45 protein-coding genes are annotated in these 47,122 nt (G+C 41.0%); 36 read left to right on the top strand and 9 right to left on the bottom strand.

Going from position 1 to position 47,122, the window contains the following annotated elements:
• Positions 1-51: 51 nt before the first annotated feature.
• Complete coding sequence (locus GSQ74_RS03105; RefSeq protein ID WP_158989966.1) at positions 52-963, bottom strand: hypothetical protein; 912 nt, start codon at positions 961-963, stop codon at positions 52-54.
• 338 nt (positions 964-1,301) lie between these two features.
• Here GSQ74_RS03105 and GSQ74_RS03110 point away from each other — a divergent pair, with 338 nt between their 5' ends.
• Complete coding sequence (locus GSQ74_RS03110; protein WP_158989968.1) at positions 1,302-2,867, top strand: glycoside hydrolase family 10 protein; 1,566 nt, start codon at positions 1,302-1,304, stop codon at positions 2,865-2,867.
• A gap of 176 nt (positions 2,868-3,043) precedes the next feature.
• Here the strand turns inward: GSQ74_RS03110 and GSQ74_RS03115 are convergent, their stop codons facing one another.
• From GSQ74_RS03115 to GSQ74_RS03135, 5 genes are all read right to left on the bottom strand, one after another.
• Positions 3,044-3,838: a DUF1835 domain-containing protein gene (locus tag GSQ74_RS03115; RefSeq protein ID WP_158989970.1), complete on the bottom strand. Its 795-nt coding sequence runs from the start codon at positions 3,836-3,838 to the stop codon at positions 3,044-3,046.
• 392 nt (positions 3,839-4,230) lie between these two features.
• Positions 4,231-6,372 (bottom strand): carboxy terminal-processing peptidase, encoded by a 2,142-nt coding sequence (locus GSQ74_RS03120; protein WP_158989972.1) that lies wholly within the window; start codon positions 6,370-6,372, stop codon positions 4,231-4,233.
• 193 nt (positions 6,373-6,565) lie between these two features.
• A complete protein-coding gene (locus GSQ74_RS03125) occupies positions 6,566-7,198 on the bottom strand; it encodes a hypothetical protein (RefSeq protein ID WP_158989974.1) in 633 nt (210 codons plus the stop codon).
• Between the two features lie 114 nt (positions 7,199-7,312).
• Entirely contained in the window at positions 7,313-8,158 is an 846-nt protein-coding gene (locus GSQ74_RS03130; RefSeq protein WP_158989976.1) for an isoaspartyl peptidase/L-asparaginase, read from the bottom strand.
• A 102-nt stretch (positions 8,159-8,260) separates the two neighbouring features.
• The gene (locus tag GSQ74_RS03135) at positions 8,261-9,166 is read right to left on the bottom strand and encodes a cyanophycinase (protein ID WP_158989978.1); all 906 of its coding nucleotides are present in this window, start codon (positions 9,164-9,166) and stop codon (positions 8,261-8,263) included.
• A 437-nt stretch (positions 9,167-9,603) separates the two neighbouring features.
• Here GSQ74_RS03135 and cphA point away from each other — a divergent pair, with 437 nt between their 5' ends.
• The 4 genes from cphA to GSQ74_RS03155 all read left to right on the top strand — a co-directional run bounded on the left by cphA (position 9,604) and on the right by GSQ74_RS03155 (position 15,384).
• Complete coding sequence (gene cphA, locus GSQ74_RS03140) at positions 9,604-12,231, top strand: cyanophycin synthetase (RefSeq protein WP_158989980.1); 2,628 nt, start codon at positions 9,604-9,606, stop codon at positions 12,229-12,231.
• Between the two features lie 391 nt (positions 12,232-12,622).
• Positions 12,623-13,069, top strand: a complete 447-nt coding sequence (locus GSQ74_RS03145) for a DUF4304 domain-containing protein (RefSeq protein WP_158989982.1) — start codon at positions 12,623-12,625, stop codon at positions 13,067-13,069.
• Positions 13,070-13,085: 16 nt separating this feature from the next.
• A complete protein-coding gene (locus GSQ74_RS03150) occupies positions 13,086-13,826 on the top strand; it encodes an SDR family oxidoreductase (protein ID WP_158989984.1) in 741 nt (246 codons plus the stop codon).
• Positions 13,827-14,181: 355 nt separating this feature from the next.
• Entirely contained in the window at positions 14,182-15,384 is a 1,203-nt protein-coding gene (locus tag GSQ74_RS03155) for an ATP-binding protein (protein ID WP_158989986.1), read from the top strand.
• 210 nt (positions 15,385-15,594) lie between these two features.
• Here GSQ74_RS03155 and GSQ74_RS03160 read toward each other — a convergent pair whose 3' ends face one another.
• Entirely contained in the window at positions 15,595-16,128 is a 534-nt protein-coding gene (locus GSQ74_RS03160; protein WP_158989988.1) for a hypothetical protein, read from the bottom strand.
• 358 nt (positions 16,129-16,486) lie between these two features.
• On the bottom strand, positions 16,487-17,122 hold the full coding sequence (locus GSQ74_RS03165) for a DNA-3-methyladenine glycosylase (RefSeq protein ID WP_158989990.1): 636 nt from the start codon (positions 17,120-17,122) through the stop codon (positions 16,487-16,489).
• 65 nt (positions 17,123-17,187) lie between these two features.
• Between GSQ74_RS03165 and GSQ74_RS03170 the strand changes: the two genes are divergently transcribed.
• Both GSQ74_RS03170 and GSQ74_RS03175 read left to right on the top strand, forming a co-directional pair.
• Positions 17,188-18,468 (top strand): replication-associated recombination protein A, encoded by a 1,281-nt coding sequence (locus GSQ74_RS03170; protein WP_158989992.1) that lies wholly within the window; start codon positions 17,188-17,190, stop codon positions 18,466-18,468.
• 106 nt (positions 18,469-18,574) lie between these two features.
• Entirely contained in the window at positions 18,575-19,072 is a 498-nt protein-coding gene (locus tag GSQ74_RS03175; RefSeq protein WP_216846668.1) for a GNAT family N-acetyltransferase, read from the top strand.
• A 96-nt stretch (positions 19,073-19,168) separates the two neighbouring features.
• Here GSQ74_RS03175 and metK read toward each other — a convergent pair whose 3' ends face one another.
• Complete coding sequence (gene metK / locus GSQ74_RS03180; RefSeq protein ID WP_158989994.1) at positions 19,169-20,419, bottom strand: methionine adenosyltransferase; 1,251 nt, start codon at positions 20,417-20,419, stop codon at positions 19,169-19,171.
• 227 nt (positions 20,420-20,646) lie between these two features.
• On the opposite strand from metK, the gene GSQ74_RS03185 reads away from it, so the two are divergent.
• The 29 genes from GSQ74_RS03185 to GSQ74_RS03325 all read left to right on the top strand — a co-directional run bounded on the left by GSQ74_RS03185 (position 20,647) and on the right by GSQ74_RS03325 (position 46,683).
• On the top strand, positions 20,647-21,540 hold the full coding sequence (locus GSQ74_RS03185; protein ID WP_158989996.1) for a diacylglycerol kinase family protein: 894 nt from the start codon (positions 20,647-20,649) through the stop codon (positions 21,538-21,540).
• Positions 21,541-21,765: 225 nt separating this feature from the next.
• Positions 21,766-22,104: a translation initiation factor gene (locus GSQ74_RS03190; protein ID WP_158989998.1), complete on the top strand. Its 339-nt coding sequence runs from the start codon at positions 21,766-21,768 to the stop codon at positions 22,102-22,104.
• A 497-nt stretch (positions 22,105-22,601) separates the two neighbouring features.
• Positions 22,602-23,432 (top strand): MotA/TolQ/ExbB proton channel family protein, encoded by an 831-nt coding sequence (locus GSQ74_RS03195; protein WP_158990000.1) that lies wholly within the window; start codon positions 22,602-22,604, stop codon positions 23,430-23,432.
• 90 nt (positions 23,433-23,522) lie between these two features.
• Positions 23,523-24,131: a biopolymer transporter ExbD gene (locus GSQ74_RS03200; protein ID WP_158990002.1), complete on the top strand. Its 609-nt coding sequence runs from the start codon at positions 23,523-23,525 to the stop codon at positions 24,129-24,131.
• A 3-nt stretch (positions 24,132-24,134) separates the two neighbouring features.
• Complete coding sequence (locus GSQ74_RS03205; RefSeq protein WP_158990004.1) at positions 24,135-24,671, top strand: biopolymer transporter ExbD; 537 nt, start codon at positions 24,135-24,137, stop codon at positions 24,669-24,671.
• Positions 24,672-24,705: 34 nt separating this feature from the next.
• Positions 24,706-25,536, top strand: coding sequence for an energy transducer TonB (locus GSQ74_RS03210; protein WP_158990006.1), 831 nt, complete (start codon positions 24,706-24,708; stop codon positions 25,534-25,536).
• Between the two features lie 4 nt (positions 25,537-25,540).
• A complete protein-coding gene (locus tag GSQ74_RS03215) occupies positions 25,541-25,771 on the top strand; it encodes a hypothetical protein (protein WP_158990008.1) in 231 nt (76 codons plus the stop codon).
• Positions 25,761-26,672 (top strand): PstS family phosphate ABC transporter substrate-binding protein, encoded by a 912-nt coding sequence (locus GSQ74_RS03220; protein ID WP_158990010.1) that lies wholly within the window; start codon positions 25,761-25,763, stop codon positions 26,670-26,672. Before GSQ74_RS03215 ends, GSQ74_RS03220 begins: the two co-directional genes overlap by 11 nt.
• A gap of 31 nt (positions 26,673-26,703) precedes the next feature.
• Complete coding sequence (locus GSQ74_RS03225) at positions 26,704-28,413, top strand: lipopolysaccharide assembly protein LapB (RefSeq protein ID WP_158990012.1); 1,710 nt, start codon at positions 26,704-26,706, stop codon at positions 28,411-28,413.
• 73 nt (positions 28,414-28,486) lie between these two features.
• Positions 28,487-28,858 (top strand): NADH-quinone oxidoreductase subunit A, encoded by a 372-nt coding sequence (locus tag GSQ74_RS03230; RefSeq protein ID WP_158990014.1) that lies wholly within the window; start codon positions 28,487-28,489, stop codon positions 28,856-28,858.
• 228 nt (positions 28,859-29,086) lie between these two features.
• The gene (locus GSQ74_RS03235; RefSeq protein WP_158990016.1) at positions 29,087-29,629 is read left to right on the top strand and encodes an NADH-quinone oxidoreductase subunit B; all 543 of its coding nucleotides are present in this window, start codon (positions 29,087-29,089) and stop codon (positions 29,627-29,629) included.
• Positions 29,629-30,132 carry an NADH-quinone oxidoreductase subunit C gene (locus GSQ74_RS03240; RefSeq protein ID WP_158990018.1) on the top strand — a complete coding sequence of 168 codons (504 nt, stop codon included), beginning with the start codon at positions 29,629-29,631 and terminating at the stop codon, positions 30,130-30,132. Before GSQ74_RS03235 ends, GSQ74_RS03240 begins: the two co-directional genes overlap by 1 nt.
• Positions 30,133-30,135: 3 nt before the next feature.
• Positions 30,136-31,347: an NADH-quinone oxidoreductase subunit D gene (locus tag GSQ74_RS03245; RefSeq protein ID WP_158990020.1), complete on the top strand. Its 1,212-nt coding sequence runs from the start codon at positions 30,136-30,138 to the stop codon at positions 31,345-31,347.
• Positions 31,340-31,867, top strand: a complete 528-nt coding sequence (gene nuoE, locus GSQ74_RS03250; protein ID WP_158990022.1) for an NAD(P)H-dependent oxidoreductase subunit E — start codon at positions 31,340-31,342, stop codon at positions 31,865-31,867. Before GSQ74_RS03245 ends, nuoE begins: the two co-directional genes overlap by 8 nt.
• Before the next feature lie 187 nt (positions 31,868-32,054).
• On the top strand, positions 32,055-33,413 hold the full coding sequence (nuoF, locus tag GSQ74_RS03255; protein WP_158990024.1) for an NADH-quinone oxidoreductase subunit NuoF: 1,359 nt from the start codon (positions 32,055-32,057) through the stop codon (positions 33,411-33,413).
• A 105-nt stretch (positions 33,414-33,518) separates the two neighbouring features.
• Positions 33,519-34,517 (top strand): 2Fe-2S iron-sulfur cluster-binding protein, encoded by a 999-nt coding sequence (locus tag GSQ74_RS03260; protein WP_158990026.1) that lies wholly within the window; start codon positions 33,519-33,521, stop codon positions 34,515-34,517.
• The gene (nuoH, locus tag GSQ74_RS03265) at positions 34,517-35,545 is read left to right on the top strand and encodes an NADH-quinone oxidoreductase subunit NuoH (protein ID WP_158990028.1); all 1,029 of its coding nucleotides are present in this window, start codon (positions 34,517-34,519) and stop codon (positions 35,543-35,545) included. Before GSQ74_RS03260 ends, nuoH begins: the two co-directional genes overlap by 1 nt.
• A gap of 11 nt (positions 35,546-35,556) precedes the next feature.
• Complete coding sequence (locus GSQ74_RS03270; protein WP_158990030.1) at positions 35,557-36,054, top strand: NADH-quinone oxidoreductase subunit I; 498 nt, start codon at positions 35,557-35,559, stop codon at positions 36,052-36,054.
• 59 nt (positions 36,055-36,113) lie between these two features.
• Positions 36,114-36,617 (top strand): NADH-quinone oxidoreductase subunit J, encoded by a 504-nt coding sequence (locus GSQ74_RS03275; RefSeq protein ID WP_158990032.1) that lies wholly within the window; start codon positions 36,114-36,116, stop codon positions 36,615-36,617.
• Positions 36,617-36,946 carry an NADH-quinone oxidoreductase subunit NuoK gene (gene nuoK, locus GSQ74_RS03280; RefSeq protein ID WP_158990034.1) on the top strand — a complete coding sequence of 110 codons (330 nt, stop codon included), beginning with the start codon at positions 36,617-36,619 and terminating at the stop codon, positions 36,944-36,946. The genes GSQ74_RS03275 and nuoK overlap by 1 nt, the downstream gene beginning before the upstream one ends.
• A gap of 122 nt (positions 36,947-37,068) precedes the next feature.
• Positions 37,069-38,973, top strand: coding sequence for an NADH-quinone oxidoreductase subunit L (gene nuoL, locus GSQ74_RS03285; RefSeq protein ID WP_158990036.1), 1,905 nt, complete (start codon positions 37,069-37,071; stop codon positions 38,971-38,973).
• A 23-nt stretch (positions 38,974-38,996) separates the two neighbouring features.
• Entirely contained in the window at positions 38,997-40,472 is a 1,476-nt protein-coding gene (locus GSQ74_RS03290) for a NuoM family protein (RefSeq protein ID WP_158990038.1), read from the top strand.
• A gap of 57 nt (positions 40,473-40,529) precedes the next feature.
• A complete protein-coding gene (locus GSQ74_RS03295) occupies positions 40,530-41,909 on the top strand; it encodes an NADH-quinone oxidoreductase subunit N (RefSeq protein WP_158990040.1) in 1,380 nt (459 codons plus the stop codon).
• Between the two features lie 54 nt (positions 41,910-41,963).
• Complete coding sequence (locus GSQ74_RS03300; RefSeq protein ID WP_158990042.1) at positions 41,964-42,599, top strand: DedA family protein; 636 nt, start codon at positions 41,964-41,966, stop codon at positions 42,597-42,599.
• Between the two features lie 22 nt (positions 42,600-42,621).
• Complete coding sequence (locus GSQ74_RS03305) at positions 42,622-43,170, top strand: inorganic diphosphatase (RefSeq protein WP_158990044.1); 549 nt, start codon at positions 42,622-42,624, stop codon at positions 43,168-43,170.
• Between the two features lie 3 nt (positions 43,171-43,173).
• Positions 43,174-44,514 carry a hemolysin family protein gene (locus GSQ74_RS03310; RefSeq protein WP_158990046.1) on the top strand — a complete coding sequence of 447 codons (1,341 nt, stop codon included), beginning with the start codon at positions 43,174-43,176 and terminating at the stop codon, positions 44,512-44,514.
• Between the two features lies 1 nt (position 44,515).
• Positions 44,516-45,223 carry a 16S rRNA (uracil(1498)-N(3))-methyltransferase gene (locus tag GSQ74_RS03315; RefSeq protein ID WP_158990048.1) on the top strand — a complete coding sequence of 236 codons (708 nt, stop codon included), beginning with the start codon at positions 44,516-44,518 and terminating at the stop codon, positions 45,221-45,223.
• Between the two features lie 2 nt (positions 45,224-45,225).
• Complete coding sequence (locus tag GSQ74_RS03320; protein WP_158990058.1) at positions 45,226-45,891, top strand: DUF4159 domain-containing protein; 666 nt, start codon at positions 45,226-45,228, stop codon at positions 45,889-45,891.
• 291 nt (positions 45,892-46,182) lie between these two features.
• Positions 46,183-46,683, top strand: coding sequence for a biotin/lipoyl-containing protein (locus GSQ74_RS03325; protein ID WP_158990050.1), 501 nt, complete (start codon positions 46,183-46,185; stop codon positions 46,681-46,683).
• Positions 46,684-47,122: the final 439 nt, after the last annotated feature.

Below are 47,122 nucleotides of genomic sequence, written 5' to 3' on the forward strand. Positions count from 1 at the left end.
GCATATTGCAAAGAGGCTTTTCTAATCTCTATTTCCTTTAATTTCTAACCTTTATTTCAACGTTAAGCTTGTTTTGCCCATGGTGTAACCATCAGCATAAAGCAATACGGTGTAAGTCCCTTTTTGGAAAGCTGAAGGGTTTGTCCAGTCTACAATATAATTGCTGCCATCGTCTTTAAAATCGATAGAAGTTTTGTATGTGTATTGCAGGTTGGTGCCATCAGCAGTAAAAGTCCCTGAATCGCCGCCTGTGATCAGGTTGCCGGTCGGGTCAATTACACGGATCAATATATCGTGCATGCCTTTTGGCGCAACCGCGTTGCTGGCTACTGTAAAGCTAATCTTGATTTTCTTAGCGGGAGATGAACGGCTTACTTCAACTTCTTTACCACTGTTTTTTACCTTGAAGGCGGCAACATCAATAACAGCCACTTTAAGGGCCGATGCTATTTGCACCTTGTTACTGAGGTCGTGGTTTTGTTTGGAAAGGGTATCTGCTTTGGTTTTTACAACAGCAAGGTTAGTTCTTAAAGTATCCCTTTCAACCTTTAAAGATGCATTGGTTTTTTGCAATGAATCAATTTGCGCAGTATAGTTGGTAACAAAATAACGCAGTTGTTTTACGTTTTCCTGTGCTTTTGCAAGTTCCTCTTTTGTTAAGGTTCCTTTTGCCAGTTCGCTTCTTAATACTTTAATTTTGCTTTGCAATGAATCATTTTTGGCCTGCATAGCGGCAGACATTTTAGTTTTGCCCGCATTTACCTGCTCTACTTGTGATTCAAGGCTATCCAGTTCATTTTGTAATTTTTGTTTCTCATCACCCTGGCTCACAACAATAACGTCTGATTTGTTTTTTTGCAGATACAGGTAAACATCAGTACCCAACAAAGCCACTACCACAACAATAAGAAAGTAAATTACATTTGAATTTTTTTTAGGTGTTTGCCCAGATTGGTTTTCCATAGTAATCGGTTTTTAATTAAAAATAATATCCTAACGCGTAATTGCTTTATACGTTAAAAATATTTAGATGGCGCTATTTAATTTTTTACATCCATCCGGTTGGTTAATATAATAACAATAGCTATAACAATAATTAGCTCTGTTAGTTGATTAAAACTGCTTAAAAGTGTAAATTTTTGGTAATATAACGCCTTTTTAAGTAAAAATTATATTTGGATGCCCTGCTAAAGTAAGTACAAAAAGGTAAAACACCAAAAAACAGCTATTTATTATGTAGCATAATAAAACAGCTACAGGTGGAGTTTTATATCTTTGCGGCCTTAAAATACTCCCGTTTAATGCATCTACATAAATATATCCTTCCATTTATACTGTCCATTTTTATCATACAAAAAGTACATTCGCAGGCAGATACTACCAAACGTTACACCATTAGTCCGAAGCGGGAATTTAGGGGAGTTTGGATAGCCACTGTTGAAAATATAGATTGGCCGAAAAAAAATGAGACTGCCGACGAACAGAAGGAGCAGTTAACTGATATTTTAGATGATCACCAGGAGACGGGTATAAATGCGGTGTTTTTCCAGGTGAGGCCGGCGGCGGATGCGTTTTACGCTAAAGGCACGGAGCCATGGTCGAAATGGTTAAACGGGAAACAAGGTGTGGCCCCCGATCCGTTTTATGACCCATTAGAGTTCGCGATTACTGAGGCACATAAACGCGGAATGGAGCTGCATGCCTGGTTTAACCCCTATCGTGCTACTAACGATAATAAGTATTACGCGTTAAGCCCTAATCATATCACCAATTTAAAGCCGGAGTGGTTTTTTACTTACGGTGGCCAAAAGCTGTTTAATCCGGGCATTCCTGAAGTGCGTGAGTACATCATACACATTATATTAAATGTGGTTGATAATTATGATGTTGACGGGATACATATGGACGACTATTTTTATCCGTACCAAGTACCGGGGCAAACTATACATGATGCAGATACTTTTGCCAAATATGGAGCTGGTTATGACGATATTAAAGACTGGCGCCGCCACAATGTAGATACCCTGATACAGGCTTTGGGCGATAGCATCCACAAGCATAAACCGCACATGAAATTTGGCGTTAGTCCGTTTGGGATATGGGCTAATCAGAGCCAAAACCCTGAAGGGTCAGCTACATACGGCGGCTCATCATACTATGAGAATTACGCCGATGCCCGCAAATGGATGCAAAAAGGTTGGGTTGATTATGTGGTACCTCAAATATACTGGCCACGTAACAGCCGTGCGGCTAACTTTGATACGTTGCTAAACTGGTGGAGTAATAATACATTTAACAGGCATTTATATATAGGGCAAGCGGTTTATCGTGTTGCTGAGCGTTCAAAAGCGTCGATAGCCTTTAAAAATCCTTCGGAGTTGCCAAACCAGATGCGCGATTTGCGGAACAACCCGCGGGTGCAGGGCAGTGTGTTTTTTAGCTCGAATTCGCTGACAGATAATTTTGGGGGCTTCGCTGATTCGCTTAAATATAATTTTTATAAGTATCCGGCTCTGCCGCCAACTATGCTTTGGTTGGACTCGATACCACCGAATGTACCGCAAAATGTGGTAGCCCGGATGGTGGCTAACAACGGTAACTATATGGTGAATTTAAGCTGGCAAACACCATTGCCTGCCGCTGATAAGGAGCCTGTTTATGGTTATGTGATTTACAGGTTTGAGGGATCGGAAAAGATTGATATTAATAAACCAGACCATATTTTGCACATCGCTTACGATAATGGGTTGAGTTACCAGGATAAAACCGTGCAGAAGGGTAAGACTTATTTATACATTATTACCGCACTGGATAGGCTGAAGAATGAGAGTGACCGCTCGCCGACGATTGCGGTGATGATGCCGTAGTGTATTAATTAGAACGTCATTGCGAGGGACGAAGCAATCTTTATGCTTTACAGGGCGGATTTGCCTGTGTAGAGATTGCTTCGTTCCTCGCAATGATGTGGTGGAGACGCGTCTGTACAGCGTAAACTACTTTACAGATTCTTCGCGATGCACAGAATGACAAAAGGTAATAGAAGTTATTTTATATCTATTAGTTGTTTATCCCATAATCTCCCTAAATAAATATCAATTTCCATATCGCCCATGCCGTATATGTTTTCGGTTTGCCAGAAGGCATTGTAGATGCCGGTTTTATGATGGATGCCGCTGTTGTAAATATCAAGCAGGGTTTGTTCAATATAGTTTAAACCATTGTGGTTTATGGTTGATCGTTTAACGTGGGCCTGCAATGCATTTTTTAGGAAATGGAGATTTGCCCAGTAATTGTTTTCGTGCAGCCATTTATTTAATGCATCAATGTTGTTGGCGGTGTAGTATTTCCAGGCTTCGGCGGCTACATAAAAATCGGGCTCGCCGAGTTGTACGCGGATGTTGTCGTATAAATGCTCTAATTGGTCGGCATCAAGCTCGCCCATGCCTTTAAAATTTGCTATACCAGGGTAACTGCCGGGGCAAATTAAATAAATACCGGGAGTAGAGAGATCGGTGTGTTTACTGAGCATCACGATCACCCCAAGCATATTGATTTGGCAATGGAGATCATATTCAAACCATAGGTTTATTTCCTTATAAGGTTCGCTTAGCGTGCTTAGCTGGTTAATTACCTTTTCCTCGTAAGAGTCGGGCGAATCATCAAAGGCTTTGGAAATCCACTCCGAGCGATTTTTCCAAAAACTGCCTGACGCGATGTTTTCTTCCACAGGTCCTTCTGAAAGCACCTCGCGCCAAACAATAACGTCGCCATCGAGGCCGGTTTGTTCAAAACTATTCAATGTGGCATCGCCGTTGAGGATGTGCAGGATCTCTTCCATTTTCGTAAAGTGTATGAAGATATAACAAAGTACGGAATGTTTTGATGTGGTGTAGCGGGAATATTACGTGTGGGGGAAGGAGAGGCAAGAATCAAGATGTTTGGCGGCGATTGACTCACCCGACTACGCTTCGCTGGCCGACCTCTCTTCACCTGCGACGGAAAGAGGTGAAACAAATCTTTTGCCCTCTTTCCTGCGCAGCAGAAGAGAGGGCAGGTTAAGCGGCTGAGCGAAAACCGGGTGAGTCGATACATATGCATGGCGAAGTTCACTCACCCGACTACGCTTCGCTGGCCGACCTCTCTTCGCCTGCGGCGGAAAGAGGTGAAAAACGTTTTTAAATAAAAAATCCCGGCTTAGCCGGGATTTGATAATAAACATATGTGTATTTTTTATTGTTGGACCGGGGTAACCTGCGTTACTTTATTGTTGATGTTAATGTAGTCGGTCATGATTTGGCCGGCTTCTATCTTAACAAAATCAAGGTCTTCGTTTTTAGGTTTTGTGTCGCCTTTTTTCAATGGTTTTAGGCCTAGGGCAATACGTTGCAGGTTGTCGCGGTCGAATGTTTTTTGATCATCCTCATCGCGTTGTTTTTTAAGCAGCGCTTCGTTTAACGTGATTGACCTTTCGGCATCATGTATTTTAAAGTCGGCTACATCCTGTAATAAATACTTGTAGCTGTCGCTGGTAGCCATACGCTGATCGTGCAATGTTTTCAATTGCGGGATTACGCCGCTCAAGTCGCCAAATTTGGTATAATCACTTTTAGGGATCACATCAAAAGGCATCGCTGAAGGTTCGGTATCTTCTCCATATTTATCCAAAGGAATAACCGATGGGAAACTAATATCAGGAGTTACACCATGGCGCTGGGTTGAGTTACCGGTAATGCGGTAGAATTTAGCTATGGTTAAATTCAGCTGACCGAATGTGCTTTCGCTGCCGTTTGCACGTGGTTTGCCTGAACCGCCGGTTACCTTTGAGATCATATCAGCCAATGAAGGGTCGATAACCTTATCCAGATCGATCTCAGTTTGTACTGAACCTTTACCATAAGTTTGGGTACCCAATATAACCGCACGACCGTAATCCTGCAAAGCACCTGAGAAAATTTCTGATGCTGAGGCGCTAAAGCGGTCAACTAAAATAGCAAGCGGGCCGCTGTAAGCAATTGATGGATCATCATCGCTGTCAACCTCAATTTTAGCTCTTGTATCTTTTACCTGTACAACAGGGCCTTCTTTAATAAATAAGCCTGTAAGTGAAATAGCTTCGGCTAATGAACCACCGCCATCTTCGCGAAGGTCTAATACGATACCATCAACGTGCTCATTTCTAAGTGTATCTAAAATGCGGCTAACGTCGCGGGTTGTGCTATGGTAATTTGGATCGCCTGCTTGCATGCCATTGTTATCTACATAAAATGCAGGGATATTAATAATGCCTATTTTAACCGTTTTGCCGTTGCTGTTATAGGTGCGGATCTCTTTTCTAGCCAGTGCATCCGCGATAACAATTTTATCGCGAACAATTTCTACAATCTTCAGTTTACCGCCAGCACTTGAGCCTGCAGGTAATATCTGTAATTTTACAGTAGTTCCTTTAGGGCCACGTATTAAAGCGATAGCATTATCTAATCTCCAGCCTACAACGTTTTGGAATTCGCCATCCTTGCCTTGCGCTACGCCTACTATACGGTCTTTTGGGCTTAACTGGTGGCTTTTATCTGCTGGGCCGCCCGGTACCAGGGTGCTGATGGTTACATATTCGTTCTCGAAAGTCAGCGTAGCGCCGATACCTTCTAATGAACGAGACATTTCCATATTGAACTGTGCCGCGTTAAACGGGTTAAAATAATTGGTGTGCGGATCAACAGCTTCGGTAAAAGCATCCATAAATGTTTGGAACACTTCCTGGTTTGATAATTTGTTGGATTGTGATAACAAATTCTCGTAACGTTTTTTAAGTGTTTCCTTATTTTTAGCCATATCAGGGCTGGCTATTTTAAGGTTAAGCAAATCGTATTTAACACGCTTTATCCATAGCTCGTCCATGTCCTTTTGAGTGGCGATATACGGCAGATCCTCACGGTCGTAGGTGAAAGTTTCGTCTTTGTTGTAATCGAAATTATCATTGATGTGCGCCAAAGAAAATTTGATCAGATCAAGATACCTCTTCTGAAAAACGTTAAAGATGTAAAACGCATCATTCAGGTTACCGGCTTTCAAATCATCATCTAACTGATATTTGAAATTAGCGAATGCCTTAACATCCGAAGCTAACAGGTAGTTATGATCAGGGTCGATCTTTTTAAGATAGCGATCATAAATAATTGCCGATAAGGAATCATTCAAATCAACTTTTTTATAGTTGTATTTTGAAATCAGCGAAGCAACTTCTTTACAAACCAAATTTTGCCTTGCATCGGGCTGCAAATCATTTGAGCCATCAACCTTTATTGGTTTTGATGGGGCCGCGTGGCAGGCTACGGCAGCACTAAGTACTAATACGAAATATAATTTCTTGAACATATCTTTTACAGTCTTTAAACGGGGATTAAAATAAAACATCAATACTTGTGCCTAATGTGAGTTGCTAAAGTAAATAAAAAGAGACAGTTGAGAAGCTGCCTCGCAAATTAGAAATGCCAATATTACAATATTGTTTGAATTTTATAACTAGTAGACCTTCATTTTACGCTATTGTTACAAAAAAATCGAGGAACTAATTATTTTTTTTATCGGCAGTAACCATAGCATCAGATGCATAGCGCCATTCAGCCTTAGTAAGAATTGGCTTATATTGTTGTACAAACTTTAGTTCTTTTTGAATAGTAGCAACGTTTGAAAGTAAGCCGTTAGCATTAGCTAATTGCAATGCCTCGGTCAAATCCTGCTGCGCCTGTAAGGCATCGCCCATGTTGGCTTTAACTATGGCCAGGTCCATTAAGTTTGCAATAGTGAGTTGATTGTTATTTTGCTGGCGCGATATGGTGCTGCTTTGTAGTAAGAACCATTTAGCTTCAGAAAAACGGCTTTGTTTGATGTATAGCTTTGCCAGATCGCTAAAATTATAGCTTGCAATATCATAAATTCTGAAACGCATGTTATGTTGCGCCACCTTCATGATAGCTGATTCGGCCAGTTCAATATTATAATCGCTTTGTTGGAAATTGAATTTAGGGATCTTTACTTTTACCCGGCTAATATAGGTAGTGGGTATTTTTTTTATGGAATGATCCTGCGGTAAAGCAATAGCCGGATAGCGAACATGCTTTTTAAAGCTGATGTTGTACCATTGGGCTGAGGCCGATAAACTAACACTTAATGATAGTACTACAGCTAAAAGAAACTTCATGCGTTTTTCCCTTGAGTTTAATAAATTAATTAATTAGTAATTGTACGTAATTAATAACGGGAAAGTTAAGCATTTATTCGGAATAAGATCAATATTATTTTGGCTTGACAAAAATCAGGCAAAAACCTCGATTTGATTCTCATCATGCGAGGCCCAAACCATATACGGGTGTGTATCCGCGTGATAAATATCGCCGTGAGCGGAAATGCCTATAACCCCTGCAAAACCATCAAATGGTTTTAATTCGTTCAATGTTTTTTCTGTCGCGGGGGATAGGAGCATGCCGTCGGTTACACGGGTAACAATTTTGGTAGCCACTGCTCCGCTAACAATATCCTCGCCAACACCGGTGCATGATATGCCAGCAAATTTGTTGCAATAATTACCTGCCGCAGTAGCCGAATCACTTACACGGCCGGGTATTTCGAATCCTTTACCACCTGTTGAGGTAGCAGCCGCTAAGTCGCCATTCATATCAAGGGCCACACAGCCTACGGTACCCAGGCGAATGGAATCGCTTAATTTTTTTTCGTATTCCCAACGGCGTTGGGGTATTTCGGGGTTGTAGTATTTAAAACCGTTTTCGCGTGCATAGTTCTGGGCCCCCCCGCCACTTAAAACTTTATCTTCCTGATCGAGAAGCTTACGGGCAATGCATATTGGATTTTTAACATCTTCAATATTGATCACCCCTGAAAAACGCAGGCTTTTACCATCCATCAGGGATGCGCTCATTCTTATTTTACCGTCGCTTTGTATTTGTGAGCCGGTACCGGCGTTAAACAGATCACAATCTTCCAGCAGCCTGACAACATAAACCACTGTTTCCAGCGCATTATGGCTGGCCAGGTGCTTGTAGCCCTGTTCCACTATTTCCTTTAATGCTTCCTGTTTCGCTTTTTTAACCTCGTGGTTGGTACGCGATTCGCTAAAAAATCCCCCGTGAATGATTAGTTTCATTTCTCTTAGATTAAGCCCCCTCTAAATCTCCCCCGGTAGGGGAGACTTTTAAATAATAAGATACTAAAGCCCTGCCTTCCGGGGAGGGTTGGGAGGGGTTGATTATTTATCAGCCTTAATAAATACTCCGTTCTCTACCTTAACAACTTTTTTAATCAACAGTTTGTGTTGTAAAAGATCATATTTATCATAAATAGACATTACATGCACTTTCAAGTTTTCGATAGATACGGGTGCGCCTATCTCTACATCGTAAATATTGGTCTCAACCATATTACGGCCATCTACCAAAATAATCAATCCGGAGCCTATGGCTTCCATCATGCTGCCTTCGGTGATAAGCAGACCCGCATCCTCGCCCAATCCAATACCTAAAATACCGGGATTGCTGGCAACGGCATATAATAAACGACCAATACGGCCGCGTTGTACAAAGTGAGTATCTATAAAAACAGAATCAATAAAACCTAAACCGGCGGTTATTTGCACATGGCCCTTGATCAAAGCTTCGTTGCTTGACCCGCGGTATATCATGTGTGCTGAAGCTGCCGCGGCACCTGCCGATGTGCCTGCGATAACAAAATTATCGTCCTGATAACGTTGTTTGAGGATCTGCAAAAACTCTGTGCCGCCAAAAATGGCGCTCAGGCGCAGCTGGTCGCCACCGCTGAACATGACTACATCCGCCTCGCGGATACGTTTTAAATATTCCGGGTTGGTGGCGTCTTCGCGGGTACGGATATCGAGAATATTGACATTAGGGACACCCAGGTGATTGAAAGCGCTGATGTATTCGGTACTTACCAACTCCGGGATTTGCGACGCGGTAGTGATTACCTCAACTTTTGATGCTTCGTGATGAGCCGATTCGGTAATGATGCGTTTTAAAATACCCTGCTCAAAAAACTTGATGTAGTTGGGTTGCAAAATATTCTCCTGGGCGCTAATGTTACTGCCCATATCAACGGCTCCTCCAATTATTATCAGTTTTCCTTTCGGGTCGGTCATGCTGTATTTATTTAGTGAATTAGGGCTTGTGTGAATGAGTGATTAATATTAGCGTTGAATTTTTATTACGGAATCGCTCATTCACAAAATCATTTATTGTTAACAAATACAAATTAAAATAAAAAGCAGCGTAAAGGCTATTGTTATTTGTTAATAGTGGGGGTATTTATGCACAATTGGGGTTTTACTCACCCGGCTACGCTACGCTGGCCGACCTCTCTACGCCGGTGGCGCAAAGAGGTGAAAAATATATTCTAGTTTCCCTCTTTGTCGCGTAGCGATAGAGAGGGTGGTCGAGCGAAGCAAGGCCGGGTGAGTCGACGGGATGGTCATTCAAGATGGTGTAAAATATTTAATTTTTCACCACAAAAAATCTTGTTAGCTTGTTACAGGTTTAGATTTAGTAAATTTAAGCCCTTAACATTGAAAAGCACTTTATGAAAATAGAAAATATACAGGTATTGCGCGGGCCGAACATTTGGAGTGGGAGCCGTAAAAAGTTAATCCAGATGCGGTTGGACTTGCAGGAACTTGAGCATAAGCCTACTAATAAAATAGATGGCTTTTATGAGCGCCTTAAAGCATTGATACCAAGTTTGCAGGAGCACCGTTGCTCTCCGGGTGTGCCGGGGGGATTTTATCAGCGTATTGTTGCCGGTACCTGGATGGGGCATGTGATTGAGCATATTGCTTTGGAGATACAAACCCTTGCGGGGATGGATACCGGCTATGGCCGCACACGAGAGACCAAAACTGTCGGGGTTTATAACGTGGTGTTTACTTATCTGGAAGAAAAAGTGGGTATTTATGCTGCCGAAGCAGCTGTACGTATTGCCGAGACTTTAATTACCGGTGAGGATTACGATTTGGAGTATGATATACAGCAAATGCGCGAGATTCGTGAGGCTACCCGTTTGGGGCCAAGTACGGGCTCAATAGTAGAGGAAGCTATCGCCAGGGATATTCCGTGGATCAGGTTGAATAATCAATCGCTGGTGCAATTAGGGTATGGTAAAAACCAGGTGCGTTTTCGTGCTACTATGACGGAGAAAACTAGCTGTATTGCGGTTGACATCGCCAGCAATAAAGAAGAAACTAAACGCCTTTTACAAGAGCAGGCTATTCCGGTTGCTAAGGGTATTACCATATCTTCAACTGAGGGTGTGGATGAAGCTATCCGCAGAGTGGGCTTTCCGTTGGTGTTTAAACCGCTGGATGGCAACCATGGTCGTGGCATTTCTATCAATATAAAAAACCATGAAGATGCTGTTGAAGCATATGAATTCGCCGCCAAAATATCGCGCAAGGTGATTGTGGAGCGATATGTGACCGGTTATGATTTCAGGGTTTTGGTTATTGATAATAAAATGGTGGCGGCAGCCCTGCGCGATCCGGCGCATGTGAAGGGTGATGGTACATCAACAGTGCAACAACTCATCGACATTGAAAATACAGACCCGCGCCGTGGTTACGGGCATGAAAATGTGTTGACTTTAATAACTGTAGACAGGGATACCTTGGATCTGTTAGAGAAAAAGGGTTATACGTTGGATACTGTTCCGGCAGCAGGTGAAAAGGTGTTTGTAAAATCGACAGCTAACCTGAGTACCGGCGGAACATCTGTTGATGTAACCGACCATGTGCACCCGCAAAATATTTTTATTTGTGAACGGATTTCGAAAATTATCGGGCTGGATATATGCGGTATTGATATTATGGCCGAAAACCTGACCGAGCCGTTAACCGAAAACGGTGGTGTGGTATTGGAAGTGAATGCCGCGCCGGGCTTCAGGATGCACATCGCGCCGAGCGAAGGCTTACCACGTAACGTGGCCGGGCATGTTATTGATATGTTGTATCCACAGGGCAAATCGTCGCGCATACCTATTATAGCGGTTACAGGTACTAATGGCAAAACTACCACCACCCGTTTAATAGCGCATATTGTTAAAAATAATGGACATAGAGTAGGCTTTACCACATCTGATGGTATCTACGTACAAAATAACATGATGCTGAAGGGCGATACTACAGGTCCGGTAAGTTCTGAGTTTATTTTGAAAGATCCTACGGTTGATTTCGCGGTGCTGGAAACGGCTCGTGGTGGGATATTACGCTCGGGCTTGGGATTTGGCTTTTGCGATATAGGCGTGGTTACCAATATACAGGAAGACCATTTGGGCCTGGCTGATATTCATACTTTGGAAGATTTGGCACGGGTGAAAAGTGTGATCATCAATGCGGTTAAAAAGGATGGCTGGGGCGTTTTGAATGCGGATAATGAGTATTGCGTGCGCATTGGCAAAAAAGCTAGTTGCAACATCGCTTATTTCAGCATGAATGAGAATAACCCGGTGATCAGGGCGCATTGCAAAAAAGGCGGCATTGCCTGCGTTCATGAAAATGGCTTTATCACCATTAAAAAAGGCGACTGGAAAATACGTGTACAACGCACTATACAAATCCCGCTGACTTTTGGTGGTACCGTTCCGTTTATGATTGAGAATGTGATGGCGGCAACCTTAGCTACATTTTTATGGGGCTTTAAAACGGAGGACATTAAAATCTCGCTCGAAACCTTTATACCGTCGGCAGCGCAAACACCGGGCAGGATGAATATTTTTGAGTTCAAGGATTTTAGGTTCATGATTGATTTTGCCCATAACCCGGATGGTTACAGAGGCATAAAAGAATTTTTAAGGCACGTGGATTCGCCACTGAAAATTGGCATCATAGCCGGTACCGGCGACAGGCGCGATGAGGACATCCGCGAACTGGGTAAGCTATCGGCAGAGATGTTTGATTATATCATCCTGCGGCAGGAAAAACACCTGCGTGGCCGTACCGAGGAAAATATATTATCACTATTAAAAGAGGGTATATTGTCGGTTGATGCCAACAAGCAATTTGAGGTAGTACCTAAAGAGATTGATGCCATTAAGCACGCGATGAGTCTGGCCAAGCCGGGCACCTTTATTACCGCGCTAAGTGATGTGGTAGATAACGCTATTGAAACGGTACAGAATTACCAGGAGCAGGAAAGGAATGGGTTGTTTAATGTGTAGGTTAGTGGTGCGGTGAAAACACCATGGGTGTTCGGAAGATGAGATTTGCTTCTTTTCCAATGAATTTTTTATTAAAAATGATTTGTCATTCTGAGCGGAGCGAAGAATCTGTAAGGTGTGAACTACTTTACAGATTCTTCGCTCCGCTCAACATGACACCTTTTTTAATCTTCCGAACACCTGTGGTGAAAACACCGACCACAAGCTGAACTTCATAAATAAAATTGTCATGCTGAGGGACGAAGCATCTGTACAGATGTAAACTACTTTACAGATTCTTCGCTAACGCTCAGAATAACAATTGAGTAGGCAATTTAATTCAAGATTTACGAAGTTTTTAAAACTTCGTAAATCTATACTGCGAGGAGTTTACCTGAGATTAAGATTTTTAATGAAAAAAGAAGATTTGATAATACTGCTTAATAGCCTATTGCTTCCTTTGAATTTTAAAAAGAAGGGAAATAATTGGTTGTTTAATGGGGAAATACTTTCGAAGGTGGTCAATCTTCAAAAATCTGATTTTGGAAATTACTATTACCTTAATTACGGTTTTACAATTGCAAAGCTTGAATTGACTACAACGACACATATTCATTATCGTTTAGCTTCTACAAATTCCGAAGAAAATATAAGAATAAAGGATTTGCTTGATTTAGAAAGCAATATTGAGCCTGAACAACGAATTTTCGAGTTGGAAAATTTGATTAAAGAAAAGATTATTAATCAAATGACAGATATAAATAATGAGGCTGAATTATTATCAGAAATAAAAAAAATGCCTTATTCGAGTATAATCCCATTAGTGGTAAAGCAACACTTTAATTTATCAGAATGGTAGTTTAAACCGACCAACTATGCAAAACAACATAAAAGATAAAGTAATCATCATCACCGGTGCAAGCAGCGGGATAGGGGAGGCAACTGCTTTGCTGCTGGCAGAGCATGGCGCGAAAGTAGTGCTTGGTGCACGCCGGGCTGATAAACTGGAGGCATTGGCAAAGCGCATTCTAACCGCAGGTGGTGAAGCGATTTTTGCAGAAACAGATATTAAAAAACGGGATGATCTAACCGCTTTGGTAAAATTGGCAGTTGATCATTTTGGCAAGCTGGATGTAATCATTAATAATGCAGGCATCGGCCCTATCTCGCTTTTTGACGATTTGCGGGTGGAGGATTGGGACGAAATGATCGATGTAAATATTAAGGGCACTTTATATGGTATCGCGGCGGCGTTGCCTGTTTTCCGTAAGCAAGGTTTTGGGCATGTGGTGAATGTGATTTCTACCGCCGGACTTAAAATTGTACCGCAGCAGGGTGTGTATGCTGCTACTAAGAATGCAGTGCGTACTATTACCGAGGCTTTGCACCAGGAAGCCGGTCCTGATTTGCGTGTAACGGGTGTTTCGCCGGGCTTTGTGCATACTGATTTCGCGGAATCTATGACCAACCCCGAGGTTAAAGCTCAAATCATAGCAGCAAGGGATAAAATGGCTATCACGCCGGATGCCATCGCGCGTGCTATCGCTTTCGCTATTGAGCAACCTGCCAATGTTGATGTGGGCGATATTGTGGTGCGGCCTACGGCACAGGGGTAATATTTTTAGCTCCCGCAGGGTCATCTAAATAATATTGTCATGCTGAGGAACGAAGTATCTGTACAGGTAAACTACTTTACAGATTCTTCGCGATGCTCAGAATGACAAGGGGAAATAAAAGGTTTTGTCATTCTGAGGAACGAAGAATCTTCTTCGACTTGCAGAGTTCGACTTTCGCTTTTAGAAAATTCTTCGCTACGCTCAGAATAACAATGGGGTGAACGAATGCCACGTGCTTTCTCTAAATAAATGTACCTATAAAGTTCATTTCTGGGGGCTCAAAAAACAAACTACAATCTTTTGAGTTAACAATGTCGTATCTTGTAAAAATCACCTAGTTTAACTATTCAACTGAATGGATCAATCACTTTTAAGAACAAATGAAGAAGACAGATTAGCTGCGCTTCATTCGTATGATATATTTGACTCGGGCGAAGAGAAAGATTTTGATGCACTTACTTCATTAGCATCGGCTATTTGCCAGATACCCATAGCGCTCATCACTTTTATTGATGATAAGCGGCAGTGGTTTAAATCGCATCACGGTACCGAAGTTACCGAAAACCTGCGTGAATTATCCTTTTGCACCCATGCTATCGAATCCGGCGAGGACATTATGGTGATACCTGATCCATCGCGCGATGAGCGGTTTGCCAATAACCCGATGGTTACCGGGCCAACTAAAGTGGCTTTTTATGCCGGCGTACCTTTAATTAATGAAGATGGTTATGCCCTGGGTACTTTATGTGTGCTCGATCAGCAAACGCATACACTATCAATCCAACAAATTGAAGCTTTAAAAACTTTGGCTAAGCAAGTGGTTGATAAAATTGAGCTGCGCAGGAAAGTTTTAACATTGGAAAAAGCTAACCAGGAATTGCTTAACTCTAATGTGCTGATCCAGAAGTTCGCCTCTATGGCGGCGCACGATATTAAAAACCCGCTCAGTACCATTATGCTAACCTCGCAAGCGCTTAAAATACGCCTCGATAAAATGCAGAATGAAGGCTGCCAGCGTTTGGTCGACCTGAATATTACGTCCACCAAAAACCTGCTTGGGTTGGTAGATGAGATGCTGGAGTACTCTAAATCGCCATCGTTATTAATCACCAAAAAGCAGCAAGTTGACTTAAACAGCCTTTTACGAAAAGTGATAGCCATGGTGGCGGTGCCGGAAAATATTGAAATTATTCTGCCAGAGGAAAATCACAGCCTTTATGTCTCCATTATAGTGTTTGAGCAAATCATGCTTAATTTACTAAGCAATGCCATAAGGTATAATAACAAAGAGCAGGGTTATGTGAAGATAGCTTTTGAACAGGACGAGGAATTTTACCGCTTTGAGGTAGAGGATAATGGCATTGGCATTGCCGAGCAATATCACGAAAAAATATTCGGCAATAACTTTACCCTAAAAACAACCGACCGCTACAATGACAAAGGTTCGGGCATTGGCTTGTCTACGGTTAAAGACTTGCTGGGCGTATTGAATGGCAATATCTCGGTGCGGTCGGTACCCGGCGAGGGGGCTACGTTTTTCGCTACGCTTAAAAAGTAGGACTATCTTTTAATTTTTGTCATTCTGAGCATAGCGAAGAATCTGTACGAGCGTAAACTACTTTACAGATTCTTCGCTATGCTCAGAATGACAATAGGTATTTGTTGTAAACAGATTTACGAAGTTTTTAAAACTTCGTAAATCTTAGGGTTGCTAAGGTCAATTCTTGCTTAAATTAGTGGTGCGGAAAACACCAACCACAGGCTGTAATTAATCGAGCTCCGGGGTTTCCACAATCATTTCTTCAGATGTTGGAGGTAATGGATTGCTCATTGGTCTGTATGCACCTTTATCTATAAACCTGATTACAAGTGGTGAAAACAAAAGTAAAACTCCAAGTACCAATGCAATTGCTGCGGTTACGCCAAATCCCCAAATTGGATTCAATTTATCAGAAAAAATGTATTTAATATAACCAATATAATGGATAAGGTCATATTTTCCCGGGATAGACCTGTAATATTTTAATATTAAAAAGGCAGCTAAAAATGCAATTATTGAATTAAGCCAAAACCATTTCATTTTTAATGTTATTGCTAATGAAAGTAGAAATGCGCCGAATAATCCAATTATTACTAATAAATGCAGTCGCATATCATCTCCGTCAAGTCTGATACCTAAATCGGGATAAATGTGTGCAATAGGCGTTATTTCTTTTAAAGTCCAATGAATAGTGTATGCCTTTTCAATAACACGGAGGAATTTATAATCGTATAAGATCGCAAACGCCCTAAAAGCATCCATAAATAACCATATAGCTAAAAAGTGAATAACAATCAATCGCCAGTTTAATTTGCGTAATAAGGTTTTCATTCAATCAAATCTAACAAATATTTGATGTTATTTTAGTGATTAGAAAAGGCCTGGCAAAGAAAAAACGTGTTCCAAAACCTCAATTTTTTGTTGATTTTTTGATCAAAAAAGACTTAAAATCGATGCTTTTTTAGCCTTTTTCAATCAAAAAATGACTGTTTAACCTGCTTTTACGACTTAAAACGGTCAAAATATAATCTAAAAATGCTGTTTTTAGCCTGTTTTAGGCATAAAAACGACTCAAAAGTGTACCAACTGTACCACGTGTACCATTTGTATCATGGTACAGTTATGATTTTTTTGATGCCAGTTGGGACAGGTAGTAATGCCACAATAGCATGGTAGCTACTGTTCGGTAGGGTTGCCATTGGGCGGTAATTTCAATTATTTCTTCTTTACTGATGCCAGTAGCTAAGCCTTTCACCCGTTTGAATGCGTTAACCGCGGCGAGGTCGCCGATAGGGAATATGTCTGCCCGTTGTAGTACGAACATGAGGTAAACATCAATAGTCCAGTTACCTATGCCTTTCAGGGTGACGAGCCTGGCGCGGATTGCATCGTTGGGGAGGTATTCTAGTTCAGTAAGGTTGAGTTGGCCGCTTAACATGGCCTCGGCTAAATATTTGATGTAGAGGGTTTTTTGCCGGCTGCAATAACAGGCCCGCATTTCTTCATCAGTAAGCAATAATAGGCGTGATGGGGTGAGTTCCTGTACACGTTCCTTGAGTTTATTTAATGCTGATAGTGCGGAAGCCAGCGAAACCTGCTGTTCCAAAATAATGTGTACCAGCGTCTCGAAGGTATTGGGTCGCGACCACATTGGTGGGTAGCCATAAGCGGTGATAATTGCTGCTAGATCGACGTCCCTTGAAGCAAGCTGGTCACAAATAGTATGGAAATTGGATTTGCTAAACTGTTCGCTCATATAATTGTTATTTTAAAATTACTAATTTCTTTAGGATTTAACATTTAATTTCTGACTTTTACATTATGACAAACCTGCCTCCTTTAGCCGAGCGTATGCGCCCCAAAAATCTGGATGATTATGTTGGGCAAAAACACCTTGTGGGTAAAGGCGCGGTTTTGCGAAAGGCTATCGAATCGGGTTCGCTGCCATCCATGATATTCTGGGGGCCGCCGGGAGTGGGGAAGACGACCTTAGCTTATATTATATCACAAACTTTATACCGGCCATTTTTCGCGCTTAGCGCCATTAACTCGGGGGTTAAGGATGTGCGCGAGGTTATAGAAAAAGCCGCGCTGCTAAAAGAAGAAGGCGAAATCCAACCCATTTTATTTATTGATGAGATACACCGTTTCAGTAAATCACAACAGGATTCGTTACTGGGAGCAGTTGAGCGTGGCACGGTTACGTTGATTGGCGCTACTACCGAGAATCCATCATTCGAAGTGATCTCGGCTTTGCTGTCGCGCTGCCAGGTTTATATTTTGCAACCGCTGGAAGAAGATGACCTGGTTAGTCTGCTGAAAAAGGCCATGAAGGAAGATGTGGTGCTGCGCGATAAAAAGATAGATATAAAGGAGGATGAGGCACTGCTGCGGCTATCCGGTGGCGATGCCCGCAAGCTGCTGAATATATTTGAGCTATTGGTAAATGCCTTTAAAGGCAAAAAGATAGAACTCACCAATGAAAATGTACTGGAGCATGTGCAGCAAAACATGGCGCTGTATGATAAAGGCGGCGAGCAGCATTATGATATTATATCGGCCTTCATCAAATCCATGCGTGGCAGCGACCCTAATGGTGCAGTTTATTGGCTGGCGCGGATGATAGTTGGGGGTGAGGACCCGCTATTTATTGCCCGGCGAATGCTGATACTAGCATCGGAGGATATTGGCAATGCTAATCCGAATGCATTGCTACTGGCGCAGGCTTGTTTTGAATCTGTAAATAAGATCGGTATGCCGGAATCACAGTTGATCCTGTCACAAACAGTTATTTATCTGGCAACATCGCCAAAAAGTAATTCGGCTACTACGGCTATTGGAGCGGCTATTGCTTTGGTAAAACAAACCGGGGATCTGCCTGTGCCACTACACCTGCGCAATGCCCCAACTAAATTGATGAAGAACATTGGTTATGGCAAAGGCTACAAATATGCCCATAGCTTTGAGGGTAACTTTACCGATCTGGATTTTCTACCAGATGCCATCAAAGGCACTAAAATATACGACCCCGGTAATAATGCCCGCGAGAATGAGGCTAAGGAAAAATTAAAGAAACTTTGGGGCGATAGGTATAAATATTAAGCCCCTTAACCCCCTGAAGGGGGAATGTTAAAATATTTAGCTAAGCAGACTTACGAAGTTTTAAAAACTTCGTAAGTCTAAATAAGACTTCTGATATATTTGCACCATGTATTCTATCAGAACCGCAACCGTTGCCGACGTTGAAACTATCCGCCAATTAGCTCAGGAAATATGGTATGCTACCTATCTGTCTATCCTCTCGAAAGAACAGTTAGACTTTATGCTGACCGAGATCTATTCAACTGAAAAGCTAACGCAGCAAATTGAAAATAACGAGCAAACTTTCATGCTGATTATTGAAGAAGAGCAGATTGTGGCCTTCGCGGCTTATTCGCCGCGCGAAGAGGATCCAGAGATATATAAACTACATAAATTATACTGCCTGCCTGCTACACAGGGCAAAGGCTATGGCAAATTATTGATTAATGAGGTTAGCAACAAAGTATTGGAAGCAGGTAAGCATTTGTTAGAGTTAAATGTAAATCGCCACAACAAGGCCCAAAGCTTTTACGAAAAAATGGGTTTTAAGGTGATATATGAAGATGACATCGCCATTGGCCCTTATTGGATGAACGACTATATCATGCGTAAAGAGCTGGCTTAATATCTGTCACAAAAAAAATAGCGATGAATTTGCATCCATCGCTATCTATGTTATTAAAAAGTCTCCTCTACCGGGGGAGATTTAGAGGGGGCTGTATTACAACCCGAAAGCTGCTTTTACTTTATCTACGTAATCTAATTTCTCCCAGGTAAATAATTCAACTTCTTTAGTAATCACATGCCCATCATGAGCAGTAAAGCTTTTGGTTACAATTTGGCTTGGTTTACCAAAGTGGCCGTAAGCTGCGGTTTCGCTATAAATAGGGTTGCGCAGTTTAAAGCGGGTTTCAATAGCATAAGGCGTCATGTTAAATATAGCCTCCACCTTTTTAGCGATCTCGCCATCATGTAAACTAACTTTGCTTGTACCGTAAGTATTTACATAAATACCCATTGGCTGTGCAACGCCTATCGCATAGGATACCTGTACCAAAACCTCATCACAAACACCCGCAGCAACTAGGTTTTTGGCTATGTGGCGGGTTGCATATGCAGCAGAGCGGTCAACTTTTGAAGGGTCTTTACCCGAGAATGCACCACCACCGTGCGCGCCTTTACCACCGTAAGTGTCCACGATGATTTTACGGCCTGTTAAACCGGTATCGCCATGCGGCCCGCCGATAACAAACTTGCCGGTAGGGTTAATGTGGTATTTAATATCATTGTTAAAAAAGTGAGCGTATTTAGGGTACTTCGCTTTTACACGAGGTATTAATATGCTGATGATGTCGCTGCTGATTTTAGCCAGCATTGCTTTTTCCTCATCAAAGTCATCATGTTGGGTTGATATAACAATCGCGTCGATACGTGTCGGTTTATTGTTATCATCATACTCCAACGTAACCTGCGATTTCGCGTCCGGGCGTAAGTACTTTATTTCGCTGTTCTCACGGCGGATAGCGGCTAATTCAATTAATAAAGCATGCGCAATATCTAAAGCCAAAGGCATATAATTATCAGTTTCTATGGTGGCATAGCCAAACATCATACCCTGGTCACCTGCACCTTGCTCTTCTTTCGCCTGGCGGTCAACACCCTGGTTAATATCCGGTGATTGCTCATGAATAGCAGATAACACACTGCACGAGCTGCCATCAAACATATATTCGCCTTTGGTATAACCAATTTTATTGATCACCTCGCGGGCTATTTTTTGTACATCTAAATAAGCTTTTGATTTTACCTCGCCCGCCAAAAAAACCTGGCCGGTGGTAACTAAAGTTTCGCAGGCAACTTTTGAATCAGGATCGAAAGCTAAAAATTGATCAATCAGCGCGTCTGAAATTTGATCGGCAACTTTATCCGGATGTCCTTCCGACACGGATTCTGAAGTGAATAAATATGGCATGTTTTTTTAAATAAACTTAAGAAATAGGATAAACGTAAATAATAAGCAGAGGGATTTAACTGGATAGCAGTAAAAAGAAGCAGGGTTTTAGCACTTTTTTACGTGGTTGCAATCCGGTCCCGATATATTCAGGACATTAAATCAGTCCACCGTTGGGTGGCAAAAATAAAACAATTTTTACAAAGCCGAAAATACATTTACTTTTGCCGGCACTAAAATATATCTGGTTGAAAAGGAAAGCTTTATTTATTATAAACCCGGTAGCAGGAGGGAAGAAGAAAGATGATGTACCGGCTTTAATAGAAAAAAACCTGGATAGGGCTGTTTTTGAATACACCATTGTTTTTAGCGATGGCGTTAGGCATGCGCATACTATTGCAAAAGAAGCTATTGGTAAATTTGAGTTGGTGGTGGCCGTTGGTGGCGATGGTACTGTTAACGAGATCGCTTCGGCTATAACCGGTAGCAATGCCGTTATGGGCGTTTTGCCTTATGGGTCGGGTAATGGGCTTTCCAGGTTTTTAGGCATCCCGATGGATACGGAAGCTGCCATAAAAAACCTGAATAACTGGCATGTAGAATCTATTGATTCGGCAATAGCTAACGGCGAATGGTTTTTTAATATGGCAGGGATGGGCTTCGATGCTCATATTGCCGAAGTTTTTTCGCATAAAGAGAAGCGGGGCTTTAGCACTTATGTTAAATCTGCTTTTCACGAGATTGCCAATTATAAAGCCGATACCTATTATATAGATATAGACGGAGCTAAAAGCCAGCACGAAGCCTTCATGCTCAGTTTTGCCAACTCATCCCAATATGGTAACAACGCGCATGTATCGCCCCATGCATCTGTTCAGGATGGGTTAATAGATGTTTGCGTGATCAGACCATTCCCTTTATGGCGATTTATAGAGATGGGTATCCGTATGTTCACCAAAACATCCGAAGGCTCAAAATACGTATCAATTATGCGTGGCAAAAACATTAAAGTACGGCGCGACAAACCCGGCCCAATGCACCTGGATGGTGAACCACGTATTGCCGGTACCGATATTGAAATAATTGTAGTTCCTTCTTCGTTAAAAATTATTGCAGGCGAATCATACAAACGCAATTCTTAGAGCCCAAGCGTCATTGCTGTAAGGTACGAAGCAATCTCTAAACTTTACAGAGAAGCCTTAATGGTTCGTTCGTCCTATGTAGACATTGCTTCGTACCTCAATGACGCTCGGTTTACATAAAATGATAGTGGATAGAATTTAAATAGCTTTTTAAGCCGAAAACTTTTTTCTTTATCTTGCATCCCGGCTTAAGGCTTCGGACTTAACAATCAAAATCAGGAAATCATGTCGAAAAAAAATAATTATACCGGGGTAATGTATTCTACCGATCCCGATTTTCAATATCAGAAGGAGCATAGCGGATCAAACGAAGCTTTGCCACCACAGCAACAAAACCTTAAAGTTTTTCTGGATCGTAAAGGCGGCGGTAAATTAGTTAGCCGGGTAACGGGTTTTGTTGGCCCTGATAGCACGCTGCAAGAAATCGGAAAAAAACTAAAATCAAAATGTGGTGTTGGTGGTTCGGTAAAGGACGGGGAGATATTAATACAGGGGGATTTTAGAGATAAAATTGTGACTTTATTACAAACTGATGGCTTCAAAGTGAAGCAAGCGGGCGGATAAGGCTGTTTTTGATAAATAAAAAAGATGAAAATTTAATGAAATCGACACAATTCAACACCTTTATTATCGTTATATAAGCCTAAAAATGATATTTAAATAATATTAAACATAAGGGGAGAAAATAAAACTACGGCTACCTGAAACAGTTAATATTCTGTAAATATGTACGTTATTAGTGTTATTTGTAGGTTTACATGCACTTAGACCAAATGATAGCATAATAGTTACATACTTTTTATAAATTATTTTTTGTTAATATTGAAAAAAATAGGTTGTATTGTAAAAAATAATGGTTCAACATACAATTTTATGGGGTTTAGGCGTTACTAACTCACCAATTATTGTTTTTGATGAGTACCTAAGATTAAAAAAATGCGGATAAAGCATAAAAGAGTTTTTTTATTTCATTAAAATTCTAATTTTGTTACCCGCTAAAAAACAAGCATTTAATTAACATATTTATATAAACACTGACTAAAAACTAAAATTTTAAAGTAATGGCAAATGTACCGTCAAAACCAACCGCTCCAGTAAAAGAAAGCTCAAGCTCATCGAGCATTTTTGCCACGTTGGCAATTCCAATTTGTTTAATCGTATCAGTACTTGTTTACATTTTTTTCCTTGGTGATGCAAGTCACTTCAAAGGTGGTGATCCAACCAGTGATCCAGCCGACGTATTTGGTATCGTTCACAAAGGTGGTGTATTAGTACCCTTGGTAATGGGATACGTATTAATGGTTATCGTGTTTTCTATCGAGCGTTTTATTGTTATCGGTAAAGCAACAGGTACTAGCAGCATCGAAACTTTTGTTAGAAAAATACAAACGTTCCTTTCTGCAGGTAACATTGATGCAGCTTCTGCAGAGTGCGACAAACAAAAAGGTTCTGTTGCCAATGTAATTAAAGCCGGTTTGAAAAAATACCGTGAAATGGAAACTGATGACACAATGGATATCGGTCAAAAAGCTTTAGCTATCCAAAAAGACATTGAAGAAGCAACTGCTTTGGAAATGCCAATGTTAGAGCAAAACTTAACTATCATCGCTACTTTGGTATCTATTGGTACATTAACAGGTTTGTTAGGTACGGTTGTAGGTATGATCAAGGCCTTCGCCGAGTTAGCAAACAACGGTGGTGGTACCAACACAGGTGCACTATCTGCAGCTATCTCTGAAGCATTGGTTAACACCGCTTTAGGTATCAGTACTTCAGCATTATCAATTGTAATGTACAACGTATTTACATCAAAAATTGATAATCTTACTTACGCAATTGACGAAACAGGATTCAGCATTGTACAAACGTATGCTGCATCACACAAAAAATAAATAAGGTACAGTTTATTTTATATCCCGGCTGTACAATTACTGCCGGGGTATAAGTGAATTATATATTTACTCATTTTAATAAAATAGATTATGCCCAGAGTAAAAGTCGCGAGGAAGAGTACGGCAATTGACATGACGGCAATGTGCGACGTAGCTTTTCTTTTGCTTACCTTTTTTATACTATCAGCAAAACCTAAAACACAAGACCCGGCGCAGATACAAATACCTGCTGCTACCGTAATAGGCCCTATACCCGAAGTTGATTTTTCAACTATCAGCATAGGCCAGGGAAAAGTGTTTTTTAATGTTGAAGGTGATGATGTACGTAAAAAAACATTAGAAATAATGGGAGATAAGTACAAAATAGCCTTCACGCCCGACGAAAAGAACACCTTTGCAGGTGTAGAATCATTTGGTGTGCCAATTAGCCAGCTTAAAACATTTCTGGCTTTGGATCCCAAACAAAGAGGAACAATAGCACAACCTGGTATACCAGTTGATACAACTAATACCAATGAGTTATATGATTGGGTTCACTCTGCACGTTTGGCCGACAAGTACTTGCATGATAAAGATCTGAAAATAGGAATTAAAGGCAACAGCGAGGAAAATTTCCCTACTGTAGCTAAAGTAATTTCTACTTTACAGAAACAAAAAGTCGACAGATTTAATTTGATAACCTCGTTAAAATCGAAATAAGAAATGGCAGAATTAGATACCTCCGGCGGGGGTAAACATAAGGGTGGCAAGGTAAGAACCAAAAAGAAAGCAACACGCGTGGATTTAACAGCGATGGTGGATTTGGCTTTCCTTTTGATCACCTTCTTCATCCTTACTACTACCCTAAACAAGCCGAAAGCTATGGAGTTGATCATGCCTGATAAGGATGATAAAAACACCCAAATGCCTGTTCCGGAATCAAGAACAATGACCCTATTATTGGGTGATAATAATAAATTGGAATGGTTTGTAGGAGAGCCGGGTAAAACCCAACCTGCGGTTATTGGATATGGCAAAGAAGATTTGCGTAAAGTATTGGTTGATCAAAACAACCTTATAAAGCAAAGCCATGGTGGCCAACCAATGATTGTTGTGGTAAAACCAAGTGCTCAAAGTACCTATAAAAATGTTGTTACCGTAATGGATGAACTAAATATAACAGGTATTGAGCAACGTGCAATAGTTGATATTACACCGGTTGAGCTTGCATTGTTAAAAAGGGACAACCTTTATAAATAGCATTATTGATAAATTATTTTTAAAAGCCTGAAAGATGTTAGGATCTAAATTAGATATTTTTAAAAAGGAATGGACCGATGTTATCTTTAAGGGGCGCAATAAAGAATATGGCGCTTACGAATTAAGACAACAGAATTCAAGGAGTACAAACCTTGCCCTAATCATTGGCTCAGCAGTATTTGTATTTATTTTATCTATAAATACAATTGTAAATGCCATTGAGGGATTCATTCCTAAAGCACCGCCGATAGTTAAACTTACCGACGTGAAATTATTACCGCCGCCACCCGTTGATGCGGCCAAGAAACCACCTCCCCCTCCTCCGGAACCACCAAAACCGAAGGTTGACCAGGTTAAGTTCCCTCCTCCAGTTGTAAAACCGGATAATGAGGCTAAAGAACCACCTCCAACAGTTGCCGAACTGAAAACTGCTGACCCTGGTCAGAATAATCAGAAAGGTGATCCGAATGCCGATGTTAACATCGACGGACCAGTTGGAAATTCAGATGCTAAAATTACTGAAGCTGACCCTAACCAGGTGTTTGCCGCGGTTGAACAAGAGCCTGAGTTTAAAAACGGTGGTAACGCAGGGTTTAACGCCTACCTGGCTAAAAATGTAAGGTTTCCCGCTGTTGATAGGGAAAACGGTACATCAGGTAAAGTTATCATCACCTTCGTTGTAGAAAAAGACGGTTCATTAACAGATGTTAAAGTGTTACGTGCACCATCACCTACCATGGGCGATGCAGCGGCATCAGTTGTAAAGTCATCACCAGCCTGGAGACCGGGTAAACAAAACGGTCAAGCGGTTAGGGTGCAGTACACTATTTCGTTTGCTTTCTCATTAGCAGACGCCGATCAATAGAACAATGTCATCAAATTTACATGATAAGCAAAAATCGCTCACAAGGCGGTTTTTGCTCATTTTAGGTGTAGCCACATTAGTGTGTGTTACCATACTTGGCTTAATGATTATGTTTACAGATAAACTTAATCTTAATATGGGTAATACACAGCGAATGACTGTTGGTGGATTACTTGTGGCTTATGGTATTTATAGGTCATTCCGGATTTTTAAAACACAACCAGATGATGAATAAATTAAAAATAGCAAGCTTATGCTTTGTTTTTATATTGGCATTTCAGGCTTGTAAACAAAAGCCCGCAGCTTATACCGATACCATTTCTGAGGGTACCGCGAAATTTGCCGCTGATGAATCATTTGAGCCGATTGTAGAAGAGGAAAACTATATTTTTAAAGCACTTGATCCAAAAGCCCAACCGCAAATTATTTACAAACCCGAAAATGATGTAGTAAATCTTTTATTACAGGACAGTGTTCGGGTTGCCATCATATCGAGGCAACTGGATAGTGATGAATTAAAGGTTTTAAAAACCAGGAGACTGGTGCCTTCAGTTAGCCGTTTTGCAATTGATGCAGTAGCCATAATTGTAAACAAAGCGTCAAATGATACTACAATAACTGTTGCCGATATTAAAAAAATGCTTAACGGGCAAGCAAAATCAGCTATGAATATTGTTTTTGATAACCCAAACTCAAGTTTGGTGCGATATTTGAAAACATTAGCGGGTGTTACCGACTTTAAACTAAAGAATATTTTTGCACTCAAATCAAATAAAGAGGTAATAAAATACGTTAGTACACATCCGGACGCTATTGGCTTTACAGGCTTTAACTGGCTGGATGATCCCGATAAGGATTATGCAGATGCGGTAAACAATATTAAAATTGTAAGTGTTAAGGACGAGGATAATAAAAAATACGGAACGCAATACTACAGGCCTTCGCAGGAAACATTGTCATTAGGACAATATCCGTTAAAAAGAGACTTGTATATTATAAATTGCACGGGCAGACAGGGCTTAGGTAGCGGTTTCGAAATGTTTTTAAATAGCGACCGTGGCCAGCGAATAGTTTTGAGTTCAGGTTTATTACCAAGCGTAATGCCAGGAAGAGAGATCGAAATAAAAAAGAAGTAAACTAACATAATTCTAATATAAATAATTCCAAATGAAAATTACCAGTAAAGTAGCTGTGGCAGCATTAGGATTGGTATGCATAGGTTCTGTAGCTAACGCGCAGAGCCTTGATGATGCTAAGAAAGCGATTAATGCCGAGCAATATTCAAAAGCCAAATCGATACTTAAAAACCTAACGGTTACAGAGCCCACTAAAGATGCGGACTATTTTTACCTGGGCTGGGTTTACCTGCAACAGGACGAAGCCGATTCAGCAAAATTAATCTTTAATAAAGGCCTGGCTGTTAATCCTAAATCTGCTTTAAACTATGCAGGTTTGGGTGCCGTAGCGTTTGTTGATAAAGACAAAGCTACAGCCACCACAAATTTTAACCAGGCTATTGCCTTAGCAACTAAAAAAGATGTTGAACCTTATGTATATGTAGGTAAAGCTTATTTGTTGGTGCCTTCAGTAAATGCGGCTATCGCACCTGCTGATGCTAAAGCAGCTATCGATGTATTGACAAAGGGATTGACAATCAACCCTAAAAATACTGATCTATTATTAGCCAGAGGCAGCGCATACTTATCGCAACTGCAAAACACAGAAGCATCTAACGATTTTGATGCAGCATTGGAGATCGATCCAAAACTGGCATCTGCTGATGTTGCTGAAGGTGTAATATCAAAATTTGCAAATAACTATACTGATGCTGAAGCTAAATTTCAGGCGGCATTAGCTATTGACCCTAACTTTGGGCCGGCTTACCGTGAGTGGGCTGAAACAGACCTGCGTTGGGCTAACAGTGAGGCTAAAATGTCTGCTAAAAAACAAGAAGCAGTTGAGCATTACCAAAAATTCTTGAGCTTAACAGATATGTCTGTTGAGTCACAAATGCGTTATGCCGACTTCTTGATCTCAGCAAAGGATCCTGCTGATTATAAAATATTACAACAATTAGCAACTGATATGTCAAAATCAGCGGGTACAAACCTTCGTATTTACCGCTATTTGGGCTATGCTGCTTATGAGAATAAGGATTATGCCGCAGGATTAGCAGCTTTAAATACATGGTTAACCAAAGCCGATCCAAAGCGTATTATCCCTGCTGATTATTTATACTTAGGCCGTTTGCAAATAGCTACCGGTAAAGATTCATTAGGTGTACAAAATCTTAGAAAAGCATATGACCTTGACTCTACTCAAGCAGATGTTTTCCAGGAGATTGCTAAATCTGATTATACCAACAAAAAGTATTTAGAAGCCGCTAACGCTTATAAAGAATACATTGATAAATCACATAAAGCAACCCTTAATGATTATCTATCAGAAGCGTTAAGTTTCTATAAAGAGTACACTACCGAATATTACAGCAAAGCTGTACCAAAACCGGTAGCTGATACAGCTTTATTAACAAAGTCTGATAGCGCATTTAGCTATATACAACATAAAGCAACTGCACCAGTAGCTATTGTGGCTTTATACCAGGCTAGAGAGCAGGATTTTAAAGAGCCAGACAGAGCATCATCTAAAGGTTTAGCTAAGCCGTTTTATGAGCAATATATTGCTTTAACAACAGCTAAAGGCGTTAAAGATGGTGATAAGCCATTCCTTGCAGAAGCTTATGACTATTTAGGCCGTTATTATGAACTTGCAGCTAAAGATGATGCCAAAGCTACAGAGGCATATACTAATGCATTAGCTAATTCGCCTAGTGATACCGAAGCCTTGGATTACATGAAACGAAAAGGTAAAAAATAAAAAATACTAATAAAAAAGGGCCTCATTTAAATGAGGCCCTTTTTTATTAGTGATCCATTAGTATATTTGCAGCATGGAAGCACAAAGTTTGCCGGTAAATTTTTTGCCGATCATTTTTCAAATGATCGTAGCAGTTGGGTTTGTGGTTGGTACTATGTTTGTAACACACAAAATAGGCCCTAAACGCGCTACAAAAGATAAATTAACCCCGTTTGAATCAGGTATAGAAGTTGTTGGTAATGCCCGTACTCCAATATCAATCAAATACTTCCTGGTAGCTATACTGTTTGTATTGTTTGATGTGGAGGTTATTTTCATGTACCCATGGGCTGTAAACTTTAAAGCATTGGGTGGCAGCGGGATGATAGAAATGTTCATTTTTATGGCTACGCTGTTATTGGGCTTTATCTACATCATCAAAAAAGGTGCGTTAGATTGGGATTAGTTAGCCCTTCCTAAATCCTCCCCGGTAGGGAGGACTTTATTATAATTGATTGATATAAAAGGACTTTTTAAAAAGTATCCCCTACAGGGGGAGATTTAGAGGGGGCTGGTTGTTTAGATTCGTTCTAAATATATTCTATCAATAACATAGTGTATCAAATACAGTATAAAAAATTGTAAATTTGCTTATCCTTTCCGCATTTGGATAGGTTTTTGTATTATATAGTTCATGAGTGATATTCAGTTAGTTGAAGCTCCTCCTGGTGTAGAAGGTGCTGGGTTTTTTGCTACTTCGCTTGATAAAGCAATAGGTTTAGCACGTTCAAACTCGTTATGGCCACTGCCATTTGCCACTTCTTGCTGTGGTATTGAGTTTATGGCCACTATGGCTTCTCATTATGATTTGTCGAGGTTTGGTGCCGAGCGTTTGAGTTTTTCTCCTCGCCAGGCCGACTTGTTAATGGTTATGGGTACCATATCCAAAAAAATGGGTCCTGTCCTTCGTCAGGTTTACCTGCAAATGGCTGAGCCACGTTGGGTAATGGCTGTTGGTGCCTGCGCATCAAGCGGTGGTATATTTGATACCTATTCGGTATTGCAGGGTATTGATGAGATTATCCCGGTTGACGTTTACGTACCCGGCTGCCCGCCACGCCCCGAAGCTATTATTGATGGCTTTATAGGCATCCAGAAATTAGTGCAAACAGAATCGCTGCGCCGTCGTAACACGCCGGAGTATCAGAAATTATTAGCTTCATACGGAATTCAGTAATGGGTAAGATCACTAACGAAGAACTTTTAAAAAAGATCAACGAAAAGTTTGACCAGCAAATAACCGTTGTTGGCGAACCATATGGTTTATTAACCATTGAAACTGGCCGCGAGCAAATAATAGCGCTATTAGAATTTTTGAAAAATGATACTGTACTCCAGTTCATTTATTTAACAGATATAACCGCTGTGCATTATCCCGAAACGGCAAACCCTATCGGTGTAATTTATCATGTGCATAGCCTGGTAAATAATGTGCGTATCCGCATAAAAGTTTTCTTGCCTGCCGAAGATTATCACATCCCTACTGCAACAACAGTATGGCACGGTGCTAACTGGATGGAGCGTGAAACTTATGACTTTTTCGGAGTGATATTCGATGGTCACCCGGATTTACGCAGGATATTAAATGTTGATGACATGACGGTTTTCCCGATGCGCAGAGAATATCCGCTGGAAGATCCTAACCGTGTTGATAAAAAAGATTATTTTTTCGGAAGATAGAAGATGCAGAACCACCCGGTATATACAGATAACGATCCGCAAACCGCGCCCTCAACCCTTAACTTAGGGCCAACGCACCCGGCTACGCATGGTGTTTTTCAAAACGTGCTGCAGTTGGATGGTGAACGGATCATAAGCGGCGTATCAACCATTGGTTATATACACCGTGCTTTTGAAAAAATTGCTGAACACCGCCCTTTTTACCAGATCACTCCATTAACAGATCGTTTAAACTATTGCTCATCACCCATCAATAACATGGGCTGGCACATGACGGTTGAAAAGCTGTTAGGTATCGAAACACCAAAACGTGTTGATTACCTACGTGTAATAGTAATGGAACTGGCCCGTATATCAGATCATATCGTTTGTAACGGTGTATTGGGTGTTGATACCGGCGCTTTCACAGGTTTCCTTTACATGATGGAACACCGTGAGGCTATTTATGAAATTTACGAAGAAGTTTGCGGCTCGCGCCTTACTACCAACATTGGCCGTATAGGTGGTTTCGAGCGTAACTTTAACGCCATAGCTTTTAACAAACTGCGTAAATTCTTAAAGGATTTCCCGCCGGTATTAAGAGAATTTGAGGCATTATTTAACCGTAACCGCATATTTTTTGATCGTACCAAAGGCGTAGCAGAAGTAACTGCTGAAGATGCATTAGCATACAGCTGGAGCGGCCCGCTTTTACGTGCGGCAGGTGTTGATTACGATGTTAGGGCGATGAATCCTTACTCTTCATACGAAGATTTTGATTTTGAAGTGCCTGTAGGCGAGAATGGCGATGTTTATGCACGTTTCCTGGTTCGTAACGAAGAAATGTGGCAAAGCATGCGCATTATTGAGCAGGCTTTAATGAAACTGGAAAAAGAACCAACAGATATATTCCACGCGGATGTGCCTGAGTTCTACTTGCCTCCAAAAGAAGAAGTTTACAATAACATGGAAGCCCTTATTTATCACTTTAAAATAGTGATGGGCGAAATAGATACCCCGAATTCCGAAGTATATCACTCGGTTGAGGGTGCCAATGGCGAATTAGGTTTTTATTTGGTTAATGATGGTGGCAGATCACCATACCGCTTGCATTTCCGCAGGCCAAGTTTTATCAATTACCAGATGTATGCGCCAATGAGCCGTGGTATGTTACTGTCTGACGCGATTATTAACATGAGTAGTTTAAACGTTATAGCCGGAGAATTAGATGCTTAGAGTTGACAATTCAGAAGCGATCCCGGTAGAGTTTTCGCCGGAGCTTGTAGCAAAGTTTGATGATATAGTTAGCCGTTATCCCGAAGGAAAACAGAAATCAGCATTATTGCCGATCCTGCACCTGGTACAAGCCGAATTTGGCTGGGTAAGCGCCCCCGCAATGGATAAGGTTGCCGACTATCTGCATATACAAGATATTGAAGTTTACGAAGTAGCTACTTTTTACAGCATGTACTTTATGCGCCCGCAAGGCAAATATATGCTGGAAGTTTGCCGTACAGGCCCTTGCTGCTTAGTAGGTGCCGAGAAAATAATGGATCATATTGAGCAAAAGTTGGGTGTTAAGGAAGGTGATGTTACGCCCGACGGATTATTCAGCTGGCGCGGAGTGGAATGTTTAGCAGCTTGTGGTTATGGCCCGGTATTGCAAATAAGCCCTGAGTATACTTTTTACGAAAAATTAACCAACGAATCTGTTGATCAATTGATCTCGGATTTAAAGGCAAAAGCTAGTAACTGATATGAATAGCTCAACTTTAATTATAACAGATATTGTATTAGTTTTAGTTGTAGTGTTAATATTTGCCACTGACGAGATAAAAAAACACGGTGCCATTTTGATACCGTTAATAGCAATAGCATGTGCAAGCTGTATTGTAAGGCACATTAGTCATTACAAGCACACAAAGAAATTATATTAAATAGCAATGGCACGTAAATTACTTTTAGAACATATAAACGTACCCGGCATTAACACTTTTGATGTTTATCGCTCAAAGGGAGGTTATGCTGCTGTTGAAAAGGCATTAAAAACCATGTCGTCTGACGATGTGGTGGAAGAGGTTAAAAAATCAGGCTTGCGTGGCCGTGGTGGCGCGGGTTTCCCTACCGGGATGAAATGGAGCTTTTTGGCTAAACCCGAAGGTGTTGCCCGTTACTTGGTTTGTAATGCCGATGAATCAGAACCCGGAACTTTTAAAGATCGTTATTTGATGACCTATCTCCCTCACTTATTAATTGAGGGGATGATTGTTGCCAGTTACGCTTTAGGTGCTAAAACATCATACATCTACGTTCGTGGTGAAATGATGCCGCAGATCCGCATCCTTGAACGTGCCATCGCGGAAGCAAAAAATAAAGGATTTTTAGGAAAAAATATTTTAGGTTCAGGTTACGATCTGGAGTTATATGTACAACCCGGTGGTGGTGCTTATATCTGCGGAGAAGAAACCGCTTTGTTAGAATCATTGGAAGGTAAACGTGGTAACCCGCGCATTAAACCGCCATTCCCGGCTATTGCTGGTTTGTATGGTTGCCCAACAGTGGTAAACAATGTAGAGTCGATTGCGGCAGTAGTGCCGATCATCAATGAAGGCGGCGAAGAGTATGCGAAAGTTGGTATCGGTCGTAGTACAGGTACAAAACTGATCTCTGCCGGTGGTAACGTTAAAAATCCCGGTGTTTACGAAATCGACTTAGGTTTACCGGTTGAAGATTTCTTATACTCCGAAGAATATTGCGGTGGTATTGCCAATGGCAAACGTTTAAAAGCGGTTGTTGCAGGTGGATCATCAGTGCCAATTTTACCTGCTAACCTGTTCATGAAAACTATAACTGGCGAACCACGCCTGATGAGCTACGAATCATTAGCCGAAGGTGGTTTTGTGAGTGGTACCATGATGGGTTCAGGTGGTTTTATCGCTTTTGATGAAGACCAATGCATTGTGCGCAATACCTGGAACTTCGCCCGTTTCTATCACCATGAAAGCTGCGGACAATGTTCGCCATGTCGTGAAGGTACCGGATGGATGGAAAAAGTTTTACACCGCCTGGAATATGGTCACGGTAAAATGAGCGACATAGATCTGTTGGTTGATGTATCTAAGAAAATTGAAGGAAATACAATTTGTCCGCTTGGTGACGCGGCAGCATGGCCGGTGGCCAGCGCGATCCGCCACTTTAGGGATGAGTTTGAGTGGCACGTAACAAACGGCGCTGAAGCGGTTAAAAGGAATTACGGAATAGCGCATTACGCTGATCCGTTGCCAAAGGTGGAAACTGTATAGGCCCCACCCAACCCTCCCCGGAAGGGAGGGCTTAAAGTTTGAGCAAAATGCTTCCAAAGTCTCCCCTTCCGGGGGAGATTTAGAGGGGGCCAATTAATTAAAATAATGAAAGTAACAATAGACGGAATATCCGTTGAAGTAGAAGCAGGAACATCCATCCTTAATGCCGCAAGGATTATTGGGGGTGATATTGTGCCACCTGCAATGTGCTATTATTCTAAGCTGGAAGGCAGTGGTGGTAAATGCCGTACCTGTTTGGTTAAAGTAAGCAAAGGCTCTGAAAAAGATCCTCGCCCTATGCCTAAACTGGTAGCATCTTGCCGTACCACGGTAATGGATGGGATGGAAGTGCAAAATATTACTTCGCCAGAGGTAATTGAAGCACGTAAAGGTATTGTGGAGATGTTATTGATCAACCATCCGCTGGATTGCCCTATTTGCGACCAGGCTGGTGAGTGCGATCTGCAAAACTTAGGTTACGAGCATGGCGCTGTTAAAACCCGGTATGAGTTTGACCGTCGTACATTCGAGAAAATAGACATCGGCGATAAAATACAATTACACATGACGCGCTGCATCCTGTGCTACCGTTGTGTTTTCACTGCTGACCAAATCACCAATCACCGCGAACATGGTATCCTTAACCGTGGCGATCACTCTGAAATATCTACCTACATACAAAAAGCGGTTGATAATGATTTCTCAGGTAACGTGATTGATGTTTGTCCGGTAGGTGCGTTAACTGATAAAACTTTCCGCTTTAAAAATCGTGTTTGGTTTACCAAGCCGGTTGAGGCACACCGCGATTGCAACCACGAAAACTGCAAAGGTAAAGTAACACTTTGGTATAAAGGCGAAGAGGTTTTACGTGTTACCGCACGTAAAGATGTTTATGGCGAAGTAGAAGATTTTATTTGCAACGAATGCCGTTTCGATAAAAAGAAAACAGCTGATTGGGTTATTGAAGGCCCGCGCAAGGTATCAAACCACTCGGTTATCAGCTCAAACCACTACGATACAATGAAGCCACTTCCGGTTGTTAAAAGCAACCCGGTATTAATAGAGGCAAACCAGGAACAATTTGAACGGGAAACACGCTTATAATGGAATTAGGAGATATTATAATAAAATTTATATTGGTAGTGATCATTTTCGCTATCAGCTTGGTTGTAGCCATGTATTCTACCTATGCCGAGCGTAAAATAGCGGCATTTTTTCAGGATAGGATAGGCCCTAACCGTGCGGGTCCATGGGGTTTATTACAACCTTTATGCGATGGTGCTAAAATGTTCCTGAAAGAAGAGATCATCCCAACTAATGCCAGCGCGTTCCTGTTTATTGCGGGTCCTTCATTGGCTATTTTAACAGCTTGTTTAGGTTCGGCTGTTATTCCATGGGGACAAAATATTCAGATCGGTTCACGAGTTGTTGAACTGCAGGTTGCTGACATTAACGTAGGTGTATTATATATATTCGGTGTAGTATCATTAGGCGTTTATGGCGTAATGATAGGAGGCTGGGCATCAAACAACAAATACTCATTACTAGGCGCTATACGTGCTGCATCGCAAAATATCAGTTACGAAATTTCAATGGGTCTTTCTATCATCGCCCTGTTGATGTTAACCGGTACTTTAAGCTTGCGCGAATTGGCTGCACAACAACATGACTGGCACTGGAATGTGTTGCGCCAGCCATTAGGCTTCTTACTGTTCATCGTTTGCGCATTTGCGGAAACCAACCGTACACCATTCGATTTGCCTGAGTGCGAAACCGAGCTGGTAGGTGGCTATCACACAGAATATTCATCCATGAAGTTAGGTTTTTACCTGTTCGCGGAGTATATCAACATGTTTATCTCATCGGCAGTAATGGCTACCTTATATTGGGGTGGTTACAACTACCCGGGTATGGATTGGGTATTGGTTCACACCGGCCCTACAATCGGCCCGTTGATTGGTGTAGCTGTGTTATTTGCTAAGATATTTTTATTCATATTCTTTTTTATGTGGGTACGCTGGACAATCCCGCGTTTTCGCTACGATCAGCTGATGGACCTTGGCTGGAAGGTATTAATACCTTTGGCAATTGCCAACATTGTATTAACCGGTCTTATTAGCAATTATTTATAGATAGAGGGATAATGGAATCATTAAGTAATAAAAGAAAGTTAATTGAATCAAAGCCACTCAATTTTTGGGAGCGGGCTTATTTGCCTGCAATCATCAGCGGCTTATCAATTACCATGAAACACTTTTTCAGGAAACCGGTAACTATCAGCTATCCTGAAGAAAAACGTGAGTTTTCAGAAAATTTCCGTGGCATGCACTCGCTTAAACGCGATGAGAACGGTAAAGAACGTTGCACCGCCTGCGGTTTATGTGCATTATCATGCCCGGCAGAAGCCATTACCATGACGGCCGCTGAGCGCCAGAAAGGTGAAGAGCATTTATATCGCGAAGAGAAATATGCCGCTGTTTATGAGATAAATATGCTGCGTTGCATCTTCTGCGGATTGTGCGAAGAGGCTTGCCCTAAAGAGGCGATCTATTTAGATGGTGATATTGTACCGGCAGATTATCTGCGTAAAGATTTTATATACGGTAAGGACAAATTAGTAGAGGCACCCCTAAATCAATAAAGAAGTTTTATACCTTTGCCCATCCTTTTATGGGCATAAGGTATTTTGTAAATATAAACATGAATACATTTTACTTCATCGCGTTTTTATCCATATTCTTTTCGATATTGGTTATAACTGCCAAAAATCCGGTGCATAGCATACTTTATCTTGTACTTACATTTTTCACTTTCACGGTACATTACATTTTACTTAACGCCCAGTTTTTGGCGGTAGTAAACTTTATTGTATACATGGGCGCCATATTGGTGTTGTTCCTATACACACTGATGTTGATCAACCTGAATAAGGATTCGGAGCCAGTAAAATCAAACATGGTAAAAATTGCCGCTGTTTTAGGCGGAGGTTGTTTACTAGTGGTATTGGTGGGCTGCCTTAAACAAGTGGGCGTTGCCGATCCTGTTTTACTTAAAGATCCCGGATTAGGGCTTGTACAAAATTTAGGTAAAGTATTATTTAACGAGTTTTTATTACCGTTTGAAATATCCTCGCTGTTACTATTATCAGCAATGGTTGGGGCCGTTTTATTAGCTACTAAAGATCCAAAACCAAAATCAGTGTAATGGAAAGTTTAACCAATACCATAAAATCAGTACCGCTTAATCATTACATCCTGCTGTGCTCTATTATATTTTCAATAGGGGTAATGGGTGTGTTATTGCGCCGTAATGCTATCATCATATTTATGTCGATAGAATTAATGCTGAATTCAGTTAACCTGTTGCTTACCGCGTTTTCAGTTTATCATGGCGATGCTAGCGGACAAGTATTCGTATTCTTTGTTATGGCACTTGCCGCCGCCGAAGTCGCGGTAGGTTTGGCTATTATAGTAATGATATATCGTAACACCAACTCTGTTGATACTAACGTATTGAACAGGTTGAAGTGGTAATAGAGCCCCATCCAACCCTCCCCGGAAGGGAGGACTTGACTAAGGCGTGTTTTAAATATTAACAATTAAATAAAAATTCAAGTCTCCCCTGCCGGGGGAGATTTAGTGGGGGCTTATAAAAAATGGATAAATACATCTGGCTTATTCCTGTACTACCCTTAGCCGGTTTTATTATTAATGGCGTTGGCCGTAAAAGCTTATCCGAAAAAGCGATAGGTTTTATCGGTAGCTTTCTGGTATTGGTTTCATTCGGATTAAGTGTTGCCGCTTTTTTACAGGTAAAATCTTCAGGCCAAGCAATCAATGTTCAATTATTCGATTGGATTGATGTTGGCGCATTCCACGTACCATTCGCTTTTGTGGTTGATCAGTTAAGCTCATTAATGTTGCTGATTATTACTGGCGTAGGTTTCCTTATTCATTTATACTCTATTGGCTATATGCATTTAGATGAAGGTTTCGGTAAATTCTTTGCCTACCTTAATCTGTTCGTATTCTTCATGTTATTGCTGGTTTTAGGTTCAAACTATGTAGTAATGTTTATCGGTTGGGAAGGCGTAGGTTTATGCTCATACCTGTTAATCGGTTACTGGTTTACCAACCCAGACTATGCTGATGCTGCTAAGAAAGCATTTATCATGAACCGGATTGGCGATTTAGGTTTCTTATTAGGGATTTACCTGATCTACCAATATTTTGGAAGTTTTGCATTCTCAGATGTATTCCCAAGAGCTGCCGCTGCACATGCAGGTTCAGTACCATTTGTATTGATCACTATATTATTATTTGTAGGTGCAACCGGTAAATCGGCGCAAATACCATTGTTTACCTGGTTACCCGACGCGATGGCCGGCCCAACCCCGGTATCCGCATTGATACATGCTGCAACAATGGTTACCGCAGGTATCTATATGATTGCCCGCTCAAACATCTTGTTTACACTGGCTCCGGATACCATGCACGTTATCGCCATCATTGGTTTGGCTACTGCTATATTCGCCGCGCTGATCGCTTTAACTCAAACTGATATAAAAAAGGTACTGGCGTATTCAACCGTATCACAATTAGGCTATATGTTTTTAGGTTTGGGCGTTGGTGCTTACACAGGCGCTTTCTTCCACGTAATGACACACGCTTTCTTCAAAGCATTATTGTTCCTTGGTGCGGGTTCTGTTATCCACGGTATGAACAACGAGCAGGATATGCGTAAGATGGGCGGTTTAAGAGGCAAATTACCTATTACGTTTATCACTATGCTGATCGGTACGCTTGCTATATCTGGTATACCTCCGTTCGCGGGTTTCTTCTCTAAAGATGAAATTTTAGCTCATACATTTGCGCAAAGCCCTATCATGTACGTGTTAGGTGTTATCGCAGCCATGTTTACCTCATTCTATATGTTCCGTTTGCTTTTCCTTACATTTTATGGAAAGTTCCGCGGTACACATGAGCAGGAGCATCATTTGCATGAATCACCCCCAAGCATGACTATACCGCTAATCGTATTAGCTGTATTATCAGTAATAGGTGGTTTTTTAAACGTACCGGAATCATTAGGGGGGAGTCACTGGTTGGCAAACTACCTTGCACCGATATTTGCGAAATCGGCAGCGATTGTGCCTGTTGTTGAAATGAAAGGCAGCACTGAAATTATTTTGATGTGCGTTTCTGTCGGATCAGCAGTGTTGGCATTCCTTTATGCATTCATCAAATACAGTAAAAATGGCGAAGTGCCTTCACCTGACGGTGAGAACCGCAATTTCCTGGTGAACTTATCATACAATAAGTTTTATGTTGATGAGATCTATGATGCCATCATCCGTAAACCACTGGATGCTCTTTCGGACTTCCTGTACAATGTGATTGATAAGATGGGTATTGATGGATTGGTAAATGGCATTGGCGATTCGCCTGTTGAAGCCAGCAAAGGTTTACGTTTACTGCAAACAGGTAACGTAGGCTTCTACATATTTATGATGGTGGCCGGTATTATTGCCGTGCTAGTATATAGTTTTGTTAAAATATAAACCATAGCGTTTACAATATAAAAATGACGGTTAGTATATTAATTTTTTTACCGATAGTTGCAGCCCTTGCTGTATTGATATTCAAAAATGAAGTTGCAAAACATGTTGCTTTATTTTTCGCAGTTGCCGAATTGGGCGTTGTTGCTTATTTGTTAACTAAATTTGTTCCTGACGCGTCATTACAGTTCGCTGTTGATGTGCCGTGGATACCCAAATTTGGCATTTACTTTACCGCCGGGATAGATGGTATAAGTATGGTACTGGTGTTGCTTACAGCCCTGTTAGTACCCATAATTATACTTACTACTTATCAGCATACCTACCGTAAAGCAGCCGCATTTTATTCGTTGATATTGTTTATGCAAGCCGGTTTACTGGTTGTATTTACAGCGCTTGATGGTTTCTTGTTTTATGTTGGATGGGAAGCGGCATTAATACCAATATACTTTATCTGCGCCTTGTGGGGCGGAGAGAATCGCATAAAGGTTACCCTTAAGTTTTTCATTTATACTTTTGCAGGTTCGCTGTTTATGCTGGTAACTATCATTTACTTGTACATGAAAGCGCCTGAAGGCACTTATGACCTGATGGCATTTTATCGCCTTAGTTTAACTACTTCACAACAATCATGGGTATTCCTGGGCTTCTTTATTGCCTTTGCTATTAAAATTCCAATATTCCCTTTTCATACCTGGCAGCCGGATACCTATACCGAAGCGCCATCAGCTGGTAGCATGCTTTTAGCAGGTATCATGTTAAAAATGGGGTTATATGGTATGATGCGTTGGGCTATACCTAGTGCACCACTTGGCTTTTTTAAATGGGGCAATACAGTAATTATATTGGCTTTAATAGGTGTGGTTTATGGTGCTTTAATTGCCTTTAGACAAAAGAACGGCAAACGCCTGGTAGCCTACTCATCAATAGGGCACGTAGGGCTTATTGCTGTAGGTATATTCACGCTAAGCACCGAAGGTATGCAAGGCGCGTTAATACAAATGCTTAGTCACGGTATAAACGTAGTGGGTTTATTCTTTATATGGGATATCATCAGCAGGCGTTTAAATACTTATGATACCGCGCAACTTGGCGGTATAGCCAAGGTTGCACCTAAATTTGCTACTGCGTTTTTAATAATTGTATTGGGTTCAGCTGCTTTGCCATTAACCAATGGTTTTATCGGTGAGTTCTTATTACTGAATGGAGCGTTCCAGGCGGATATAGTATTAGGCGCAGTTGCAGGCTTAACCATTATTTTTGCAGCGGTATACTTGTTACGCATGTACAAAAATGTTATGCAGGGCGAAACTAATGCGTTAACAGCTACATTTACCGACATAACAGGATCAGAAAAATTAACTTTAGCTATAATTTGTATATTAATTATTGGTATTGGCGTATATCCGGGCCCTATACTGCATCTTTCACAAGCGGCAGTTGACCAGCTTATAACAAATATCCATAGCAAGGCAATGAATATACCACTGGTACAGCACTAAATTTTAGTACAGGAATTATAAAAATTAAAATTTAGAGATCAGAATTAAAAAGACAACATGAATACCTTAATAATCATATCTGTTTTATCTATTGTGCTTTTGTATTTAGGCTTGTTTAAAGCCCAAAAAGCACTGTTGCCAGTTACTGTTATCGGCCTTTTGGTTGCTTTGGGTTTAGCCATATCGCAATGGAATAATGGCGCGCAACCAATTTTTCATGATATGATGTTGTTTGATAATTATTCAATAGCATTTTGTGCCATTACAATTACCACAACCATACTTATCCTGTTATTATCTAAAGGCTACTTTGAAAAAATAAGCAGCCATATAGCAGAATACTATGCGATAATCTTGTTTTCGCTGGCTGGAATTGTGGTAATGGTATCGTACTATAACCTTGTAATGCTTTTCATCGGTATCGAGATCATGTCGGTAAGTTTGTACATATTGGCAGGTATCAAAAAGAATGATTTTGCTTCAAACGAAGCCGCTTTGAAATACTTCCTGATGGGCGCGTTCTCAACCGGGTTTCTATTGTTTGGTATCGCGTTGATCTACGGTTCAACCGGATCGTTCCATTTAGAAGCCATACGCGATTACGTTATCGCTAATCCACGCACTATCGACCCAATGTTTTACGTAGGCATTATGCTGATCATCGTAGGCCTTTGCTTTAAAGTAGGCGCTGCTCCATTCCACTTCTGGACTCCGGATGTTTACGAAGGTTCACCAACACTGATCACCGCATTCATGTCTACAGCAGTTAAAACTGCAGGTTTCGCGGCATTTCTTCGTTTGTTTACTGAGTGCTTTCAGCCGCTTTCATCTTTTTGGATGCCGGCGTTATTGGTTATCACTATCCTGACATTATTTATTGGCAATATAACAGCACTATATCAACAAAGCTTTAAACGCATGATGGCTTTCTCAAGCATATCACATGCTGGTTACTTATTGTTTGCTATTGTGGCTTTAGGTGCAAGTTCTGCCAATGCGGTATTCGTATATGCTACGGCTTATTCAATTGCTTCAATCATCGCGTTCGCGGCGCTGATACTGGTTCGCCAGCAATCAGGCAGCGATAATTTTGATGCATTCAACGGATTGGCTAGAAAGAACCCGTTCCTGGCATTCACATTAACCATTGCTATGCTTTCATTGGCGGGTATACCGTTAACGGCGGGCTTTATTGGTAAGTTCTTTATGTTCTCATCAGCATTGTCACATTACCAAATTTGGTTGGTGATATTAGCTGTGATAAACGCTATAATAAGTATCTTCTACTATTTCAGGGTTATAGTTGCGATGTATTTCCGCAGCGCGGAAACAGAGGAGCTGATCATCCCAACTTATTACAAGTTTGTTTTAGGCCTGTCGGCATTAGTAACTATACTAATTGGTATTTACCCAACATTTATTACCGGACTTATTTAATAATTCAGGTAATAACCATTCAATATAATATTTGTAGATTTACAAATATAGTGAATGGAAAATTTTTGGGAACATCTTCAAAATTTAACCGACGCTCAATCCATTATAAGTAGAGGCGGTTTTTACTTTTTGCTTACCGTTGTGTTTGCTGAAACAGGATTGTTTTTTGGCTTTTTTTTACCAGGAGACTATCTGCTGTTTATGGCTGGCTTGCTTTGTGCCAATGGCATATTCGATGTAAATATCACTACACTCATCTTGTCAATAATTGCTGCAGGCATTTTGGGCAACTTTGCAGGGTATTGGTTTGGTTATCGTACAGGCCCAATTTTGTTCACCAAAAACGATTCTTTGCTGTTTAAAAAGCGATATGTGGTAATGGCGGAGCAATTTTATCTAAAATACGGTGGTATGGCACTAATTTTGGGCAGATTTTTCCCGATAATTAGAACTTTTGCGCCTATCTTTGCAGGTGTTGTTAAAGTTGATATTAAAAAATTCACTTTATACAATATAGTGGGTAGTGTGGCATGGGTAGTAACGCTGTGTTTATCAGGTTATTTCTTAGGCGTAAAGTATCCCGACGTAAAGCATTATGCACAATACATAGTAATTGGCTTTTTTGTACTAACGTCGATCCCATTAATTTTAGCCTTTTTTAAAAGGCAACATGTACAGCATAACAATTAAATAAAAAATATAATATTACTAAATGAGTACTCAACATCCCTGGCACCAGGTTTCTCCCGGCGATAATTTTCCTGAAGTTGTAAATGCGATAATCGAGATCCCGAAAGGATCAAAAGCGAAATATGAGATAGATAAGGAATCTGGTTTGTTAAAACTCGACCGTGTTTTGTTTTCATCAGTAATGTATCCGGCTAACTACGGCTTTATCCCGCAAACTTATTGTGATGATCATGATCCTTTGGATATATTAGTGCTATGTTCTGTTGACGTGTTCCCTATGTCTATCATCGAAGCTAAGGTTATTGGTGTAATGCATATGGTTGACAACGGCGAGCAGGATGATAAGATCATCGCGGTAGCAAAAAATGATATGTCGGTTAATTATATTAACGATTTAAATGAGTTACCGCCTCACGCTACTAAAGAGATAGTTCGTTTCTTCCAGGATTATAAAAGCTTAGAAGGAAAAAATGTAACTATTGAGCATTTATTGGGTATGCGTTATGCCCACAAAGTAATTCAAGAAAGTATGGAGCTTTATAAGTCTACTTTCCCAGTGTATCAACAATAACTAATGGACCCCGCGGAACTCACAATAAATTATTTCTACCTTTTCCTTACCGTTTTTCTGGTAATATTAAACGGCTTTTTTGTAGCCGCAGAATTCGCCATGGTAAGGGTGCGCGGTTCGCAGATAGAAATCAAAGCTAAAACGGGCAGCCGCTTAGCTAAAACCACCCGCGGGATACTGCATAATCTGGATGGATACCTGGCTGCTACGCAGTTGGGTATTACCATCGCTTCGCTGGCTTTGGGCTGGTTTGGGCAATCGGTAGTAACAGCGGTAATGCTGCATTGCTTTTTGTCGATTGGTATTGCTATAACCTCGCCATTAATACTTAATATAAGCCATTTTGTAGCGTTCGCGGTTATCACGGTATTTCATATCACCTTTGGCGAATTGGCGCCCAAATCAATCGCTATACAGCGCTCTACACGTACGGTAATGGCAATTGCCGTTCCGTTAAGGTTGTTTTACGTGGTGTTTAAACCTATCATCTGGTGTTTAAATACTTTCGCCAATTTTATATTAAGACTTATTGGTATTGATGCCGCGCAGGGCGAAACCCACCACAGCTCAGAAGAATTACAATATCTTTTAGAGCAAGGTAAAGAAACAGGCGCGATTGATTCTAACGAACATGAGCTGATACAAAATGTATTTGAGTTTAATGAGCGTGTGGTGAAAAATATCATGGTTCCGCGTACTAAAATATCCGGGGTTGATATTGATACAGAGAAAGATGAGCTACTGGAGATATTAATTACCGAAGGTTATTCCCGCATACCTGTTTATGACGATGTGATCGATAAGATTGTTGGTATTGTACACGCCAAGGATATTTTACCCTTGCTGGCACGTAATGAGCCGATTGTTTTAAAAGATATTATCCGCAAGCCATACTTTATCCCCGAAACTAAAAAGATCAATGATCTGATGGCCGAGTTGCAGCAAAAGCGCATACAGATAGCCATTGTGCTGGATGAATTTGGCGGTACTGCCGGTATGGTTACCCTTGAAGACATTGTTGAGGAACTGGTAGGCGAGATACAAGACGAGTACGATGAGGAAAAACCTATTGTAGAACGTGTAAACGACCGTGAATTTATCGTAAATGCCCTTGCCCCAATATATGATGTAAACAGCCACCTGCCGCATGATTTACCTGAAGACGGTGATTATGATACGGTTTCGGGTTGGTTAGGTGATATTTTTGGTAAGATACCTGATGTAGGCGAGCAAAAGGAATCAAACGGTTATAACATTACCGTACTAAAAAAATCCGATCAGAATATTGAATCAGTAAAACTTGAACTACTGATAAATGAGGAAGATGCTGTAGATTTGCATTAATATGCATCTTTTTTACACTCCCGACATACAGCCAACGCATCCCCAATATTTTCTGAGCGAAGAAGAAAGTAAGCATGCCATACGTGTGCTGCGATTAAATGTGGGCGATGAGGTACAACTGATAGATGGTGGTGGTGGTTTGTATGCTGCTGAGATTAAGGATGCGCATCCTAAGCGCACCATCCTGCAAATAAACTCGGTAAAACTGGAGTTTAATAAACGCAATCATTATTTGCATATCGCCATCGCCCCAACAAAAAATATTGAGCGTTTGGAGTGGTTTTTAGAAAAAGCTACCGAAATAGGTGTTGATGAAATATCGCTCATCATCTGCCAGCGATCAGAGCGTAAAGAAGCTAAAACCGATAGGCTTAATAAAATTATCACCGCCGCTATAAAGCAATCCATCAAAGCATATCATCCTATTTTAAATGAACCGAAGCCTTTGACTAAATTATTGACGCGTGAGTTTGACGGTCAGAAATTTATAGCACATTGCGAGATAGGAGATAAGATAAAGCTGAAAGAAGCCATCATCCCCGGAGGGAAATATTTAATTTTAATAGGCCCCGAGGGTGATTTTACACCAAAAGAGATAGAAGATGCGTTAAGTAATAGTTTTAAAGCCATAACTTTAGGGGAGAGCCGCCTGCGTACAGAAACCGCGGCGCTGGAAGCTTGCTTCGAAGCGAATTTTTTAAATCGATAATGATGAGAAAAGGCATTTATACAGTAACCGTTTTGTTGACACTGCTTTTAATGAGCAGTTTTAGCGAGCCTACCTATAAAATGGCCAAACTGAAATACAATGGCGGCGGCGATTGGTATGGCGACCGCACAGCCCTGCCCAACCTGGCTAAATTTTGCAACGATAACCTAAAAACCAATTTCCAGATACAGGATGAAACGGTAGAGGTCGGCAGCGCAGAGATATTCAACTACCCCTTTGTTTTTATGACAGGGCATGGTAATGTGATCTTCTCCGATCAGGAGGCGAAAAACCTGCGGGCTTATTTAACTGGTGGCGGTTTCTTGCACATCTGCGATAATTACGGGCTCGACCAGTTCATCCGCCCGCAAATGAAAAAGGTTTTTCCCGAACTGGATTTTGTGGAGTTACCGCTTAACTATCCCATCTACCATCAAAAATATGATTTTCCCAATGGCTTGCCCAAAGTGCACGAGCATGACGGCAAAAGGGCACAAGGTTTCGGCCTGATATATAAGGGGCGACTAGTTTGTTTTTACGATTACCAATGCGATTTAGGCAATGGCTGGGAGGATTATGGAACCTACGCCGGCGACAGCCAGGAAACGCGCTTAAAAGCACTTAAAATGGGTGCTAATCTGATCCAATACATATTCACAAACCGCTAATCCGCGACCATTGGTTTAAATGATTCAATGTTGTTTTATATAAAAACCAAGAACAAAGCGTCATTGCGAGGAACGAAGCAATCTCTACATAGGCAGGTCGGGCTTGCAGGTTTCTCTGTATAGTATAGAGATTGCTTCGTTCCTCGCAATGACGATAGTTTTATTATTTTTTTAACAGCTTCCACGATCGTTGATTTAAATGATTAACGGATTTCGTTGATGATTGATGAAAGAATTATAAATTAGCAAGACCAATCAACGCAATCAATAAATCATTTAAATCAGCGGTCAATGATAAAGGTAAAAGTTAACGATAAATACAATTTCGAGATTGATAAAAATAACGATGAATTATTGATCAACGGCGAAGTTGTTAATGCTGATGTGAAGCAATTAAATGCCTCTGCTTATCATATTATTGATCGCTTAAAATCATATAATGCCGAGGTGGTTAGTTTTAACGCTGCTGATAAAACCGCGGAAATAAAGGTTAACAATAATGTGTACACGGTATCGGTAAAAGATCAGTTTGATGTATTGCTGGATAAGTTGGGATTAAATAACCTTAACAGCGCAAAAGTTAGTGAGGTAAAGGCCCCAATGCCGGGGCTGGTGCTAAAAGTGTTTGTTACCGAAGGTAGCGAAGTACTTAAAGGTGATAACCTGTTTATTTTAGAAGCCATGAAAATGGAGAACATTATAAAAGCCACTGCCGATGTTGCTGTTAAAACGGTAAAGATTAAACCAGGCGATAAGGTTGAAAAAGGGCAGGTGTTGTTGTTGTTTAAATAATTAGCCAGCCTATAAATATTTCTTGTCATTGCGGGGTACGAAGCAATCGCGAACTTTGCAAGACCGCCTTTTTACGTGCGATTACTTCGTTACAGCAATGACAAATCGGATCAGTCATACCATCCATCACTTAAATCTTTCCTATTTAGCTTATGGTCGGTGTTTTCACCACACCATAGTTTGATTCTAATAGCTAAACCACCGCCTAAGGTGGTAGGTTAGGGGTGGAGGCTACGCCAGAAACCGCTATTCAGTGTTTGGGTAAGTCCTAATCTGTTTTTGCGATATTATCCAGGTGATAGATAAAGCCCCCACCTTTGGTGGGGGGTGTTTACTCCGTAGTGGTGCGGTGTTTTCACCATAGGTGTTCGGAAGATTATTCAGGGGAGATTTTAAGATAGGTATTTACCTTATGTGGGTCACCACCGCATAGTACAAC

The organism is Mucilaginibacter sp. L196 (assembly GCF_009765905.1).
GTDB lineage: Bacteria > Bacteroidota > Bacteroidia > Sphingobacteriales > Sphingobacteriaceae > Mucilaginibacter.

What these genes read in the sequence shown, in the direction of transcription:
- GSQ74_RS03105 (WP_158989966.1), bottom strand. Translation starts at nt 963, where the DNA reads ATGGAAAACCAATCTGGGCAAACACCTAAAAAAAATTCAAATGTAATT.
- GSQ74_RS03110 (WP_158989968.1), top strand. Translation starts at nt 1,302, where the DNA reads ATGCATCTACATAAATATATCCTTCCATTTATACTGTCCATTTTTATC.
- GSQ74_RS03115 (WP_158989970.1), bottom strand. Translation starts at nt 3,838, where the DNA reads ATGGAAGAGATCCTGCACATCCTCAACGGCGATGCCACATTGAATAGT.
- GSQ74_RS03120 (WP_158989972.1), bottom strand. Translation starts at nt 6,372, where the DNA reads ATGTTCAAGAAATTATATTTCGTATTAGTACTTAGTGCTGCCGTAGCC.
- GSQ74_RS03125 (WP_158989974.1), bottom strand. Translation starts at nt 7,198, where the DNA reads ATGAAGTTTCTTTTAGCTGTAGTACTATCATTAAGTGTTAGTTTATCG.
- GSQ74_RS03130 (WP_158989976.1), bottom strand. Translation starts at nt 8,158, where the DNA reads ATGAAACTAATCATTCACGGGGGATTTTTTAGCGAATCGCGTACCAAC.
- GSQ74_RS03135 (WP_158989978.1), bottom strand. Translation starts at nt 9,166, where the DNA reads ATGACCGACCCGAAAGGAAAACTGATAATAATTGGAGGAGCCGTTGAT.
- cphA (WP_158989980.1), top strand. Translation starts at nt 9,604, where the DNA reads ATGAAAATAGAAAATATACAGGTATTGCGCGGGCCGAACATTTGGAGT.
- GSQ74_RS03145 (WP_158989982.1), top strand. Translation starts at nt 12,623, where the DNA reads ATGAAAAAAGAAGATTTGATAATACTGCTTAATAGCCTATTGCTTCCT.
- GSQ74_RS03150 (WP_158989984.1), top strand. Translation starts at nt 13,086, where the DNA reads ATGCAAAACAACATAAAAGATAAAGTAATCATCATCACCGGTGCAAGC.
- GSQ74_RS03155 (WP_158989986.1), top strand. Translation starts at nt 14,182, where the DNA reads ATGGATCAATCACTTTTAAGAACAAATGAAGAAGACAGATTAGCTGCG.
- GSQ74_RS03160 (WP_158989988.1), bottom strand. Translation starts at nt 16,128, where the DNA reads ATGGATGCTTTTAGGGCGTTTGCGATCTTATACGATTATAAATTCCTC.
- GSQ74_RS03165 (WP_158989990.1), bottom strand. Translation starts at nt 17,122, where the DNA reads ATGAGCGAACAGTTTAGCAAATCCAATTTCCATACTATTTGTGACCAG.
- GSQ74_RS03170 (WP_158989992.1), top strand. Translation starts at nt 17,188, where the DNA reads ATGACAAACCTGCCTCCTTTAGCCGAGCGTATGCGCCCCAAAAATCTG.
- GSQ74_RS03175 (WP_216846668.1), top strand. Translation starts at nt 18,575, where the DNA reads ATGTATTCTATCAGAACCGCAACCGTTGCCGACGTTGAAACTATCCGC.
- metK (WP_158989994.1), bottom strand. Translation starts at nt 20,419, where the DNA reads ATGCCATATTTATTCACTTCAGAATCCGTGTCGGAAGGACATCCGGAT.
- GSQ74_RS03190 (WP_158989998.1), top strand. Translation starts at nt 21,766, where the DNA reads ATGTCGAAAAAAAATAATTATACCGGGGTAATGTATTCTACCGATCCC.
- GSQ74_RS03195 (WP_158990000.1), top strand. Translation starts at nt 22,602, where the DNA reads ATGGCAAATGTACCGTCAAAACCAACCGCTCCAGTAAAAGAAAGCTCA.
- GSQ74_RS03200 (WP_158990002.1), top strand. Translation starts at nt 23,523, where the DNA reads ATGCCCAGAGTAAAAGTCGCGAGGAAGAGTACGGCAATTGACATGACG.
- GSQ74_RS03205 (WP_158990004.1), top strand. Translation starts at nt 24,135, where the DNA reads ATGGCAGAATTAGATACCTCCGGCGGGGGTAAACATAAGGGTGGCAAG.
- GSQ74_RS03210 (WP_158990006.1), top strand. Translation starts at nt 24,706, where the DNA reads ATGTTAGGATCTAAATTAGATATTTTTAAAAAGGAATGGACCGATGTT.
- GSQ74_RS03215 (WP_158990008.1), top strand. Translation starts at nt 25,541, where the DNA reads ATGTCATCAAATTTACATGATAAGCAAAAATCGCTCACAAGGCGGTTT.
- GSQ74_RS03220 (WP_158990010.1), top strand. Translation starts at nt 25,761, where the DNA reads ATGATGAATAAATTAAAAATAGCAAGCTTATGCTTTGTTTTTATATTG.
- GSQ74_RS03225 (WP_158990012.1), top strand. Translation starts at nt 26,704, where the DNA reads ATGAAAATTACCAGTAAAGTAGCTGTGGCAGCATTAGGATTGGTATGC.
- GSQ74_RS03230 (WP_158990014.1), top strand. Translation starts at nt 28,487, where the DNA reads ATGGAAGCACAAAGTTTGCCGGTAAATTTTTTGCCGATCATTTTTCAA.
- GSQ74_RS03235 (WP_158990016.1), top strand. Translation starts at nt 29,087, where the DNA reads ATGAGTGATATTCAGTTAGTTGAAGCTCCTCCTGGTGTAGAAGGTGCT.
- GSQ74_RS03240 (WP_158990018.1), top strand. Translation starts at nt 29,629, where the DNA reads ATGGGTAAGATCACTAACGAAGAACTTTTAAAAAAGATCAACGAAAAG.
- GSQ74_RS03245 (WP_158990020.1), top strand. Translation starts at nt 30,136, where the DNA reads ATGCAGAACCACCCGGTATATACAGATAACGATCCGCAAACCGCGCCC.
- nuoE (WP_158990022.1), top strand. Translation starts at nt 31,340, where the DNA reads ATGCTTAGAGTTGACAATTCAGAAGCGATCCCGGTAGAGTTTTCGCCG.
- nuoF (WP_158990024.1), top strand. Translation starts at nt 32,055, where the DNA reads ATGGCACGTAAATTACTTTTAGAACATATAAACGTACCCGGCATTAAC.
- GSQ74_RS03260 (WP_158990026.1), top strand. Translation starts at nt 33,519, where the DNA reads ATGAAAGTAACAATAGACGGAATATCCGTTGAAGTAGAAGCAGGAACA.
- nuoH (WP_158990028.1), top strand. Translation starts at nt 34,517, where the DNA reads ATGGAATTAGGAGATATTATAATAAAATTTATATTGGTAGTGATCATT.
- GSQ74_RS03270 (WP_158990030.1), top strand. Translation starts at nt 35,557, where the DNA reads ATGGAATCATTAAGTAATAAAAGAAAGTTAATTGAATCAAAGCCACTC.
- GSQ74_RS03275 (WP_158990032.1), top strand. Translation starts at nt 36,114, where the DNA reads ATGAATACATTTTACTTCATCGCGTTTTTATCCATATTCTTTTCGATA.
- nuoK (WP_158990034.1), top strand. Translation starts at nt 36,617, where the DNA reads ATGGAAAGTTTAACCAATACCATAAAATCAGTACCGCTTAATCATTAC.
- nuoL (WP_158990036.1), top strand. Translation starts at nt 37,069, where the DNA reads ATGGATAAATACATCTGGCTTATTCCTGTACTACCCTTAGCCGGTTTT.
- GSQ74_RS03290 (WP_158990038.1), top strand. Translation starts at nt 38,997, where the DNA reads ATGACGGTTAGTATATTAATTTTTTTACCGATAGTTGCAGCCCTTGCT.
- GSQ74_RS03295 (WP_158990040.1), top strand. Translation starts at nt 40,530, where the DNA reads ATGAATACCTTAATAATCATATCTGTTTTATCTATTGTGCTTTTGTAT.
- GSQ74_RS03300 (WP_158990042.1), top strand. Translation starts at nt 41,964, where the DNA reads ATGGAAAATTTTTGGGAACATCTTCAAAATTTAACCGACGCTCAATCC.
- GSQ74_RS03305 (WP_158990044.1), top strand. Translation starts at nt 42,622, where the DNA reads ATGAGTACTCAACATCCCTGGCACCAGGTTTCTCCCGGCGATAATTTT.
- GSQ74_RS03310 (WP_158990046.1), top strand. Translation starts at nt 43,174, where the DNA reads ATGGACCCCGCGGAACTCACAATAAATTATTTCTACCTTTTCCTTACC.
- GSQ74_RS03315 (WP_158990048.1), top strand. Translation starts at nt 44,516, where the DNA reads ATGCATCTTTTTTACACTCCCGACATACAGCCAACGCATCCCCAATAT.
- GSQ74_RS03320 (WP_158990058.1), top strand. Translation starts at nt 45,226, where the DNA reads ATGAGAAAAGGCATTTATACAGTAACCGTTTTGTTGACACTGCTTTTA.
- GSQ74_RS03325 (WP_158990050.1), top strand. Translation starts at nt 46,183, where the DNA reads ATGATAAAGGTAAAAGTTAACGATAAATACAATTTCGAGATTGATAAA.